Annotated in this window: 53 protein-coding genes, 1 pseudogene and 1 riboswitch (2 of these 55 cut by a window edge); of the genes and pseudogenes, 42 read left to right on the forward strand and 12 right to left on the reverse strand. The window is 71.1% G+C overall.

The features are described 5' to 3' along the window. The 3 genes from ACFYM0_RS29765 to ftsH form a co-directional block, all read left to right on the forward strand. Positions 1–2,356 carry the 3' portion of a [protein-PII] uridylyltransferase gene (locus tag ACFYM0_RS29765; protein ID WP_388506683.1) on the forward strand. It extends 74 nt beyond the left edge of the window, so 2,356 of the gene's 2,430 nt are visible here — the last part of the coding sequence; its start codon lies beyond the left edge, outside the window; it ends in the stop codon at positions 2,354–2,356. 291 nt (positions 2,357–2,647) lie between these two features. Next, complete coding sequence (gene ffh / locus ACFYM0_RS29770) at positions 2,648–4,222, forward strand: signal recognition particle protein (RefSeq protein ID WP_388506685.1); 1,575 nt, start codon at positions 2,648–2,650, stop codon at positions 4,220–4,222. 244 nt (positions 4,223–4,466) lie between these two features. Continuing rightward, positions 4,467–6,296 carry an ATP-dependent zinc metalloprotease FtsH gene (ftsH, locus tag ACFYM0_RS29775; RefSeq protein ID WP_388506828.1) on the forward strand — a complete coding sequence of 610 codons (1,830 nt, stop codon included), beginning with the start codon at positions 4,467–4,469 and terminating at the stop codon, positions 6,294–6,296. 49 nt (positions 6,297–6,345) lie between these two features. Here the strand turns inward: ftsH and ACFYM0_RS29780 are convergent, their stop codons facing one another. Beyond that, positions 6,346–7,023, reverse strand: coding sequence for a methyltransferase type 11 (locus ACFYM0_RS29780; protein ID WP_327255151.1), 678 nt, complete (start codon positions 7,021–7,023; stop codon positions 6,346–6,348). Between the two features lie 142 nt (positions 7,024–7,165). On the opposite strand from ACFYM0_RS29780, the gene proS reads away from it, so the two are divergent. The 18 genes from proS to ACFYM0_RS29870 all read left to right on the forward strand — a co-directional run bounded on the left by proS (position 7,166) and on the right by ACFYM0_RS29870 (position 21,747). Continuing rightward, entirely contained in the window at positions 7,166–8,578 is a 1,413-nt protein-coding gene (proS, locus tag ACFYM0_RS29785; RefSeq protein ID WP_388506687.1) for a proline--tRNA ligase, read from the forward strand. Between the two features lie 202 nt (positions 8,579–8,780). Next, positions 8,781–9,377, forward strand: a complete 597-nt coding sequence (locus tag ACFYM0_RS29790; protein ID WP_327255153.1) for a hypothetical protein — start codon at positions 8,781–8,783, stop codon at positions 9,375–9,377. A 203-nt stretch (positions 9,378–9,580) separates the two neighbouring features. Beyond that, positions 9,581–10,024, forward strand: coding sequence for a 30S ribosomal protein S16 (gene rpsP / locus ACFYM0_RS29795; RefSeq protein ID WP_243337676.1), 444 nt, complete (start codon positions 9,581–9,583; stop codon positions 10,022–10,024). A 2-nt stretch (positions 10,025–10,026) separates the two neighbouring features. Further along, positions 10,027–10,266: an RNA-binding protein gene (locus tag ACFYM0_RS29800; RefSeq protein WP_030011889.1), complete on the forward strand. Its 240-nt coding sequence runs from the start codon at positions 10,027–10,029 to the stop codon at positions 10,264–10,266. An 80-nt stretch (positions 10,267–10,346) separates the two neighbouring features. After that, a complete protein-coding gene (rimM, locus tag ACFYM0_RS29805) occupies positions 10,347–10,958 on the forward strand; it encodes a ribosome maturation factor RimM (RefSeq protein WP_388506690.1) in 612 nt (203 codons plus the stop codon). Beyond that, on the forward strand, positions 10,958–11,779 hold the full coding sequence (trmD, locus tag ACFYM0_RS29810; protein ID WP_388506692.1) for a tRNA (guanosine(37)-N1)-methyltransferase TrmD: 822 nt from the start codon (positions 10,958–10,960) through the stop codon (positions 11,777–11,779). The genes rimM and trmD overlap by 1 nt, the downstream gene beginning before the upstream one ends. Before the next feature lie 134 nt (positions 11,780–11,913). Then, positions 11,914–12,264, forward strand: a complete 351-nt coding sequence (rplS, locus tag ACFYM0_RS29815; RefSeq protein ID WP_243337670.1) for a 50S ribosomal protein L19 — start codon at positions 11,914–11,916, stop codon at positions 12,262–12,264. A 44-nt stretch (positions 12,265–12,308) separates the two neighbouring features. After that, a complete protein-coding gene (gene lepB, locus ACFYM0_RS29820) occupies positions 12,309–13,067 on the forward strand; it encodes a signal peptidase I (RefSeq protein WP_388506694.1) in 759 nt (252 codons plus the stop codon). Further along, a complete protein-coding gene (gene lepB / locus ACFYM0_RS29825; RefSeq protein WP_388506696.1) occupies positions 13,060–13,959 on the forward strand; it encodes a signal peptidase I in 900 nt (299 codons plus the stop codon). Before lepB (ACFYM0_RS29820) ends, lepB (ACFYM0_RS29825) begins: the two co-directional genes overlap by 8 nt. Positions 13,960–14,072: 113 nt before the next feature. Beyond that, the gene (gene lepB, locus ACFYM0_RS29830) at positions 14,073–14,990 is read left to right on the forward strand and encodes a signal peptidase I (RefSeq protein WP_388506698.1); all 918 of its coding nucleotides are present in this window, start codon (positions 14,073–14,075) and stop codon (positions 14,988–14,990) included. A 44-nt stretch (positions 14,991–15,034) separates the two neighbouring features. Next, entirely contained in the window at positions 15,035–15,811 is a 777-nt protein-coding gene (lepB, locus tag ACFYM0_RS29835; protein WP_388506700.1) for a signal peptidase I, read from the forward strand. Then, positions 15,801–16,364: an NUDIX hydrolase gene (locus ACFYM0_RS29840; protein ID WP_388506702.1), complete on the forward strand. Its 564-nt coding sequence runs from the start codon at positions 15,801–15,803 to the stop codon at positions 16,362–16,364. The genes lepB (ACFYM0_RS29835) and ACFYM0_RS29840 overlap by 11 nt, the downstream gene beginning before the upstream one ends. A gap of 55 nt (positions 16,365–16,419) precedes the next feature. Then, positions 16,420–16,728 (forward strand): DUF2469 domain-containing protein, encoded by a 309-nt coding sequence (locus tag ACFYM0_RS29845; RefSeq protein WP_005311352.1) that lies wholly within the window; start codon positions 16,420–16,422, stop codon positions 16,726–16,728. 116 nt (positions 16,729–16,844) lie between these two features. Beyond that, positions 16,845–17,216, forward strand: a complete 372-nt coding sequence (locus ACFYM0_RS29850; protein WP_388506704.1) for a YraN family protein — start codon at positions 16,845–16,847, stop codon at positions 17,214–17,216. Continuing rightward, on the forward strand, positions 17,216–18,838 hold the full coding sequence (locus ACFYM0_RS29855) for a YifB family Mg chelatase-like AAA ATPase (RefSeq protein ID WP_388506706.1): 1,623 nt from the start codon (positions 17,216–17,218) through the stop codon (positions 18,836–18,838). Before ACFYM0_RS29850 ends, ACFYM0_RS29855 begins: the two co-directional genes overlap by 1 nt. Further along, the gene (gene dprA, locus ACFYM0_RS29860) at positions 18,835–20,019 is read left to right on the forward strand and encodes a DNA-processing protein DprA (protein ID WP_388506708.1); all 1,185 of its coding nucleotides are present in this window, start codon (positions 18,835–18,837) and stop codon (positions 20,017–20,019) included. Before ACFYM0_RS29855 ends, dprA begins: the two co-directional genes overlap by 4 nt. Before the next feature lie 239 nt (positions 20,020–20,258). Continuing rightward, positions 20,259–21,092, forward strand: coding sequence for an RNA polymerase sigma factor WhiG (gene whiG / locus ACFYM0_RS29865; protein WP_250743879.1), 834 nt, complete (start codon positions 20,259–20,261; stop codon positions 21,090–21,092). A gap of 97 nt (positions 21,093–21,189) precedes the next feature. Next, complete coding sequence (locus ACFYM0_RS29870; protein ID WP_388506830.1) at positions 21,190–21,747, forward strand: TetR/AcrR family transcriptional regulator; 558 nt, start codon at positions 21,190–21,192, stop codon at positions 21,745–21,747. Between the two features lie 33 nt (positions 21,748–21,780). Here ACFYM0_RS29870 and ACFYM0_RS29875 read toward each other — a convergent pair whose 3' ends face one another. Then, positions 21,781–22,380, reverse strand: a complete 600-nt coding sequence (locus ACFYM0_RS29875; RefSeq protein WP_388506711.1) for a M23 family metallopeptidase — start codon at positions 22,378–22,380, stop codon at positions 21,781–21,783. A gap of 252 nt (positions 22,381–22,632) precedes the next feature. Between ACFYM0_RS29875 and rpsB the strand changes: the two genes are divergently transcribed. From rpsB to ACFYM0_RS29920, 9 genes are all read left to right on the forward strand, one after another. Beyond that, entirely contained in the window at positions 22,633–23,556 is a 924-nt protein-coding gene (rpsB, locus tag ACFYM0_RS29880) for a 30S ribosomal protein S2 (protein ID WP_250743876.1), read from the forward strand. 134 nt (positions 23,557–23,690) lie between these two features. Beyond that, a complete protein-coding gene (gene tsf / locus ACFYM0_RS29885; protein WP_266881358.1) occupies positions 23,691–24,527 on the forward strand; it encodes a translation elongation factor Ts in 837 nt (278 codons plus the stop codon). Between the two features lie 162 nt (positions 24,528–24,689). Continuing rightward, positions 24,690–25,469 (forward strand): UMP kinase, encoded by a 780-nt coding sequence (pyrH, locus tag ACFYM0_RS29890; RefSeq protein ID WP_243337648.1) that lies wholly within the window; start codon positions 24,690–24,692, stop codon positions 25,467–25,469. Positions 25,470–25,521: 52 nt separating this feature from the next. Next, on the forward strand, positions 25,522–26,079 hold the full coding sequence (frr, locus tag ACFYM0_RS29895) for a ribosome recycling factor (protein ID WP_112453867.1): 558 nt from the start codon (positions 25,522–25,524) through the stop codon (positions 26,077–26,079). Then, the gene (locus ACFYM0_RS29900; protein WP_388506714.1) at positions 26,079–27,158 is read left to right on the forward strand and encodes a phosphatidate cytidylyltransferase; all 1,080 of its coding nucleotides are present in this window, start codon (positions 26,079–26,081) and stop codon (positions 27,156–27,158) included. The genes frr and ACFYM0_RS29900 overlap by 1 nt, the downstream gene beginning before the upstream one ends. A gap of 93 nt (positions 27,159–27,251) precedes the next feature. Then, the gene (gene rlmN, locus ACFYM0_RS29905; protein ID WP_327255165.1) at positions 27,252–28,364 is read left to right on the forward strand and encodes a 23S rRNA (adenine(2503)-C(2))-methyltransferase RlmN; all 1,113 of its coding nucleotides are present in this window, start codon (positions 27,252–27,254) and stop codon (positions 28,362–28,364) included. 59 nt (positions 28,365–28,423) lie between these two features. Continuing rightward, positions 28,424–28,532, forward strand: a riboswitch (TPP riboswitch). Between the two features lie 84 nt (positions 28,533–28,616). Beyond that, a complete protein-coding gene (locus tag ACFYM0_RS29910) occupies positions 28,617–29,717 on the forward strand; it encodes a thiamine ABC transporter substrate binding subunit (RefSeq protein ID WP_388506717.1) in 1,101 nt (366 codons plus the stop codon). A 59-nt stretch (positions 29,718–29,776) separates the two neighbouring features. Further along, positions 29,777–31,393 (forward strand): ABC transporter permease, encoded by a 1,617-nt coding sequence (locus tag ACFYM0_RS29915; protein ID WP_388506832.1) that lies wholly within the window; start codon positions 29,777–29,779, stop codon positions 31,391–31,393. Further along, complete coding sequence (locus tag ACFYM0_RS29920; RefSeq protein WP_388506719.1) at positions 31,393–32,421, forward strand: ABC transporter ATP-binding protein; 1,029 nt, start codon at positions 31,393–31,395, stop codon at positions 32,419–32,421. Before ACFYM0_RS29915 ends, ACFYM0_RS29920 begins: the two co-directional genes overlap by 1 nt. Positions 32,422–32,626: 205 nt before the next feature. On the opposite strand, the gene ACFYM0_RS29925 is transcribed toward ACFYM0_RS29920, so the two are convergent. From ACFYM0_RS29925 to ACFYM0_RS29950, 6 genes are all read right to left on the reverse strand, one after another. After that, positions 32,627–33,532 (reverse strand): hypothetical protein, encoded by a 906-nt coding sequence (locus ACFYM0_RS29925; protein WP_388506721.1) that lies wholly within the window; start codon positions 33,530–33,532, stop codon positions 32,627–32,629. A 101-nt stretch (positions 33,533–33,633) separates the two neighbouring features. Beyond that, a complete protein-coding gene (locus tag ACFYM0_RS29930) occupies positions 33,634–34,755 on the reverse strand; it encodes an LOG family protein (RefSeq protein ID WP_388506723.1) in 1,122 nt (373 codons plus the stop codon). Between the two features lie 26 nt (positions 34,756–34,781). Next, on the reverse strand, positions 34,782–35,855 hold the full coding sequence (locus ACFYM0_RS29935; RefSeq protein ID WP_388506725.1) for a hypothetical protein: 1,074 nt from the start codon (positions 35,853–35,855) through the stop codon (positions 34,782–34,784). Then, the gene (locus ACFYM0_RS29940; RefSeq protein WP_388506727.1) at positions 35,837–36,637 is read right to left on the reverse strand and encodes an ABC transporter ATP-binding protein; all 801 of its coding nucleotides are present in this window, start codon (positions 36,635–36,637) and stop codon (positions 35,837–35,839) included. The genes ACFYM0_RS29935 and ACFYM0_RS29940 overlap by 19 nt, the downstream gene beginning before the upstream one ends. Before the next feature lie 194 nt (positions 36,638–36,831). Further along, entirely contained in the window at positions 36,832–38,211 is a 1,380-nt protein-coding gene (locus ACFYM0_RS29945; RefSeq protein ID WP_250743863.1) for an aspartate aminotransferase family protein, read from the reverse strand. Next, on the reverse strand, positions 38,196–38,699 hold the full coding sequence (locus ACFYM0_RS29950; protein ID WP_214937061.1) for an Lrp/AsnC family transcriptional regulator: 504 nt from the start codon (positions 38,697–38,699) through the stop codon (positions 38,196–38,198). Before ACFYM0_RS29950 ends, ACFYM0_RS29945 begins: the two co-directional genes overlap by 16 nt. 171 nt (positions 38,700–38,870) lie before the next feature. On the opposite strand from ACFYM0_RS29950, the gene ACFYM0_RS29955 reads away from it, so the two are divergent. The 3 genes and pseudogenes from ACFYM0_RS29955 to ACFYM0_RS29965 all read left to right on the forward strand — a co-directional run. After that, entirely contained in the window at positions 38,871–40,310 is a 1,440-nt protein-coding gene (locus ACFYM0_RS29955) for a gamma-aminobutyraldehyde dehydrogenase (RefSeq protein WP_327255172.1), read from the forward strand. Between the two features lie 118 nt (positions 40,311–40,428). Further along, positions 40,429–41,607: a spermidine/putrescine ABC transporter substrate-binding protein gene (locus ACFYM0_RS29960; RefSeq protein ID WP_388506730.1), complete on the forward strand. Its 1,179-nt coding sequence runs from the start codon at positions 40,429–40,431 to the stop codon at positions 41,605–41,607. Positions 41,608–41,736: 129 nt separating this feature from the next. Continuing rightward, positions 41,737–41,964 (forward strand): annotated as a pseudogene (locus ACFYM0_RS29965) (hypothetical protein); the annotation flags it as partial. Between the two features lie 49 nt (positions 41,965–42,013). Here ACFYM0_RS29965 and ACFYM0_RS29970 read toward each other — a convergent pair. Both ACFYM0_RS29970 and ACFYM0_RS29975 read right to left on the reverse strand, forming a co-directional pair. Continuing rightward, the gene (locus ACFYM0_RS29970) at positions 42,014–42,703 is read right to left on the reverse strand and encodes a glycerophosphodiester phosphodiesterase (RefSeq protein ID WP_388506732.1); all 690 of its coding nucleotides are present in this window, start codon (positions 42,701–42,703) and stop codon (positions 42,014–42,016) included. 20 nt (positions 42,704–42,723) lie between these two features. After that, entirely contained in the window at positions 42,724–43,749 is a 1,026-nt protein-coding gene (locus tag ACFYM0_RS29975; RefSeq protein WP_388506734.1) for an adenosine deaminase, read from the reverse strand. 121 nt (positions 43,750–43,870) lie between these two features. Here ACFYM0_RS29975 and ACFYM0_RS29980 point away from each other — a divergent pair, with 121 nt between their 5' ends. Continuing rightward, complete coding sequence (locus ACFYM0_RS29980) at positions 43,871–44,599, forward strand: DUF4190 domain-containing protein (protein ID WP_388506736.1); 729 nt, start codon at positions 43,871–43,873, stop codon at positions 44,597–44,599. A gap of 85 nt (positions 44,600–44,684) precedes the next feature. Here the strand turns inward: ACFYM0_RS29980 and ACFYM0_RS29985 are convergent, their stop codons facing one another. Both ACFYM0_RS29985 and ACFYM0_RS29990 read right to left on the reverse strand, forming a co-directional pair. Then, on the reverse strand, positions 44,685–46,313 hold the full coding sequence (locus ACFYM0_RS29985; protein WP_388506738.1) for a TROVE domain-containing protein: 1,629 nt from the start codon (positions 46,311–46,313) through the stop codon (positions 44,685–44,687). Positions 46,314–46,761: 448 nt separating this feature from the next. After that, positions 46,762–47,313 carry an NADAR family protein gene (locus tag ACFYM0_RS29990; protein ID WP_388506740.1) on the reverse strand — a complete coding sequence of 184 codons (552 nt, stop codon included), beginning with the start codon at positions 47,311–47,313 and terminating at the stop codon, positions 46,762–46,764. Between the two features lie 194 nt (positions 47,314–47,507). On the opposite strand from ACFYM0_RS29990, the gene ACFYM0_RS29995 reads away from it, so the two are divergent. The 8 genes from ACFYM0_RS29995 to ACFYM0_RS30030 form a co-directional block, all read left to right on the forward strand. Continuing rightward, a complete protein-coding gene (locus tag ACFYM0_RS29995) occupies positions 47,508–49,034 on the forward strand; it encodes a gamma-aminobutyraldehyde dehydrogenase (RefSeq protein ID WP_388506834.1) in 1,527 nt (508 codons plus the stop codon). A gap of 51 nt (positions 49,035–49,085) precedes the next feature. Next, entirely contained in the window at positions 49,086–50,336 is a 1,251-nt protein-coding gene (locus ACFYM0_RS30000; RefSeq protein ID WP_388506742.1) for a spermidine/putrescine ABC transporter substrate-binding protein, read from the forward strand. 92 nt (positions 50,337–50,428) lie between these two features. Next, positions 50,429–51,580, forward strand: coding sequence for an ABC transporter ATP-binding protein (locus tag ACFYM0_RS30005; protein WP_388506744.1), 1,152 nt, complete (start codon positions 50,429–50,431; stop codon positions 51,578–51,580). Next, positions 51,577–52,506, forward strand: coding sequence for an ABC transporter permease (locus tag ACFYM0_RS30010; RefSeq protein ID WP_388506746.1), 930 nt, complete (start codon positions 51,577–51,579; stop codon positions 52,504–52,506). The genes ACFYM0_RS30005 and ACFYM0_RS30010 overlap by 4 nt, the downstream gene beginning before the upstream one ends. Continuing rightward, a complete protein-coding gene (locus ACFYM0_RS30015) occupies positions 52,506–53,312 on the forward strand; it encodes an ABC transporter permease (RefSeq protein ID WP_243337599.1) in 807 nt (268 codons plus the stop codon). The genes ACFYM0_RS30010 and ACFYM0_RS30015 overlap by 1 nt, the downstream gene beginning before the upstream one ends. Positions 53,313–53,334: 22 nt before the next feature. Then, positions 53,335–54,753, forward strand: coding sequence for an NAD(P)/FAD-dependent oxidoreductase (locus ACFYM0_RS30020; protein ID WP_388506748.1), 1,419 nt, complete (start codon positions 53,335–53,337; stop codon positions 54,751–54,753). 182 nt (positions 54,754–54,935) lie between these two features. After that, the gene (locus tag ACFYM0_RS30025; protein ID WP_388506750.1) at positions 54,936–55,400 is read left to right on the forward strand and encodes a hypothetical protein; all 465 of its coding nucleotides are present in this window, start codon (positions 54,936–54,938) and stop codon (positions 55,398–55,400) included. Between the two features lie 151 nt (positions 55,401–55,551). Beyond that, a protein-coding gene (locus tag ACFYM0_RS30030) for a chitinase (protein ID WP_388506752.1) crosses the window boundary here: on the forward strand, positions 55,552–56,629 show its 5' portion. It continues 734 nt past the right edge of the window; only the first 1,078 of its 1,812 coding nucleotides appear in the window; its start codon is at positions 55,552–55,554; its stop codon lies beyond the right edge, outside the window.

Below are 56,629 nucleotides of genomic sequence, written 5' to 3' on the forward strand. Positions count from 1 at the left end.
GCTGCGACTCCTCCAGGAGGAGTCGCGGTCCGGGCCTTCCCGGCGTTCCGCCCTGGCGTCCCTGACCGACGACTGGCTGAAGGCGCTGTTCGCCGCCGCCGTGAAGGAGACGGGTGTGCGGGGCGCCGCCCTCGTCGCCGTCGGCGGCTACGGCCGCGCCGAACTCTCCCCCCGCAGCGACCTCGACCTGGTCCTGCTCCACGACGGCAAGGCCGAACCGCGGGCACTGGCCGCCCTGGCCGACCGGCTCTGGTACCCCGTCTGGGACCTCGGGGTCGCCCTCGACCACTCGGTGCGCACCCCCGGCGAAGCCCGCAAGACCGCCGCCGAAGACCTCAAGGTGCACCTCGGGCTGCTCGACGCCCGGCCCGTCGCGGGCGACGCCGGGCTCCTCGCGGGACTGCGCACCTCCGTCCTGGCGGACTGGCGCAACCACGCGGCCAAACGGCTGCCCCAGCTGCACTCCCTGTGCCGCGAGCGGGCCGAGCGTGCCGGGGAGCTCCGCTTCCTGCTGGAACCCGACCTCAAGGAGGCGCGCGGAGGCCTGCGCGACGTCACCGCGCTGCGGGCCGTCGCCGCCTCCTGGCTGGCCGACGCCCCGCGCGAGGGCCTCGCCGAAGCCCGGCGCCGGCTGCTCGACGCCCGGGACGCGCTGCACCTGGTGACCGGCCGCGCCACCGACCGGCTCTCCCTCCAGGAACAGACCCCGGTCGCGGCGCAGCTCGGTCTGCTCGACGCCGACGCCCTGCTCCGGGAGGTGTACGAGGCCGCGCGGGTGGTCTCGTACGCCGGTGACGTGACCTGGCGCGAGGTCGGGCGCGTGCTCCGGGCGCGGTCCGCCCGCCCCCGGCTCCGCGGTCTGCTCGGCACCCGCGGCTCCGTACCGGAGCGGGCGCCGCTCGCCGAGGGCGTCGTGGAGTCCGACGGCGAGGCCGTACTGGCCCTGGCCGCGCGGCCCGACCGGGACCCCGTGCTGCCCCTGCGCTTCGGCGCGGCCGCCGCCCAGGCCGGACTGCCCGTCTCGCTGCACGCCGTGCGCAGGCTCGCGGCGCAGGCGAAGCCGCTGCCGGTGCCGTGGCCGGCCGAGGCCCGGGAGCAGCTGCTGACCCTGCTGGGCGCGGGGGAGCCGACGGTGGCCGTGTGGGAGGCGCTGGAGGCCGAGGGGATCATCACGAAGCTGCTGCCCGACTGGGAGCGGGTGCGGTGCCGGCCGCAGCGCAACCCGGTGCACACCTGGACCGTGGACCGCCACCTCGTCGAGACGGCCGTCCGGGCATCCGAGCTGACCCGCCGGGTGGGCCGCCCCGACCTCCTCCTGATGGCCGCACTGCTGCACGACATCGGCAAGGGCTGGCCCGGCGACCACTCGGTGGCCGGCGAGACGATCGCGCGCGACATGGCACTGCGGGTGGGCTTCGACGCGGAGGACGTCGCCGTGCTGGGCGTGCTCGTACGCCACCACCTGCTGCTGATCGACACCGCCACGCGGCGGGACCTCGACGACCCGGCGACGGTCAAGGCGGTGGCCGAGGCGGTCGGTTCCCCCGGCACGCTGGAGATCCTGCACGCGCTGACGGAGGCCGACGCGCTGGCCACCGGCCCGGCCGCGTGGAGCGCGTGGCGCGGCTCGCTCGTGGCCGATCTGGTCGCCCGGGTCGCCGCCGTGCTGCGCGGCGCCGCCCCGGCCGCGACGGAACTGGAGATCCCGACCACCGAGCAGGAGCGGCTGGCGGTGGAGGCGCTGCGCACCGGAGAGCCCGTCCTGGCCCTGCACGCCCGGCAGGAGGAGGAGGCGGTCGGCGTGGAACTGGTGGTGGCCGTCCCCGACCAGCCGGGAGTTCTGCCCTCGGTGGCCGGCGTACTGGCCCTGCACCGGCTCACCGTGCGGGCGGCCGACCTGCGCTCGATGGAGCTCCCGGACCGGCTGGGCGAGGTACTGGTCCTGCGCTGGCGGGTGGCGGCGGAGTACGGCTCCCTGCCGGAGGCCGCGCGGCTGCGCACCGATCTGGTGCGGGCCCTGGACGGCTCGCTGGACGTCCCGTCGAAGCTGGCGGACCGCGAGGCGGCGTACCCGCGCCGGCGCGGGGTGGTCCCGCCGCCGCCCCGGGTCACGGTGGTGCCCGAGGTCTCCTCCCTCGCGACGGTCCTGGAGGTGCGGGCGCCCGACGCGGTCGGTCTGCTGCACCGGATCGGGCGCGCGCTTGAGTCCTCCGGGGTCAGGGTCCGCAGTGCGCACGTGTCCACGCTCGGCGCGAACGCCGTGGACACGGTGTACGTGGTCGACGCCGACGGCAAACCCCTCGGGCCTCCGGCCGCGGCGACCCTGGCTTCGGCGATCCAGGCGGCCCTGGCGTAGCGGGGCGGCCGCTGCGCGGGGCCGTCCCCTACCCGCCCTTCCACCGTTCCCCGGGCTCCGCCCGGACCCGGTCCTCAAACGCCGGACGGGCTGAAATGGCGCTCCGCGCCATCCAGCCCCCCCGGGGAAAATCCGGCCCCGCCGGCGTTTGAGGCACGGGTCCGGGGCGGACCCCGGGGGAACGGGAGAAGGGCGGGCAGGGGATTGCCGCCCGCAGGGCCGGGCCCGCGGCGGGGACCGATACCCTGGGGGACGACCACACGCCCCCCGACCCGAGGAATCGCGACCACCGTGTTCGATACGCTTTCCGACCGCCTCAGCGCGACCTTCAAGTCCCTCCGGGGCAAAGGCCGCCTCTCCGAGCAGGACATCGACGCTGCGGCGCGGGAAATCCGTATCGCCCTCCTCGAGGCCGACGTCGCCCTCCCGGTCGTCCGCTCCTTCATCGCGAACGTCAAGGAGCGCGCCCGCGGCGAAGAGGTCTCCAAGGCCCTGAACCCGGGCCAGCAGGTCCTCAAGATCGTCAACGACGAGCTGGTCTCCATCCTCGGCGGCGAGACCCGGCGGCTGCGCTTCGCCAAGACCGCGCCCACCGTGATCATGCTCGCCGGCCTCCAGGGTGCCGGTAAGACCACCCTCGCCGGAAAGCTCGGCCTGTGGCTGAAGGGGCAGGGCCACACCCCGCTCCTCGTCGCCTGTGACCTCCAGCGCCCCAACGCCGTCAACCAGCTCTCGGTCGTGGCCGAGCGGGCCGGCGTGGCCGTCTACGCCCCCGCGCCCGGCAACGGCGTCGGCGACCCGGTCCAGGTCGCCAAGGACTCCATCGAGTACGCGCGCACCAAGCAGTACGACGTGGTCATCGTCGACACCGCCGGCCGCCTCGGCATCGACCAGGAGCTGATGCAGCAGGCCGCGGACATCCGCGACGCCGTCAGCCCGGACGAGATCCTCTTCGTCGTCGACGCCATGATCGGCCAGGACGCGGTCAACACCGCCGAGGCCTTCCGCGACGGCGTCGGCTTCGACGGCGTCGTGCTCTCCAAGCTCGACGGCGACGCCCGCGGTGGTGCCGCGCTCTCCATCGCGCACGTCACCGGCAAGCAGATCATCTTCGCCTCGAACGGCGAGAAGCTCGACGAGTTCGACGCCTTCCACCCGGACCGCATGGCGGGCCGGATCCTCGACATGGGTGACATGCTCACCCTGATCGAGCAGGCCGAGAAGACCTTCAGCCAGGCCGAAGCCGAGAAGATGGCGGCCAAGCTGCAGAAGGGCCCGAAGGAGTTCACGCTCGACGACTTCCTGTCCCAGATGGAGCAGGTCCGCAAGATGGGCTCCATCTCCAAGCTGCTCGGCATGCTCCCGGGCATGGGGCAGATCAAGGACCAGATCAACAACATCGACGAGCGCGACGTGGACCGCACCGCCGCGATCATCAAGTCGATGACCCCGGCCGAGCGCCAGGACCCGCACCTCATCAACGGCTCGCGCCGTGCCCGTATCGCCAAGGGCTCCGGCACCGAGGTCAGCGCCGTCAAGTCGCTCGTCGAGCGGTTCTTCGAGGCCCGCAAGATGATGTCCCGCATGGCCCAGGGCGGCGGCATGCCGGGCATGCCCGGCATGCCCGGGATGGGCGGCGGCCCCGGCCGGCAGAAGAAGCAGGTCAAGCAGGCCAAGGGCAAGCGCAAGAGCGGCAACCCGATGAAGCGCAAGGAAGAAGAGGCCGCGGCCGCCGCGCGCCGCGAGGCGGGTCCGGAGGCGATCGAGCCCACCGCCGGCGGGAACCCGTTCGGCCTTCCGGCGGGGGGCGCTCAGCCGGGCCAGGACTTCGACCTGCCGGACGAGTTCAAGAAGTTCATGAAGTAGCGGATCCTGAAGTACGTGAAGTAGCAGTACGGAGCCACGCGAGCCCCGGCCGGATCACTCCGGCCGGGGCTTCGCCGTGTGGCCCGCCGCCGGGGGCGACGGTCCGGTTTGTCGCTTATGGTCGGCCGGGAGGACGGCAGAAGGAGGCCACGTGCCCAGCCCCACCCCCGTACCGCCCCGCGACCGGGCCGATACGCCCTGGCGCTCCGAAGGCGCACCCCCCGCCCCGCCGCCCAAGAAGCGGATGCCGGGTGGCTGGCGCGGCCTGATCCTCACCGCCCTGATCGTCTACCTGATCACCAACCTGGTGCTGTCCTTCTTCAACGAGGGCGACGAGCCGACCATCTCGTACACCGAGTTCAGCAAGCAGGTCGCGAACGGCAACGTCTCGAAGATCTACGCCAAGGGCGACGCCATCCAGGGCGAGCTGAAGACCGAACAGCCCAAGCCGGACGGGGACAAGGGCGACTACAAGAAGTTCGTCTCCCAGCGGCCCGCCTTCGCCGACGACGACCTGTGGGCCAACCTCACCAAGCAGAACGTCGTCGTCACGGCCTCCCCGGTCGTCGAACAGCGCAGCTTCCTGGCCAACCTGCTGATCTCCCTGGCCCCGATGCTGCTGCTGGTCCTCCTTTGGGTGGTCATCGCCCGCCGGATGGGATCGGCCATGGGCGGCGGCATGGGCGGGCTCGGGCGCAAGACGCCGCCCAAGCCGGTCGAGCTGGAGGGCGCCAAGCGGACGACCTTCGAGGACGTGGCCGGCATCGACGAGGTCGAGGGCGAGCTCAACGACGTCGTGGACTTCCTCAAGAACCCGGACGAGTACCGCAAGATGGGCGCCCGCATGCCCGGCGGCGTCCTGCTCGCCGGCCCGCCCGGCACCGGCAAGACCCTGCTCGCGCGAGCGCTCGCCGGCGAGGCCGGAGTGCCGTTCTTCTCCGCCTCGGCCTCGGAGTTCATCGAGATGATCGTCGGCGTCGGTGCGTCCCGGGTGCGCGAACTCTTCTCCGAGGCCCGGAAAGTGGCCCCCGCGATCGTCTTCATCGACGAGATCGACACCATCGGCCGGGTGCGCGGCGGCGGCGCGGGCATGGGCGGCCACGACGAGCGCGAGCAGACCCTGAACCAGATCCTCACCGAGATGGACGGCTTCTCCGGCTCCGAAGGCGTGGTGGTCCTGGCCGCGACCAACCGGGCCGACGTCCTGGACCCCGCGCTGACCCGGCCGGGCCGCTTCGACCGCACCGTCGTCGTGTCCCCGCCCGACAAGAGCGGCCGGGAAGCCATCCTCCGCATCCACACCAGGGACATCCCGCTCGCCGACGGCGTCGACCTCGCGCAGGTCGCCCGTACGACGCCGGGCATGACCGGAGCCGAACTGGCCAACCTCGCCAACGAGGCCGCCCTGCTCGCCGTGAAGCGCCAGCAGAAGGAGGTCACCCAGTCGGACCTCTCCGACGCGCTGGAAAAGGTCCAGCTCGGCGCGGAACGGCCGCTGGTCATGTCGGACGAGGACCGCCGCCGCACCGCTTACCACGAGGGTGGGCACGCCCTGCTGGGCATGCTCCAGCCGGGCGCCGACCCGGTCCGCAAGATCACCATCGTGCCGCGCGGCCGGGCGCTCGGCGTGACGCTCTCGACCCCGGACGCGGACCGGTACGCGTACACCGAGGAGTACCTGCGCGGCCGCATCATCGGGGCGCTCGGGGGAATGGCCGCCGAGCACGTCGTCTACGACGTCATCACCACCGGCGCGGAGAACGACCTCGAACAGGTCACCAACATCGCCCGGGGCATGGTCGGCCGCTGGGGCATGAGCGAGCGCATCGGCCGCCTCACCGCGATCCCCTCGGACGGGCAGAGCCCCTACGGACTGTCGGCGGCCCCCGCCACCCTCGATGCGGTGGACCACGAGATGCGCCGGATCGTGGACGAGTGCTACGACAAGGCCTGCCGCCTGCTGCGCGAGAACCGCGACAAGCTGGACGCCCTCGCGGAAGCCCTGATGGCGAACGAAACCCTGGACGAACCCGCCGCCTACGCCGCCGCGGGCATCCCCCGCCTCCACAAGTGAGCGCCGTGCGGGGCTGCGGATCAGCCCCGCACGGCGACGGTGGCGCGGGTTAGGCCGTACGGGCGATGACGTACCGGAAGATGTTCGGCAGCCAGACGGCCCCGTCACCCCGTTCGTACGGGTGAAGCGCCTCCGCCAGTTCCTTCTCCACCTGGACCGGGTCGGAGCACTCGTACAGCCCGGTCGACAGCAGCCCGCGCACCGCGCTGTCCACGTCGGCGTACCCGAACGGGCAGAACACCCGCCCCGAACCGTCCGGCACCAGGCCGGCCGCGGCCGCCATCGCGTCCAGGTCCCGTGCGGCCGGCCCGCCGCCCAGGACCGAGGGCACCGTGCACCGCTCCGCCGGGCCCCAGTCGGCCAGCACCACCGCGCCTCCGGGCCGGCGCAGCGCCGGCAGGGCCGCGGCCAGGGCGCCCGGGGCGGGCGAGAAGGCCAGCAGCACGTCGTAGGGCACAGCGGGCGCCGGCGGGGCCGCGAGGACCTCCAGGAGGCGCTCCCGGGCCAGCGTCCGGCGTGCCGGATCCGTCTCCACGCCCGTGGCCAGGGCTCCCCGGCCCGAGGCAAGCAGAAGGGCCAGCCCGGCCCCGCAGTCGAGGCCCAGCAGCCGGTCGCCCGGCCCGACCTCCAGCCGGTCGTAGACCGCCTCGTACAGCGGTACCAGCATCCGTTCCTGGATCTCCGCCCAGTCCCGCGCGACAAGCGTCGCCGTCGGCGTCGGTGTCATCGAAAGAGCGCTCCTGATTCCGTGTCGCCCCCATGCCCCCGTTGCCAGAGAACTCCCGATTCGCCCCCGCGTCCAGAGGAGCGCGCCACCCGATTCACACCCGATTCACGTTCGGCACTCCGGGCGCCGTACCATTCGCGCCATGGCAAAGGCACCCGTTCTCACCCCCCAGGCGGAGGATTTTCCCCGCTGGTACCAGGATCTGATCAACAAGGCCGAGCTGGCCGACAACGGTCCGGTCCGCGGCACGATGGTCATCCGGCCGTACGGCTACGGCCTGTGGGAGCGGATGCAGCAGGAGATGGACGCGCGCATCAAGGACGCGGGCGCCCAGAACGCGTACTTCCCGCTCTTCATCCCGCAGTCGTACCTGACGCGGGAAGCGGAGCACGTCGAGGGCTTCGCCCCCGAGCTCGCGGTCGTCACGCACGGCGGTGGCAAGGAGCTCGACGAGCCGGTCGTGGTCCGGCCGACCTCCGAGACGATCGTCAACGAGTACTTCTCCAAGTGGGTCCAGAGCTACCGCGACCTGCCCCTGCTGATCAACCAGTGGGCGAACGTGGTCCGCTGGGAGATGCGCCCGCGCGTGTTCCTCCGTACGAGCGAGTTCCTCTGGCAGGAGGGCCACACCGCCCACCTCTCCTACGAGGACGCCCGCGACTACGCCGCCCGCATCCACACGGACGTGTACGGCGACTTCATGACCAACGTGCTCGGCATCGACGTCGTGCTCGGCCGCAAGACCGCCAAGGAGCGCTTCGCCGGCGCCATCAACACCCTCACCCTCGAGGGCATGATGGGCGACGGCAAGGCCCTCCAGCTGGGCACGAGCCACGAGCTCGGCACCAACTTCGCCAAGGCCTTCAACACGCAGTACCTGTCGAAGGAAGGCAAGCAGGAGCTCGTCTGGCAGACCTCGTGGGGCGTCTCCACCCGCATGGTCGGCGGCCTGATCATGTCGCACGGCGACGACAACGGCCTGCGGGTCCCGCCGCGCCTCGCGCACGTCCAGGTCGTCGTCATGGCGATCAAGGGCGACGAGGCCGTGGCGAAGGTCCGCGAGCTGGGCGCCCAGCTCAAGGCCGCGGGTCTGCGGGTGTTCGTCGACGACCGCGTCGACACCCCCTTCGGCCGCCGCGCCGTGGACTGGGAGCTCAAGGGCGTACCGGTCCGCGTCGAGATCGGCCCCCGCGACCTGGAGGCCGGCACCGCGATGCTGGCCCGCCGGATCCCGGGCGGCAAGGAGGCCGTGCAGATCTCCGACCTCGCCGCCCTGCTGCCCAAGGTGCTCGAGGAGGACCAGGAGCAGCTGCTGCGCGAGTCCCGCGAGCGCCGCGTCTCCCGTACCTCCGACGTCTCGACCATCGAGGAGGCCGCCGAGGCCGCCATCGCCGGTGGCTGGGCGCGGATCCCGTGGGCCGACCTCGGCCCCGAGGGCGAGGCGAAGCTCGCCGAGCAGGCCGTGTCCGTACGCTGCCTGGTCGCCGAGGACGGGTCGGTCCCGCAGGCGGACGACGCCCCCGGCAACATCGCGATCGTCGCGCGCTCGTACTAGCCGGTCCGGCCGAGGGCTCTCACTCCCCGGCGTGCGGCAGCTGCCGCACGCCGGGGAGTAGTCGTCGCTACGTACCGACTCATCCTGAGATATGCGCACCCGTCCTCGTCGGGACGCATGAGACTGAACTGACTGGTACGTGCAAAAAATTTGGAATGGCCCGGAATCGGAACACCGGGGCACCCCTGCTCGTTGTCACGACGTGAGCACGACACCACCTGTTCTCGCCGCAGAGCTGGCGCAGGCGTGGGCCGATATTCAGCGGTACCACCCCGAGCTGCCTGACCTTGCCGCGCCCGAGTCCCTGATCGGAGAGTCCTCGTCCGCCTGCGGCGCCGAACTCTCCTTCGAGCGACTGCTGCACGAGGCAGTCCACGGCATCGCCGCAGCACGCGGAGTGCGTGACACTTCGCGGGCCGGCCGCTACCACAACCGCAGGTTCCTCGCGATCGCCGAGGAGATGGGGCTGGACCACACCGAGGAGCCGCACGCGAGCAGTGGCTTCTCCCTGGTCTCGCTCAATCCCGAGGCGAAGAAGCGCTACCGCCCCACCATGGAACGCCTCCAGCGCGCGCTGAAGGCCCACACGGTCGCCACGGCCGCCGACACCAAGCGCAGCTTCCGCGGCCCGGCCGCCCGGCACGGGTCCTCCGGCGGCGGCGTACGCGTCAAGGCGGTCTGCGACTGCGGGCGCAACGTGCGCGTGGTCCCGTCCGTGCTGGCTCAGGCCCCGATCGTGTGCGGAGGCTGCATGAAGCCCTTCCGCATCCCCGAAGTGGCCATCGCGGTGGCCTCCTGACCCGGCGGGTGGCCCCGGTCCCTGCGGGCGCGACCTCCCGGCCGAGCGCGCCGCGGGCGTGTGGCACAATGGACAGCTGTACTCGACAGTCGCATAGGACCCCTCTCTCCTCCGGCTGACGCGTCCATCGGGCACCCGAGTACCGCAACCCCACGTGGCATCTCATGTGCCCAACCACGTCAAGTTCAGGAGACACCACTCCAGTGGCAGTCAAGATCAAGCTCAAGCGCCTCGGCAAGATTCGCCAGCCGCACTACCGCATCGTCGTCGCCGACGCCCGTACCCGTCGGGACGGTCGCGCGATCGAAGAGATCGGTATCTACCACCCGACGTACAACCCGTCGCGCATCGAGGTCAACGCCGAGCGTGCGCAGTACTGGCTGTCCGTTGGCGCCCAGCCCACCGAGGCTGTGCTCGCCATCCTGAAGCTCACCGGTGACTGGCAGGCGCACAAGGGCCTCCCGGCCCCCGCGCCGCTGCTGCAGCCGGCGACGAAGGAGAACAAGCGTCGCTCCTTCGACGAGTTCGCCAAGGCCCTCGAGGGCATCGGCGAGGGCAAGGGCGAAGCCATTACCCAGAAGGCGAAGAAGGCCGACAAGAAGGCGGACGAGGCTGAGGCCGAGACCGCCGAGTCGACCGAGGCCTGAGCATGCTCGAGGAGGCTCTTGAGCACCTCGTGAAGGGCATCGTGGACAACCCCGACGAAGTGCAGGTCGCCTCGCGCAACCTGCGCCGCGGGCAGGTGCTGGAGGTTCGGGTCCACCCCGACGACCTCGGCAAGGTGATCGGCCGCAACGGCCGCACCGCACGTGCTCTGCGTACCGTCGTGGGCGCCATCGGCGGCCGGGGGATCCGCGTCGACCTCGTCGACGTGGACCAGGTCCGCTGAGCAGTTGAATCACCGGCACGGGCCGGGGAGGGCATACGTGCCCGCCCCGGCCCGTCGTCGTCTGAACAGGAGAAAATGCAGTGGAGCTGGTAGTCGCGCGGATCGGCCGCGCCCACGGGATCAAGGGTGAGGTCACCGTCGAGGTGCGGACGGACGAGCCCGAGCTGCGGCTCGGACCCGGCGCCGTGCTCCGGACCGATCCGGCGTCGGCGGGACCGCTGACGGTGGAGACGGGCCGGGTGCACAGCGGCAGGCTGATGCTGCGCTTCGCCGGGGTCAAGGACCGCACCGGCGCCGAGGCGCTGCGCAACATCCTGCTCATCGCCGACGTGGACCCGGCGGAGCTGCCGGCCGAGGACGACGAGTACTACGACCACCAGCTGATGGACCTCGACGTGGTCCTCGAGGACGGCACCGTGATCGGCCGGATCACCGAGATCTCCCACCTGCCCTCGCAGGACCTGTTCATCGTCGAGCGGCCGGACGGCACCGAGGTGATGATCCCCTTCGTCGAGGAGATCGTCGCCGAGATCGACCTCGACGAGCAGCGCTGCGTCATCACCCCGCCGCCCGGTCTCATCGACGAGCGCGAGGCGATCGTCGTCTCCGCCAGGGACGAGGACGAGGCCGGGAACTCCGACGCCGGCTCCGACGGGGACGCGGCCGAGGGCGTGAACGGGGAAGACGCCTGATGCGTCTCGACGTCGTCACGATCTTCCCCGAGTACCTGGAACCGCTCAACGTCTCCCTGGTCGGCAAGGCGCGGGCGCGCGGCCAGCTCGACGTACACGTCCACGACCTGCGGGACTGGACGTACGACCGGCACAACACGGTGGACGACACCCCGTACGGCGGCGGTCCCGGCATGGTAATGAAGACCGAGCCCTGGGGCGAGGCCCTGGACGCGGCGCTGGCCGACGGCTACGAGGCGGGCGCGCACGGGCCCGTCATCGTCGTCCCCACCCCCAGCGGCCGGCCGTTCACCCAGGAACTCGCGGTCGAACTCTCCGAGCGTCCGTGGCTGATCTTCACCCCGGCCCGGTACGAGGGCATCGACCGCCGGGTCACGGACGAGTACGCCACGCGGCTCCCGGTCTACGAGGTGTCCATCGGCGACTACGTCCTGGCCGGCGGCGAGGCGGCCGTCCTGGTCGTCACCGAAGCAGTGGCCCGGCTGCTGCCCGGAGTGCTCGGCAACGCCGAATCGCACCGCGACGACTCCTTCGCGCCCGGCGACATGGCCAACCTGCTGGAGGGGCCCGTCTACACCAAGCCCCCGGAGTGGCGCGGCCACGGGATCCCGGACGTGCTGGTCAGCGGCCACCACGGCAAGATCGCCCGGTGGCGCCGCGACGAGGCCTTCCGTCGTACGGCGGCCAACCGCCCGGATCTGATCGAGCGCTGCGAGGCCTCCGCCTTCGACAAGAAGGACCGTGAGCTGCTGAGCATCCTCGGCTGGAAGCCGTCCCCGGACGGCCGGTTTTGGCGCAGGCCCCAGACCGTGGAAGAATAGGCGGCTGCTGTGTGCTCGCGTACGCCCCTGCCACAGGGGGACCGTCGTCCGCCGAGTCCCACAGCTCCCGAATTCTCTCCGGAAACCCCGCATCGGCGACCTGTGGCGTCATGCGAAGAAAGCAGAAGAATCACATGTCTCACCTGCTCGATGGCGTCAACGCCGCCACCCTGCGTTCGGACCTCCCGGCCTTCCGCCCGGGTGACACCGTCAACGTTCACGTCCGCGTGATCGAGGGCAACCGCTCCCGTATCCAGCAGTTCAAGGGTGTCGTCATCCGCCGTCAGGGCTCGGGCGTCTCCGAGACCTTCACGGTCCGCAAGGTCTCCTTCAGCGTCGGCGTGGAGCGTACCTTCCCGGTCCACTCCCCGATCTTCGAGAAGATCGAGCTCGTCACCCGCGGTGACGTGCGTCGCGCCAAGCTGTACTTCCTCCGTGAGCTCCGCGGCAAGGCCGCGAAGATCAAGGAGAAGCGCGACCGCTGATCTGCTCCCGGAGTTCAGGGGAAGGCCGGATAGGCTCGCCCCCGATGGACACCGAAGCACCTCACACGCAGCGCGGCCACTCTTCCCCCGACGAGGGGGAGGGGAGGTCGCGTTTCGTGCTTTCCGGAGCGGGGCCCGCCCCGGATCCCGGGTCCGGCACGGCCGGCTGGCTGACCTGGCGGCGCTCCGGGCTGCTCGGCTTGGCCTGCACCGTCTTCCTGCTGCTGTTCAGCAATTTCGTGCTCCAGCCCTTCCTGATCCCGAGCCGCTCGATGGAGCCCACGCTCGCCGTCGGGGACCGGGTGCTGGTCAACAAGCTGGCGTACCGTTTCGGCGGCGCGCCGGAACGCGGGGACGTCGTGGTCTTCGACGGCACGGGCTCCTTCGTACGGGAGGCGCCGGACGGAAATCCGATCGGCGAGGCCCTGCACGGGGCGGCATCGGCGCTCGGGCTCGCCGAGCCGGCGGACTCCGACTTCGTGAAGCGGGTCGTGGGAGTCGGCGGCGACGACGTGGTGTGCGACGAGAACGGCCGGATCAAGGTCAACGGGGTGCCGCTGGACGAGCCGTACCTCTACCCGGGCGACTCGGGATCGAAGGTGCCGTTCCGCATCGTCGTGCCCCTGGGGACCCTGTGGGTCATGGGCGATCATCGTTCCCAGTCCCGGGACTCCCGGGATCACCTCGGGGAGCCGGGCGGGGGGATGGTGCCGGTGGACAAGGTGATCGGGCGGGCCGACTGGATCGGCTGGCCGGTGTCGCGCTGGGGCGACGCCGGTTCCGTGGGCGGTGGCCGTGGGTAGCCGCGGGCGCCCGCGCGGCGGCCGGGACGAATACGAATACGACGACGAGCAGGACGCCGCCGCCGACGGCGCCGCTGCCCGAGACCCGGAGCCGGAGCACGACGTGCCGGCCGAGCCCGGCGGCCGGGCCGAACGGCGTCGCCTCGCCCGCCGGGTCCGGCGCAGACGGCGTACCCGCCGGGCGGGGGAGCTGCCCCTGCTCGTGGTGGTCGCGCTGTGCATCGCGCTGATCCTCAAGACCTTCCTCGTCCAGGCCTTCTTCATCCCGTCGGGCTCCATGGAGCAGACGATCCGGATCGGCGACCGGGTCCTGGTCGACAAGCTCACCCCGTGGTTCGGCTCCGAGGTCGAGCGCGGGGACGTGGTCGTGTTCAAGGACCCGGGGGGCTGGCTGGGCGGCGAGAGCGTCCAGCCCGCCGAGGACCCGGTGGGGATCAAGCAGATCAAGCAGACCCTCACCTTCATCGGCCTGCTGCCCTCGGCGAACGAACAGGACCTGATCAAGCGGGTCATCGGCGTCGGCGGGGACACCGTGAAGTGCTGCGACGCCCGCGGCCGCGTCAGCGTCAACGGATCGCCGCTCGACGAGCCGTACGTGAACCCGGGGAACGTCCCCTCGGAGATCCGCTTCGAGGTGCAGGTGCCGGCCGGACGGATCTTCGTCATGGGCGACCACAGGGCGAACTCCGCCGACTCCCGCTACCACCTCGACGAGGCCTTCCACGGCACGATCGACGAGAAGGACGTCGTCGGCGAGGCCGTGGTGATCGCCTGGCCGTTCGGGCACTGGCACCGGCTGGAACAGCCCGCCACCTTCCGCATGGTTCCCGACCAGGCGCGCGGTGGTCGCCGCGCGCCCCGTAGGCGCCGGGGCGGCTCCTCGTTCGCATAGTGTGTCCTTGGTCTCCCGCGCCTTCGGGAACTCCCGCTCGTTAGGGGAGGGGAGGGCCCGTGCCTCATCAGGGTCGGGCGTCGATTTCCGAACGAGGAGTGGATGTGGGGGACGTGGCGGTTGGTGCACGATCCGGACGCGACGAGGGTGGCGAGGAGCCGAACGACTCCTCCGGGCCCGATGCCGTCGAGAACGACGGCGACGACGCGATGGACGGCGCCGCGGCACGCCCGCACCGTTCGTTCTGGAAGGAGCTGCCGCTCCTGGTCGGCATCGCCCTCCTGCTCGCCCTGCTGATCAAGACCTTCCTGGTACAGGCGTTCTCGATCCCCTCGGACTCGATGCAGAACACCCTGCAGCGCGGTGACCGGGTGCTCGTGGACAAGCTGACGCCGTGGTTCGGATCGGAGCCCGAGCGCGGCGAGGTCGTGGTCTTCCACGACCCCTCGAACTGGCTGAGCGGGGAGCCCACCCCGGATCCCAACATCGCGCAGAAGGCCCTCAGCTGGATCGGCCTCATGCCGTCCGCCGAGGAGAAGGACCTGATCAAGAGGACGATCGCCATCGGCGGCGACACGGTCGAGTGCAAGAAGGGGGGACCGGTCATCGTCAACGGCAAGGAGCTCGACGAGCCGTACATCTTCCCGGGCAACACCCCGTGCGACGACTTCCCCTTCGGTCCGCTCACCGTGCCCAAGGGCAAGATCTGGGTGATGGGCGACCACCGGCAGAACTCGCAGGACTCCCGCTACCACCAGCAGGACCCCACCCAGGGCTTCGTGCCCGTCAGCGATGTCGTCGGACGCGCCGTGGTGGTCGCCTGGCCGATCACCCGCTGGTCCACCCTGCCGGTTCCGGACACCTACGACCAGCCGGGCATCGGTACGCAGACCAAGGCCACCGCGCTCGGTCTGGACGCCGCCGGGCTGGCGCCGGTCGGACTCGGCCCGGCCGCGCTCGGGTTCGCCGGCGCGGTGCCGGTCGTGCTGTGGCGCAGGCGGAGGCTGACCGCGGGGCGTACCGACAGGTAGGGTGCCGCCCAGGTCGACGATCTCCGAGTGTGGGGGCGCTTGCAATGGGCGGAACACGAGCAATACGAGCAGGTGACGGCGATGGCCGCGGTGCTCTCGGCAGCATGCTGTCGGGAGTCGCCGTGGCCATCGGCTTTGTGCTCTTCCTGGGCGGCTTCGTGTGGGGAGCCGTCGTGTACCAGCCGTACACGGTGCCCACCGATTCGATGGTGCCCACCGTGCAGCCCGGAGACCGGGTTCTGGCGCAGCGCATCGCCGGGGAGGACGTGCGCCGCGGGGACGTGGTGATCTTCAAGGACGGGCAGTGGAGCGATTCGCCCATGGTCAAGCGGGTCGTCGGCATCGGCGGGGACACGGTCAAGTGCTGCGGTGCCGGCGGCCGGCTCACCGTCAACGGCAAGGAGCTCGACGAGCCGTACATCGAGGAGGAGAAGCTCGACGTGGCGGGCGCTCCGGGCGGGTCCGCCTCCCGGACGCCGTTCGAGGTGACGGTGCCCGAGGGCAACCTCTTCCTGCTCGGCGACCGGCGCGGAGCCTCCCTGGACTCCCGGGCGCACCTGGAGGAGGCCGGGCAGGGGACGGTGGCCCGCTCGGCGGTGACGGGCCGCGTCGACGCCCTCGCATGGCCCGACATGGCGATGCTGGAGAGGCCCAGGGCCTACGCCGCCCTGCCCGGCGGGACCTCGACGCCGGGGCCGCTGCTGCTCCAGGTGGCCGCGGTGGTGGGCGGGGCGGCCCTGGTGCTGCTCGGAGCCGCGTACGGGCCGGTCGTACGGGTTCTCGGGCGCGGGCGGAGGCAGGAGCGGGCCGATGTCCGCTGACGCGCCGGCGGGGCCGGGAGGCGGCTCCGGGCCGGGGGCCGGCTCCGGGCCGGGCGGTGCGGGAGGGCAGGGAGCGCCGCGCAAGGTGGCGCGTGTGATCCTGCTGGACCCCGAGGACCGGATCCTGCTGCTGCACGGCTTCGAGCCGGGCGACCCGGCGGACGACTGGTGGTTCACCCCGGGCGGCGGCCTGGAAGGGGCCGAGACCCGGGAGCAGGCCGCGCTCCGCGAGCTCGCGGAGGAGACCGGGATCACCGACGTGGAACTGGGGCCGGTGCTGTGGCACCGCTACTGCTCGTTCCCCTTCGACGGGCGCCGCTGGGAGCAGGACGAGTGGTACTTCCTGGCCCGGACCAGCCAGACCGCGACCGTGCTGGGAGGCCTCACCGAGCTGGAGCGCCGCAGCGTCTCGGGCACCAGGTGGTGGACCTCCGAGGAACTCCTTGCGGCCCATGAGACGGTGTACCCGACCAGACTCGCGGAGCTGCTCCGCACGCTGCTCGACGACGGTCCCCCGGGTGCGCCCGTGAACCTGGCTCCGGAAATCGTTTAGGGGCGCACGGGCCTGGCGCACAATAGGGGGACGCACGGCTGAAGGGGAACATGCCATGAGTGCCGAGGACCTCGAGAAGTACGAGACCGAGATGGAGCTGAAGCTCTATCGCGAGTACCGCGACGTCGTCGGGCTGTTCAAGTACGTGATCGAGACCGAACGCCGTTTCTACCTCACCAACGACTACGAGATGCAGGTGCACTCGGTACAGGGGGAGGTCTTTTTCGAGGTCTCGATGGCCGACGCGTGGGTCTGGGACATGTACAGACCGGCTCGGTTCGTGAAGCAGGTGCGGGTGCTGACCTTCAAGGACGTGAACATCGAGGAGCTCAACAAGAGCGACCTCGAGCTTCCGGGCAGCTGATCTCCGGCCCGGTTCCCTCGCCGGGGTGACGCGGTCGTCCACATCGCCCCGGCTGTCCACCAAGATCCACCAGGTGGGCGGGGACGCGGGATCGTCGGTGCCGGAGGTGGTGCCGGATGAACGCGAAGGGCGTGGCACAGCAGGCATTGGGGCGGTACGGCGAGGACCTCGCGACACGACGCCTCACCGAGGCCGGGATGACCGTGATCGCGCGGAACTGGCGGTGTCGCGGCGGGGAGATCGACATCGTCGCCCGGGACGGGGACGCCCTCGTCGTGTGCGAGGTCAAGACCCGGCGGGCGGGGGAGTTCGAACATCCCATGGCCGCGCTGCGGCCCGCCCAGGCCGAGCGCTTGCGCAGGCTCGCCGGGCGCTGGCTGGCCGACCACGGGGGACCACCCCCGGGCGGGGTCCGCATCGACCTCGTCGGTGTCCTCCTGCCGCGCCGCGGCGGGCCCTTGGTGGAGCACGTCAGGGGGGCGGCCTGATGGGGTTCGCACGGGCCTGCTCGGTCGCCCTCGTGGGCGTCGACGGCGTGGTGGTGGAGGTCCAGGCCGACCTGGAGCCCGGGGTCGCCACCTTCTCCCTGGTGGGGCTGCCCGACAAGACCCTGGTCGAGAGCCGGGACCGGGTCAGGGCGGCCGTGGTGAACTCGGGCGCCGCCTGGCCGCAGAAGAAGCTCACCGTCGGCCTCAGCCCGGCGTCCGTCCCGAAGGGCGGCGCGGGCTTCGATCTCGCCGTGGCCGCAGCCGTGCTGGGCGCCGCCGAGGTGGTCGACCCGAAGGCGATCGCCGATCTCGTCCTCATCGGGGAGCTGGGGCTGGACGGCCGGGTGCGTCCCGTCCGCGGGATCCTCCCGGCGGTGCTCGCCGCAGCCGAGGCCGGATACCGGCAGGTCGTGGTCCCGCAGCAGTGCGCGGCCGAGGCCATGCTGGTCCCGGACGTCTCGGTGCTCGGGGTACGCAGCCTGCGCCAGCTGATCGCGGTGCTCACCGGGGGAGAGGTCCCGGAGGAGGAACCACCGGATCCGTCCGGGCGCCCGGACCCGATGCTCGCCGGGCTGGTCGTCCCGGGCGCCGGACTCGGCACGGGAGTGGCCCGCGACGGCGACGGACGGGACTTCCCCGACCTCGCCGACGTCGCCGGACAGCACGCGGCACGCCGGGCCCTGGAAGTGGCGGCCGCCGGGGGCCACCACCTCTTCCTCAGCGGACCGCCGGGCGCCGGCAAGACGATGATGGCCGAGCGGATCCCCTGGATCATGCCCCCGCTCACCCGACAGGACTCCCTGGAGGTCACGGCCGTCCACTCGGTCGCGGGAATCCTGCCCCCGGGCGAACCGCTCGTCGCGCGACCCCCGTACTGCGCCCCGCACCACTCGGCGACCATGCAGTCCCTCGTCGGGGGCGGAGCCGGTGTGGCCAGGCCCGGAGCGGTGTCACTGGCCCACAGGGGGGTGCTGTTCCTGGACGAAGCCGCGGAGTTCGCCGCCAAGGCCCTGGACGCCCTGAGGCAGCCCCTCGAAGCGGGACACGTGGTCATCGCCCGGGCCGCCGGGGTGGTACGCCTGCCGGCCCGGTTCTTGATGGTGCTGGCCGCCAACCCCTGTCCCTGCGGGCGCCACACCCTGCACGGGACCGGCTGCGACTGCCCGGCCTCGGTGATCCGCCGTTACCAGGCCCGGCTGTCGGGGCCGCTGCTGGACCGGGTGGACCTGCGCGTGGAGGTAGAGCCGGTCACCCGCTCCGATCTGCTGGGGCGAGGGGGCCGCGGCGAAGCCACGGCGGTGGTGGCCGCGCGGGTCCGGGAGGCCCGCGAACGGGCGGCGGCCCGGTTCGAGGGCACGCCCTGGCGGCTCAACGCGGAGGTCCCGGGCCACGAGCTGCGGACCCGCTGGCCGGCCGCCCCCGGAGCGCTGGCCCAGGCCGAGCGGGACCTGGAGCGCGGCCTGCTGACCGCGCGGGGGCTCGACCGGGTGCTCCGGGTCGCCTGGACGGTGGCCGACCTGAGGAGCCGGGACCGCCCCGACGCCCTGGACGTGGCGGTCGCCCTCGAACTGCGCACCGGAATCGCCCGCGGAGCCGCGACGCACCTGGACGCCGCCTCATGACCGCCGCGGCTCCGGACCCGGAATCCGGCCCGCCGGGGGAGGCGGAGCCCGCGGGCGAGGTGCTCGCGCGGGCCGCGCTCACCCGGGTCCTTGAGCCCGGGGAGGAGCACGGCGGGCGCTGGCTGCGGCAGTACGGGGCCGTCGGGCTGATACGGCTGCTGACCGGGCCCGCGCCGGAGCACGGGGTACTGACCGGGGTCGGCGGCGAGCGGCTCGCCGGATACCGCCGCCGGGCCGCGTCGGCCGACCCCCGGCGGGACCTGGAGGCCGCCGCCGAGACCGGGGGCCGGTTCGTCTGCCCCGGGTCGCCGGAGTGGCCGAGTCAGCTGGACGACCTCGGGGACGCCCGGCCCGTCGGGCTGTGGGTGCGGGGCAGGCCGAGCCTGCGGGCCTGGGCCCTGCGCTCCGTGGCGGTGGTCGGAGCCCGCGCCTGTACCCCGTACGGGGCGCACATGGCCCAGAGCCTGGCCGGTGAACTCGCCGAGCGCGGCTGGGTGCTGGTTTCGGGCGCCGCCTACGGGATCGACGGCGCCGCCCACCGCGGCGCCCTCGCCGCCGGCGGAGCCACGGCCGCCGTGCTGGCCTGCGGGGTGGACGTGGCCTACCCGCGCGGGCACGCCGGCCTGCTCGGCCGGATCGCCGCCCAGGGGATGGTCCTCGGCGAGCTGCCGCCCGGCAGCCATCCCACGCCGAGCCGTTTCGTGCTGCGCAACCGCGTCATCGCCGCCCTGACCCGGGGCACGGTCGTCGTGGAGGCGGCCCACCGCAGCGGGTCCCTGGTCACCGCCCGGCGGGCCCAGGCGCTGGGGAGGATCACCATGGGCATCCCGGGCCCGGCCACCAGCGGTCTCTCGGCCGGCGTGCACGAACTGCTGCGCGGAGAGGCCTCGCTGGTCACGGACGCGGCGGAGGTCATCGAGCTGGTCGGAGGGATGGGAGAGCTGGCACCCGAGCGGCGGGGCCCCGTCATCGCCCGGGACCTGCTGGGTCCCGAAGCGGTCCGGGTCCTCGAGGCCCTCCCGGCGGGGCGCCTCGCAGACCTGGGGGAACTGGCCCTCGCCGCGGGCGCCGGTACCGATGAAGTCATCGGCAGACTGTACGAACTTCACTCTCTGGGGTTCGTCGAACGGCAGGGCGACGGCTGGCAGTTGGCCCCGAAGCGGCCGAGAGGAGGCGCATAAAGCGCCGTCACCCGGCGAGGCGGTCGTTGACCTGGGGCGTTCCGGTGAAAGAGTGAAGGCGATGAGAGACGCGGTCTTCCCGGTGGCACCCGCCGGGACCGTGCGCCAGGCGCCGGTCCCGGGTCTCCCGCGCGAGTCGGGGCGCCCTTGCGGGCCCGCGCGATCCCGTACTCTTCGCGCACCGCGACACTTCCGTCACGCTACGCTCCCAAGGAATCCGGCTCCGGCAAAGGCGAAGCATGCCCCAGCACACCTCAGGGTCCGACCGCGCTGCGGTGCCCCCCGCTGCGCGCGGCAGCGAGCGGTCCACCGCGCCCTCGTCCCTGGAGGTGCTGTGGCGCTCGTACAAGGACTCGGGTGACGAGCGGCTGCGGGAGCAGCTGATCCTGCACTACTCGCCTCTCGTGAAGTACGTGGCGGGCCGCGTCAGCGTCGGCCTGCCGCCCAATGTGGAACAGGCCGACTTCGTCTCCTCCGGAGTCTTCGGACTGATCGACGCCATCGAGAAGTTCGACATCGAACGGTCCATCAAGTTCGAGACGTACGCGATCACCCGCATCCGCGGCGCGATGATCGACGAGCTGCGGGCGCTGGACTGGATCCCCCGCTCGGTGCGGCAGAAGGCGCGCGCCGTCGAACGGGCCTACGCCACGCTGGAGGCCCAGCTGCGGCGCACCCCGACCGAGCACGAGGTCGCCGGGGAGATGGGCATCGGCGTGGAGGATCTGCACGCCGTTTTCAGCCAGTTGTCGCTCGCCAACGTGGTCGCCCTCGAAGAACTGCTGCACGTGGGCGGGGAGGGCGACCGCCTCTCCCTGATGGACACGCTGGAGGACACCGCCGCGGACAACCCGGTGGAGGTCGCGGAGGACCGGGAGTTGCGCCGGCTGCTGGCGCGGGCCATCAACACGCTGCCCGAGCGGGAGAAGACGGTGGTGACCCTCTACTACTACGAGGGCCTCACGCTCGCCGAGATCGGCAACGTCCTCGGGGTCACCGAGAGCCGCGTCAGCCAGATCCACACCAAGTCGGTCCTGCAGCTGCGGGCGAAGCTGGCGGACGTCGGGCGCTGAACCGGGTCCCGGAGCGCGAGGGCGGATGCCGAGAGCGTGCGACGGCCTTGCGGTGCATCCGTAGAGTGGACGCGTGCCCAGGATTCGAGCGGCCTCCGTGGCCGAGCACCGGTCGATGCAGCGCGGCGCCCTGTTGGACGCCGCGCGTTCCCTGCTGTCCGAAGGGGGGACGGAAGCGCTGACCTTCCCCGCCCTAGCCGAGCGGACCGGCCTCGCCCGGTCCTCCGTCTACGAGTACTTCCGGTCCCGCGCGGCCGTCGTCGAAGAGCTGTGCGCGGTGGACTTCCCCGTGTGGGCGGCCGAGATCGAGGCGGCGATGTCCGAGGCGGAGACGCCGGAGGCGAAGATCGAGGCGTATGTGCGCTGCCAGCTGGGGCTGGTGGGGGACAAGCGGCACCGGGCGGTGGTGGCGATTTCGGCGAGCGAGCTGGACGCCGGGGCGCGCGAGAAGATCCGCGCGGCGCACGGGAGCCTGATCGCGATGATCGTGGAGGCGTTGGGCGCGCTGGGGCAGGCGGAGCCGAGGCTGGCCGCGATGCTGCTCCAGGGTGTGGTGGACGCTGCCGTCCGGCGGATCGAGGGCGGTGCCGGGGAAGACCCCGTTGTCGTCACGGACGCGGCGGTGGCCATGGCCCTGCGGGGCGTCGGGGGCTGACCCGGCCCGGTTCCCCGGGCCCTGCCCCGGTCCTCAAACGCCGGACGGCTGAAAGAGCCCGGACCCCGGTCCTCCAGCGCCTGACGGCTGAGGGGTGGTCAGGGGGAGTAGGCGGGGGGTCGGGCGCGGCAGGAGCGTCAGGGGGTTGAGGTAGGCCTCCGCGTGGAGGAGGCCCCAGTGGAGGCAGGGGCGGGGGCAGTGGGGGCCTTCCGTGAGGAGGGCGACCACCTGTCCCGTCGTGACCTCGGCGCCCTGTGCCACCAGGGGGCGGACCGGTTCGTAGGTCGTGCGCAGGCCGTTCGGGAGGGTCAGCGAAAGGACCCCGCGGCCGGCCACCGGGCCGGCGTAGTGGACACGGCCCGGACCGATCGCGCGGAGCTCCGCGCCCACCGGGGCCGCAAGGTCCACCCCGCGGTGGCCCGCCGCGTACGGGGTCGGGGGCGGGTCCCACCAGCGGACCACCGTCAGGGGAGAGGGCAGCGGGCGTCCGGTCGGGCCCGGCGGCACCGGTGGCGGCGCCGATGGCACCTGCGGCCCCGGCAGCCCTCGCGGTCCGGGCGGTCCGGGTGCCGTCGGAGGTGGGGCCAGGGTGAGGCCCAGGGCCAGGAGCAGGGTGAGCAGCAGCTTCGTCATGGGGGAATGGTTCCGTTTCCGGAGCCGGTCCCGTTCGGGCCTGTGGACGGGCGGGGCGCTGTGGACAACCGCGTCACCCGGCATACCACCGGGTCCCGTACACTTCTTGTGGCGATCCGGGTCACCGGGTCGACTTCGCACGCCCCAGCACCGGCCCCTCAGGGCCAGGTGACAGCGTCTCTCGGTCCCCTCTACGGGGGCAGGGCGCGACAGGGGCGTCAGGAACCAAACCGAGAAAACAAGGAGATGGCCATGGCCGTCGTAACGATGCGGGAGCTGCTGGAAAGCGGCGTCCACTTCGGTCACCAGACCCGCCGTTGGAACCCGAAGATGAAGCGCTTCATCTTCACGGAGCGCAACGGCATCTACATCATCGACCTGCTGCAGTCGCTGTCGTACATCGACCGCGCCTACGAGTTCGTGAAGGAGACCGTCGCCCACGGCGGTTCCATCATGTTCGTCGGTACCAAGAAGCAGGCCCAGGAGGCCATCGCCGAGCAGGCGACGCGCGTTGGTATGCCCTACGTCAACCAGCGGTGGCTGGGTGGCATGCTCACCAACTTCTCCACCGTCTACAAGCGCCTTCAGCGTCTGAAGGAGCTTGAGGCGATCGACTTCGAGGACGTCGCCGCCTCGGGTCTCACCAAGAAGGAGCTCCTGGTCCTCTCTCGCGAGAAGATCAAGCTGGAGAAGACCCTCGGTGGTATCCGCGAGATGTCGAAGGTTCCCAGCGCCGTCTGGATCGTCGACACCAAGAAGGAGCACATCGCCGTCGGTGAGGCGCGCAAGCTCCACATCCCGGTCGTCGCGATCCTCGACACCAACTGCGACCCCGACGAGGTCGACTACAAGATCCCGGGCAACGACGACGCGATCCGCTCCGTCACCCTGCTCACCCGCGTGATCGCCGACGCCGTCGCCGAGGGCCTCATCGCCCGTTCCGGTGCCGCCACTGGCGACTCGAAGCCGGGCGAGAAGGCCGCCGCCGAGCCGCTCGCCGAGTGGGAGCGCGACCTGCTCGAGGGCGAGAAGAAGGCCGATGACGCTGAGGCCGCTCCGGCCGAGGCCGCTGTCGAGACCCCCGCCGTCGAGGCCGAGGCCGCTCCGGCCGCCGAGGCCGAGGTTGTCGCCGAGGCCGTCGTCGAGGCTCCGGCCGCCGACGCCGAGCAGGCCTGACCCACTGAGAGCGCCCGGCGTTCACACGCCGGGCACTCGAAGAACGGACGATGACGGCGGGGGAGCCGCGCCACGAGCGCGCTCCTCCGCCGTTCACCCGTAGATCTACGACTTCGAGAGAGAATCACAGACTCATGGCGAACTACACCGCCGCTGACGTCAAGAAGCTCCGCGAGCTCACCGGCGTCGGCATGCTGGACTGCAAGAACGCGCTGGTCGAGGCCGACGGTGACGTCGACAAGGCCGTCGAGGCACTCCGTATCAAGGGTCAGAAGGGCGTCGCCAAGCGCGAAGGCCGTTCTGCCGAGAACGGTGCCGTCGTCTCCGTCATCTCCGACGACAACACCTCCGGTGTCCTCGTCGAGCTGAAGTGCGAGACGGACTTCGTCGCCAAGGGCGACAAGTTCCTTGCGGTCACCAACGAGCTGGCCAACCACATCGCCGCGACCTCGCCGGCCGACATCGAGGCGCTGCTCGCGTCCGAGATCGCCCCCGGCAAGACCGTCCAGGCGTTCGTGGACGAGGCCAACGCCAACCTCGGCGAGAAGATCGTCCTGGACCGCTTCGCGCAGTTCACCGGCGGCTACGTCTCGGCGTACATGCACCGCACGATGCCCGACCTGCCGTTCCAGATCGGCGTCCTGGTCGAGCTCGACAAGGAGAACGCCGAGGTCGCCCGCGGCGTCGCGCAGCACATCGCCGCGTTCGCGCCGAAGTGGCTCTCCGCCGAGGACGTGCCGGCCGAGGTCGTCGAGTCCGAGCGTCGCGTGGCCGAAGAGGTCACCCGCGCCGAGGGCAAGCCGGAAGCCGCGCTGCCGAAGATCGTCGAGGGTCGTGTCAACGGCTTCTTCCGCGACAACACGCTGCTCGGCCAGGCGTACGCCCTGGACGCCAAGAAGTCCGTCCAGAAGGTTCTGGACGAGGCCGGTGTCACCCTGGTGCGCTTCTCGCGCATCAAGGTCGGCATCTGAGTCCGTCCGTACGCGACGGACACCGGACCCCGGTAGGGTCTGAAGCAGTCGCCCGCGTTCGCGCAGGGCGACCGCAGATCTGACGAGGAGGCCATTGCCGCAGAGGGAACCGCGAGGACCCACCGGCAATGGCCTTCTTCGTATGTGCACGAGGAGATCTCCATGAATCAGGGCGTGGACACCCACACCGCTTCCGACGACAAGAGCGACCAGGACAAGAAGGGCCGCCGCTTCATGCTGAAGCTGTCGGGCGAGGCCTTCTCCGGTGGCGGAGGACTGGGCGTCGACCCCGACGTAGTCCACGCCATCGCCCGTGAGATCGCCGCGGTGGTCCGCGACGGCGCGGAGATCGCGATCGTGATCGGCGGTGGCAACTTCTTCCGCGGCGCCGAACTCCAGCAGCGCGGCATGGACCGGGCCCGGTCCGACTACATGGGCATGCTCGGCACGGTCATGAACTGCCTCGCCCTCCAGGACTTCCTGGAGAAGGAAGGCATCGACTCCCGCGTCCAGACGGCCATCACCATGGGCCAGGTCGCCGAGCCGTACATCCCGCTGCGCGCCGTGCGTCACCTGGAGAAGGGCCGCGTGGTCATCTTCGGTGCCGGCATGGGCATGCCTTATTTCTCCACCGACACCACGGCCGCCCAGCGCGCCCTGGAGATCGACGCGGAAGCCCTGCTCATGGGCAAGAACGGCGTCGACGGGGTCTACGACTCCGACCCGAAGAAGAACCCGGACGCGGTGAAGTTCGACGCGCTGGAGTACAGCGAGGTGCTGTCGCGCGACCTCAAGGTCGCCGATGCCACGGCCATCACTCTGTGCCGCGACAACAAGCTGCCGATCCTCGTCTTCGAGCTGCTCGCCGAGGGCAATATCGCGCGGGCCGTCAAGGGTGAGAAGATCGGCACGCTCGTGAGCGACCAGGGCACCCGGGCCTGAGCAGGCCCTCCGTCCGCCTGAACCATCCATTTCTGACATGCAGGAGCACGTGGTGACCGAAGAGATCCTCCTCGAGGCCGAGGAGAAGATGGAAAAGGCCGTCGTCGTCGCCAAGGAAGACTTCGCCGCGATTCGCACCGGTCGTGCGCACCCGGCGATGTTCAACAAGATCGTGGCGGAGTACTACGGCGCCATCACGCCCATCAACCAGCTCGCCTCCTTCTCGGTCCCCGAGCCGCGCATGGCGATCGTGACCCCGTTCGACAAGAGCGCCCTGCGCAACATCGAGACGGCCATCCGCGACTCCGACCTGGGCGTCAACCCCAGCAACGACGGCAGCATCATCCGGGTGACCTTCCCCGAGCTGACGCAGGACCGCCGCAAGGAGTACATCAAGGTCGCGCGCACCAAGGCCGAGGACTCCAAGGTGTCGATCCGCGCCATCCGCCGCAAGGCGAAGGACGCCCTCGACAAGCTCGTCAAGGACAAGGAAGCCGGCGAGGACGAGGTGCGCCGCGCCGAGAAGGAGCTCGACGACACCACCGCGAAGTACGTCGCGCAGGTGGACGAGCTCCTGAAGCACAAGGAAGCCGAGCTCCTCGAAGTCTGATGAACGACACTTCCTGGCAGCCGGAGCCGGTTCCGGCGGGTCCCGCCTACGATGCGCTGGTGGGCCCGCACACTCGGCCCATGCCCATCGTGCCCGATGCCGCCGGCCGTGACTTCGACGACCGGGAAGCACGCGATCGGGGGGCCGCCGCTGACGGCGGCCCCCTCTTCCGCGCCGATACGCCGCCGCAGGAGCCCATGCCCAGCCCCCCGCCGACCCCGCCTTCGCCGGCACCGCAGGACGCCTCGCCCCCGCCTCAGAAGAAGCGTGCCGGGCGGGACCTGCGTGCCGCCATAGGGGTCGGAGTGGGCCTCGGCGCGGTGATCTTCGCCTCGCTGTTCATCGTCAAGGCGGTCTTCGTCGGCGTCGTCGTCGTGGCGGTCGTCGTCGGCCTGTGGGAGCTCACCTCCCGTCTCCAGGAGAAGAAGGGCATCAAGGCCCCGCTGGTCCCGCTCGCGATCGGCGGTGCGGCGATGGTCATCGCCGGGTACGTCCGCGGGGCCGAGGGCGCCTGGGTGGCGATGGCGCTGACCGCCCTCGCGGTCCTGGTCTGGCGGATGACAGAGCCGCCCGAGGACTACCTCAAGGACGTCACCGCCGGAGTCTTCGCGGCGTTCTACGTGCCCTTCCTGGCCACGTTCGTCGCGATGCTGCTCACCGCCGACGACGGGCCGCAGCGGGTCGTCACCTTCCTGGTCCTGACCGTGGTCAGCGACACCGGGGCCTACGCGGTCGGCTGGCGCTTCGGGAAGACCAAGCTCGCCCCGCGCATCAGCCCCGGAAAGACCCGTGAGGGGCTCTTCGGAGCGGTGGCCTTCGCGATGGGGGCCGGCGCGCTGTGCATGGAGTTCCTGATCGACGGGGGCGTCTGGTGGCAGGGCCTGGTGCTCGGCTTCGCCGTGGCGGTCAGCGCCACCCTCGGTGACCTCGGGGAATCCATGATCAAGCGGGATCTCGGGATCAAGGACATGGGCACGCTGCTGCCGGGTCACGGCGGCATCATGGACCGGCTGGACTCCCTGCTTCCCACGGCCCCGGTGGTCTGGCTGCTGCTGGCGGCCTTCGTCGGCACGGGCTGACCTGCGGAAAGGCGCCCGTGCAGGCAGGGCGGTTACTCTTGGAAGGCGCGCTGCTTCTGCGGCGCGCCTTTCGTCTTACAAGGAGTACCTGCCATGGCCCGCCCTGTCCCGGGAGAGCTCACTTTCGTCGCCCCTCGTGGAGCGAAGAAGCCGCCCCGGCACCTCGCCGACCTCACGCCCGAGGAGCGCCGGGAGGCCGTCGCCGCGATCGGTGAGAAGCCGTTCCGGGCCAAGCAGCTCTCCCAGCACTACTTCGCCCGGTACGCGCACGACCCGGCCGAGTGGACCGACATCCCCGCCGCGTCCCGCGAGAAGCTCCAGCAGGAGCTGCTGCCGGACCTGATGAACGTCCTGCGGCACATCTCGTGCGACGACGACACCACCCGCAAGACCCTGTGGAAGCTGCACGACGGCACGCTCGTCGAGTCCGTGCTGATGCGCTACCCGGACCGGGTCACCATGTGCATCTCCTCGCAGGCCGGCTGCGGCATGAACTGCCCGTTCTGCGCCACCGGACAGGCCGGTCTCGACCGCAACCTGTCGACGGCCGAGATCGTGCACCAGATCGTCGACGGCATGCGCGCCCTGCGCGACGGCGAGGTCCCCGGCGGGCCGGCCCGGCTGTCGAACATCGTCTTCATGGGCATGGGCGAGCCGCTCGCCAACTACAACCGCGTGGTGGGCGCCATCCGCCGCCTGACCGACCCGGAGCCCGACGGCCTGGGCCTGTCCCAGCGCGGGATCACCGTCTCCACGGTGGGCCTGGTCCCGGCGATGCACCGCTTCGCCGACGAGGGCTTCAAGTGCCGTCTCGCCGTCTCCCTGCACGCCCCGGACGACGAGCTGCGCGACACCCTGGTCCCCGTGAACACCCGCTGGAACGTGCGTGAGGTGCTCGGCGCGGCCTGGGAGTACGCGGAGAAGTCCGGCCGCCGGATCTCCATCGAGTACGCCCTGATCCGCGACATCAACGACCAGGCCTGGCGCGGCGACCTGCTCGGCAGGCTCCTCAAGGGCAAGCGCGTGCACGTCAACCTGATTCCGCTGAACCCGACCCCGGGCTCGAAGTGGACCGCCTCGCGGCCCGAGGACGAGAAGGCCTTCGTCGAGGCCATCGCCCGCCACGGGGTGCCGGTGACCGTACGCGACACCCGCGGCCAGGAGATCGACGGCGCGTGCGGCCAGCTCGCCGCCTCGGAGCGCTGATTTCGGCCAGTTGAGGTGTGCAATCGGCCGCGGGGTACCCTGTGGCCGAAACCAATTTCATATTCCGACAGGGGAGCGCCACAGCGCTGAGAGTGCGGTAACCGTCACCGCAGACCCTCTGAACCTCGCCCCGGTCATTCGGGGTAGGAAGTTCGGTCACCACTCAAGCTGTTGCGCCCTGCCCGGCGTCCGCTCCACAGAGCGCCGGGCAGGGCCGCGTCTTCTCCTGGACATCCCAGGAGGAATGCACCAATGAGCACCACCAAGAAGATGGCGGGCATCGCGCTCGTGGCCGCGCTCGGCGTCACGACGCTCAGTGCCTGCGGCGGCGGCGACGCCAAGGACAAGTCCGCCGGGGCGAGCGACGCCCCGAAGTCCAAGACGGTCACCCTCGTCTCGCACGACTCCTTCAACGTGACCGACACGGTCCTCAAGGAGTTCGAGCAGCAGAGCGGCTACACCGTCAAGGTCCTGAAGTCGGGTGACGCGGGCGCGGCCCTGAACCAGGAGATCCTCACCAAGGGCTCCCCGCGCGGCGACGTCTTCTTCGGCGTGGACAACACGCTCCTCTCCCGGGCCCTCGACAACGGCATCTTCACGCCGTACGAGGCCAAGGGGCTGGCCGGCGTGAAGCCCGAGTTCGTGCTCGACAAGGAGCACCGGGTCACCCCGGTCGACTCCGGCGACATCTGCGTCAACTACGACAAGGCCTACTTCGCCGACAAGAAGCTCGCCCCGCCGCAGACGCTGGACGACCTGATCAAGCCGGAGTACAAGAACCTGCTGGTCACCGAGAACGCCGCGACCTCCTCGCCCGGCCTCGGCTTCCTCCTCGCCTCCGTCGGCAAGTACGGCGACGAGGGCTGGAAGGACTACTGGAGCAAGCTCAAGGCCAACGGCGTCGAGGTCGTCGACGGCTGGGAGCAGGCCTACAACGAGCGCTTCTCCGGCTCGGCGGGCGGCAAGAAGGCCAAGGGCGACCGGCCGCTGGTCGTCTCCTACGCCTCCAGCCCGCCGGTCGAGGTGCTCTACGGCGAGCCGCAGCCGGCCGAGGCCCCCACGGGCGTCTCGACGGGAACCTGCTTCCGCCAGACCGAGTTCGCGGGTCTGCTCAAGGGCGCGAAGAACGAGGAGGGCGGCAAGGCGCTCCTGGACTTCCTGATCTCCAAGAAGTTCCAGGAGGACATGCCGCTCCAGATGTTCGTGAACCCGGTGACCAAGGACGCGACGCTGCCCGAGCTGTTCACCAAGCACGGCGTCGTCATCGAGAAGCCCGAGGTGGTCGCCCCGGAGGCCATCGCCAAGAACCGTGACCAGTGGGTCAAGGCGTGGACCGCGCTCGTCGTGAAGTAGGACCGGTGAGCAAGGTTCCGAAGGAGAGCGGGCGGGCCACGGCCGTCAGGCTCGGTCTGATGGCCGTGCCGCTCGTCTTCTTCGGTCTGTTCTTCGCCTACCCCGTCGCCGCGATCGTCGGGCGCGGGCTCAAGACCGACGCCGGCTGGCAGTTCGGCCGGATCGGCGAGGTCCTGGCCCGGCCCGACATCGGCGACGTGCTCTGGTTCACCACCTGGCAGGCGCTCGCGTCCACCGCGCTCACGCTCCTGATCGCACTCCCCGGCGCGTACGTCTTCGCGCGCTTCGAGTTCCCCGGCAAGCAACTGCTGCGGGCGCTCGTGACGGTGCCGTTCGTGCTGCCGACCGTCGTGGTCGGCACCGCGTTCCTGGCGCTCGTCGGGCGGAACGGCCTGCTGGACGAGGTGTGGGGGATCCGCCTCGACACGACCGTATGGGCGATCCTGCTCGCGCACGTCTTCTTCAACTACGCCGTCGTCATCCGCACCGTCGGCGGACTGTGGGCGCAGCTCGATCCGCGTCAGGAGGAGGCCGCCCGGGTGCTGGGCGCCGGGCGGTTCGCGGCCTGGCGGCGCGTGACGCTGCCCGCGCTGGTGCCGGCGGTGGCCGCCGCCTCGCTGATGGTGTTCCTGTTCACCTTCTCCTCCTTCGGCGTCGTGCAGATCCTGGGCGGGCCTGCTTACTCCACCCTGGAGGTGGAGGTCTACCGGCAGACCGCGCAGCTCCTGGACCTGCCGACGGCCGCCGTACTGACGATGGTGCAGTTCGCGGCCATCGGGGCGATCCTCGGCGTGCACGCCTGGACCGTGCGCAAGCGGGAGACCGCGCTGCGGCTCGTCGACCCGGGGCGGACCACGCACCGGCCGCGCGGCTGGGCCCAGCGCACCCTGCTCGGCGGGGTGCTGCTGACGGTGGCGCTGCTGATCGTGGCTCCGCTGGCCGTGCTGGTCGAGCGCTCGCTGGACGCGCCCGGCGGCTACGGCTTCGGCTTCTACCGGGCCCTTCAGGAAGTGGGCGCCGGCGGCGGAACGTTTCTGGTGCCGCCGCTCGAGGCCATCTGGAACTCCCTGCAGTACGCGCTCGCCGCCACCGCCATCGCGCTCGTCGTCGGCGGGCTCGCGGCCGCGGCGCTGACCCGGCGCGCGGGCCGTTTCGTACGGGGCTTCGACGCGCTGCTGATGCTCCCGCTGGGGGTGTCCGCCGTGACCGTCGGCTTCGGCTTCCTCATCACCCTCGACGAGCCGCCGCTGGACCTGCGGACCTCGTGGATCCTGGTGCCGCTGGCGCAGGCACTGGTGGGCGTTCCCTTCGTCGTACGGACCATGCTGCCGGTGCTGCGCGCGGTGGACGGACGGCTGCGGGAGGCCGCCGCCGTGCTGGGCGCCTCGCCGCTGCGGGCCTGGCGGGAGGTGGACCTGCCGATGGTGCGGCGGGCCCTGCTGATCGCGGCGGGCTTCGCCTTCGCCGTGTCCCTCGGGGAGTTCGGGGCGACCGTCTTCATCGCGCGGCCCGACCATCCGACGCTGCCGGTCGCCGTGGCGCGGCTGCTGGGGCGGGCCGGGGAGATGAACTACGGGCAGGCCATGGCCCTGAGCACGATCCTGATGCTGACGTGCGCGGTGTCCCTGCTCCTGCTGGAGCGGCTGCGACCCGACAAGACCTCCGGAGAGTTCTGATGACCCTGCTTCAACTGGAAGGGGTGTCGGTCCGCTTCGGTGAGCGCGCGGTCGTGGACGCCGTGGACCTGGCGGTGGCCGAGCACGAGATCGTGTGCGTGCTGGGGCCGAGCGGGAGCGGCAAGTCCACCCTGCTCCGGGTGGTGGCCGGGCTCCAGCCCGTCGCCGGCGGGAGGGTGCTCCTGGGCGGCGCCGACCAGGCCGCAGTGCCCGTACACCGGCGCGGGGTGGGCCTGATGTTCCAGGACCACCAGCTGTTCCCGCACCGGGACGTGGGCGGGAACGTCGCCTTCGGGCTGCGGATGCGGGGTGCTTCGAAGGAGTCCTCCGAGGCCCGCGTCGCCGAGCTCCTGGAACTGGTCGGGCTCCCCGGGGCGCAGGGCCGGGCGGTGGCCTCGCTGTCCGGCGGGGAGCAGCAGCGGGTCGCGCTGGCGCGGGCGCTGGCGCCTTCGCCGCGGCTGCTGATGCTGGACGAGCCGCTCGGGCAGCTGGACCGCGGGCTGCGGGAGCGGCTCGTGGTGGAGCTGCAGGGGCTGTTCTCACGGCTGGGCACGACCGTGCTGGCCGTCACGCACGACCAGGGCGAGGCGTTCGCGCTGGCCGACCGGGTGGTCGTCATGCGGGACGGGCGGATCGCGCAGGCGGGGACCCCGCTGGAGGTGTGGCAGCGGCCGGCGTCGGAGTTCGTGGCGCGGTTCCTGGGGTTCGAGAACGTGGTGCCGGCGGTGGTGTCGGGTGGGGTCGTCTCCACTCCGTGGGGGAAGGTCGCCGCTCCGGCGGGGGCCGTGGAGGGGGACTGCCGGGTGCTGATCCGGCCGGCGGGGGTTGTGCTTGTGCCCGAGGCGGGCGGGCTGGGCTGCGAGGTGGTGTCGCGGACCTTCCGGGGGACGCATGTCGCGCTGTTGCTCCGGCCCGAGGTGGGGCCGGTGCTCGAGGCGGAGTGCGATCTTGCGGGGGCGCCGGCGGTCGGGGACCGGGTCGAGGTGGGCTTCGCCCCGGCCGAAGTGGTCGTGCTACCGGGGGAGTAGGGCCGCTGCGCGGGGGAGTCCCCGCTGCGGCCTTAGCCGCTGCGCGGGGCGAAGTCCCCTACCCGCCCTTCCACCGTTCCCCGGGCCCTGCACGGACCCGGTCCTCAAGCGCCGGACGGGCTGGAGGGGGTGCCGGGCTGTCGCCGGACCGGCTGGGGCTCCGCCCCGGGCCCCGGTCACCGAGAGTCGGTCGGCTGAAGAGGCATCAGCCGACCGGGGCCGGTTCCGGGGTGGGGACGTCGCCGTCCGCGCCCTCGTGGTTGCCGTACCAGGCGACTGCCACCGCGCCGGTTACCGCGAGGACGAAGCCGAGGACCGCCAGCCAGGCCATGCCGGGGCGGGAGGCGTCGCCGAGCCAGAGGACGCCGATCGCACCGGGGAGCACGGTTTCACCGACCACCAGGGCGGCGGTGGCGCCGTTCACCGAGCCGATCTGGAGCGCCACGGTGTGCAGGTACATGCCGCCGACCCCCGCCAGGACGATGGCGTACAGGGCCGGGTCGGAGAGGAGGGAGGGGAACGAGAACGGCTCCACGCCGTTCAGGATGCGGACCCCGACGCCCAGCGCGCCGAACGCCAGACCCGACAGCAGGCCCGCCAGGATCGCGGCACGGGCGCCGAGGAAACGTACCGCCACCGTGCCGCCCACGATGATCAGCACGGTCACCGCCAGCAGCCACCAGTGCGTGGCGGCCGGCGCGTAGTGGCCGCCCTCGTGGCCCGCGGCCGTCGCCAGCAGGACCAGCGCCGCGCAGACGACCCCGATGGAGGTCCATTCCTTGCGGGTCAGCCGGATGCCGAGCATCTTCACGCTCAGCACGGCCGTGATCACCAGGTTGGCGCTGATGACCGTTTGAGAGAGGAAGAGCGGCAGGAGGCGGGCGGCCAGGGCGCCCAGGCCGAACCCCACGAAGTCCAGGATCGTGCCGACGATGAACTCCCAGGTCATCGCGGCCTTCGCCGTGGAGGTGAGGTTCGGGCCGCCGTGCTGGGTGACCCCGGCGGCGGCGGGCGACATCCGGGCCGCCCGCCGTGAGCCCACGGCTTGCAGGACGGATCCCGTGCCGTAGCAGATGGACGCCGCGATAGCGGTCAGCAAGCCTATGAGCACCCGAGGGCTCCGTTCACGTCTGGCAGGTTTTACGTAGTGCGTACCTCTTCCAGACGTGGAAAAGGGGAGAGAAGTTGCCTGCCCGGGTCAGGTCGTCCGGGTCAGCCCATGGCGGCGAGGGCCGCCGGGACCTCGGTCACCGAGTCGACCAGCGCGATCCGGGACTCCATGGCGCGGCCGCGGGCCAGCGCCTGGAGCAGCGGCCAGGCAGGCAGCCGTTCGGTCCAGTGGGCGCGGTCGACGAGGATCATGGGGGTCGGTTCGCCCCGGGACTCGTAGTGGTTGGGCGTCGCGTTGTCGAATATCTCCTGGACCGTCCCCGCCGCGCCCGGAAGGAACACCACACCTGCGTTGGCGCGGGCGAGCAGCCCGTCCTCCCGGGTGGCGTTGGCGAAGTACTTCGCGATGTGCCCGGCGAAGGGGTTCGGCGGCTCGTGTCCGTAGAACCAGGTCGGGATGCCCACCGAGTCGCCTCCCGTGACCGCCGGCCAGCGTTCCCGCACGGCGAAGGCCGCGCGCGCCCAGTCGGAGACGGACGGGGTGAAGGAGGGGGCCTTGGCCAGCATCCGCAGGGCTTCGGGCAGGGCCTCGTCGGGGGCCGGAGCGAGGTACGCGCCGAGGTTGGCCGCCTCCATCGCGCCCGGGCCTCCACCGGTGGCCACGGTCAGCCCGGAGCGGGTCAGGGTCCGGCCGAGTTCGGCCGCGCCGCGGTACGCGTCGCTGCCGCGGGCCATGGCGTGGCCGCCCATCACCCCGACCACGCGGGCGCCTTCGAGGTGTTCGTCGAGGGCGTCGGAGATGGCGTCGTCGTGGATGGAGCGCAGCATCGAGGAGTAGACGTCGCCGTCCGCCTTGGTCTCCTGGAACCAGGCGTAGGCCTCGGCGTCCGGGGTGGCCTCGTAGCCCGCGGACAGCCCGGTGAAGAGCTCCTCGGCCGTGTAGAGCAGGCCCCGGTAGGGGTTGAACGGGAGGTCGGGGATGGGCGGGAAGACCAGGGCGCCGTCCGCGCGCACCTTGACCGAGGCGTCCGGTTCCATCGCGCAGCCCAGGAACACGGCGGCCGAGGTGTCGGCGGACAGCAGGGCGAAGGTCCGCTCCAGCAGGTTGACCGACTGGATCCGGTACCCGCTGAGCGAGCCGCGTGCCACGACCCGGTCGAATTCGGCGAGGGTCTCGATCTCGATTTCGGTCGCGGTTTCGGTCTCGGTGTGTGGGTTGACCATTCGGCCCACCCTAAGGGCTGCCCGCCTCAGCGGGTCAATGCCAGCGACGTCAGCTGTGACACACCCCAGCTGAGCGGCAGGCACACCGCCGCCAGCGCGGTGACCCGTACGGTCGCGGCCGTACGCAGGACCTTGCCCGGGGCGCCGAGCCCGGTCAGGGTCTCGCGGGTGGCGGCACGGGCCTGGCGGACCTCGACCGCGGAGGTGAGCAGGGTGGCGGCCGCGCACAGCGCCACCAGGGCGGCGGCGGGCGCGGTCAGCGGGCCGAGCGGGACCTGGAGCCCGCCGTGATCGCGCAGGGCCACGGCGCTGAGGGCGCCCGCCCCGACGGCGCACAGGACGCCGAGGGGTGCGCCCAGACGGGGGGCCTCCTCCTGGAGGGCCCGCCCGGCCAGCAGCCGGAGCGCGCCCGGGCGGACGGCCTGGACGAGCGCTCCGCAGGCGTAGGCCAGTCCCGGACCGGCGAGGGCGAGTCCGAGCGCGGTCAGTGCCCAGCCCGTCGGCAGACCGGCTCCGCCCGGGCGGGAGTAGGCCAGCGCGGCGAGTCCGCAGGCGGTGAGGGCGATGCCCCAGGGCAGTGCGGTCTGCGGCGCGGGCCGGGGGTGCGGGCGCAGGGCGTGGGCGGTGGCGATCGAGGCGGCCAGCGGGAGCAGGGCCAGCAGGGTGAGGGCGGCCGCCACGGGCAGGGGCTGGTCGCCGTGGAGCAGCCGCGCCCCGGCGCCGTCGAAGGGCAGTCCGGTCACGTCCCCGCGCAGATGGAGGAAGACGGCGAGGGCCACGGCGCTGCCGAGGGCGCAGGCCACGGCGGTGGAGATGGTCGCGACCAGGGTGAGCCGTACGGGTCCCAGCCCGGCGGCGTCCAGCCCTTCCAGGGGGCGGGTCGCTGGGTCGGTACGGGCCACCGCGACGGCGAACTGGACGGTGACGGCGAGGGGGACCAGGGCCCACAGCAGCTGAGGGAACGATCCGGCGGGCCGGGCCGTCGCCTGTGCCAGCACGTACAGCAGCAGGAAGCCGCTGCCGGCCGAGGCGGCGGCGACGAGCAGTCGGCGCAACTGGACCAGCGGCCGGGAGCCGCGGGCTAGGCGGAGAGCGAGCACGCGGCCTGGTCCTCCGGGGGCTGGGGGAAGGAGGTGGGGGAGAGCCCGGCGGCGGCCGCCGCGGCGGCGGGGCGGCCGTCGAGCAGGGAGAAGTGCCGGTCGGCGACGGCCGCGGTCTCCTCCTCGTGGGTGGCCAGCAGCACGGTGATGCCGTGGGAGCGGGCGGCCGTGGTGAGGGTGCGCAGCAGCAGGGAGCGCTCGGCGCGGTGCAGCGGGGCCGTGGGCTCGTCGGCGAAGATCACGGCGGGCAGGTTCGCGAGGGCGCGGGCGAGGGCGACGCGCTGGGACTCGGCCCGGGTGAGGGCACCGGGGTGCTTGCGGGCGAAGGCGCCGATGTCGAGGCGGTCGAGCCATTCGCAGGCGGTCCGCTTGGCCGTGCGGTGGGGAACGCCCGCGATCAGCAGCGGCAGGGCGGCGTTCTCCCAGACCCGGAGCTCGGGCAGCAGCCGCGGCTCGGGGCCGATCCAGCCGAAGCGGTCGCGGCGCAGCCGCTCGCGGGCCAGGGCGCCCATGGTGTGCACCGGGACGCTGTTGAACCAGACCTCGCCCTGCTCGGGCCGCAGCAGGCCGGACAGGCAGTGCAGCAGCGTGGTCTTGCCACTGCCCCGGGGGCCGGTGACGGCGAGGATCTCTCCCGCGCGGACACCGATCGAGACCCCGATGAGTCCCGGCGAGCCGCTGTGCGAGTAGTGAAGGGACCGTGCCCAGAGCAGATCGTCCTGGGGCGGGGCTTTGTCCGGCGGAGCGTTGTCCGGCGGAGCGTTGTCCCGTGGAGCCACCATGGCGTACACCTCCGTCCGGGGGAACGAAGCGGAGCCCGCTTGGTCACTGGCGCCGCAATGAGATGTAAAGAGATGAACGTCTTGGATGGTGACAGCACACGGCCCGGACCCCCTCGTTCTCACTCGAACGGGGGATCCGGGCCGTGTGGTCCGGCAGTTTGCCGCCTGCGGGACGGTCGGAGGACGCGGGCTGGTTAGAGCTTGGTCCAGGCCTCGGTGAGCACGCGGCGCAGGATGCCCTCGATCTCGTCGAAGGTGCCCTGGTCGGCGGTCAGCGGCGGGGCCAGCTGGATGACCGGGTCGCCACGGTCGTCGGCGCGGCAGTACAGGCCGTTCTCGAAGAGCGCCTTGGAGAGGAAGCCGTAGAGCACGCGCTCCGTCTCCTCGTCCGTGAAGGACTCCTTGGTGACCTTGTCCTTGACGAGCTCGATGCCGTAGAAGTAGCCGTTGCCGCGGACGTCGCCGACGATCGGCAGGTCGTGCAGCTTCTCCAGCGTCGACCGGAAGGCGTCCTCGTTGTCCAGCACGTGCTGGTTGAGGCCTTCCTTGTCGAAGATGTCGAGGTTGGCGAGCGCCACCGCGGAGGACACGGGGTGTCCGCCGAAGGTGTAGCCGTGCAGGAAGGTGTTGTCACCCTTGTAGAACGGCTCGGCGAGGCGGTCCGAGATGATGCAGGCACCGATCGGGGAGTAGCCCGAGGTCATGCCCTTCGCACAGGTGATCATGTCCGGGATGTAGTCGAACTTGTCACAGGCGAACATCGTGCCCAGACGGCCGAACGCGCAGATCGTCTCGTCGGAGACGAGCAGGACGTCGTACTCGTCGCAGATCTCGCGGACGCGCTGGAAGTAGCCGGGCGGCGGCGGGAAGCAGCCACCGGCGTTCTGCACCGGCTCCAGGAAGACGGCGGCGACGGTGTCGGCGCCCTCGAACAGGATCTCCTGCTCGATCTGGTCGGCGCACCAGCGGCCGTAGGCCTCGGGGTCGTCGCCGTAGATCGGGGCGCGGTAGATGTTGGTGTTGACCACCTTGTGCGCGCCGGGGACCAGCGGCTCGAAGGGGGCCTTGAGGGCCGGCAGACCGGTGATGGACAGGGCGCCCTGCGGGGTGCCGTGGTAGGCGACCGCACGCGAGATGACCTTGTACTTGGTGTGCTTGCCCTGAAGCTTGAAGTACTGCTTGGCGAGCTTCCAGGCGGTCTCGACGGCCTCGCCGCCACCGGTGGTGAAGAAGACCTTGTTCAGGTCGCCCGGGGCGTAGTGCGCGAGGCGCTCGGCGAGCTCGACGGCCTTGGGGTGCGCGTACGACCAGATGGGGAAGAACGCGAGTTCCTGCGCCTGCTTGTAGGCGACCTCGGCCAGTTCCTTGCGGCCGTGACCGGCGTTGACCACGAACAGGCCGGCGAGGCCGTCGAGGTAGCGCTTGCCCTTGTCGTCGAAGATGTAGGTGCCCTCGCCGCGCACGATGGTGGGTACGGGCGAGTTCTCGTACGACGACATGCGGGTGAAGTGCATCCACAGGTGGTCGTAGGCGGTCTTGGAGAGGTCCTGGCTCACGGCTATCGCGTTCCCCACATGTAGGTCTGCTTCTTCAGCTTCAGGTAAACGAAGCTTTCGGTTGATCGCACGCCGGGGAGCGCGCGGATCTTCTTGTTGATCGTTTCGAGCAAGTGGTCGTCGTCCTCGCAGACGATCTCGACCATCAGGTCGAACGAGCCCGCGGTCATCACCACGTACTCGCACTCGGCCATGGCGGTCAGTGCGTCGGCCACGGGGTCGAGGTCTCCCTCGACGTTGATGCCGACCATCGCCTGGCGTCGCAGCCCCACGGTGAGCGGGTCCGTGACGGCGACGATCTGCATGACGCCCTGGTCGAGAAGCTTCTGTACTCGCTGGCGCACCGCCGCTTCGGACAGGCCGACGGCCTTGCCGATCGCTGCGTAAGGACGGCGACCGTCCTCTTGCAGTTGCTCGATGATCGCCAGGGACACAGCATCGACCGAAGGGGACGGTTGTCTGTTCCTGGAATCTGCGCTTCGACTGACCACGCCCTCACTGTGCACGAGGAGTCGTCTGTTCCGCAAGGCGAGAACGATGTAATTCGTTGTTTCGGGAGTCGGATCTCACTGATTCCGTAGTTCGTGATGTGTGGGCCTGTCGAAAACGGCGTCTGAGAGGCTAGGCTGGGTAGCTGTCTCAACCATTGGACATGTGATCACAGGAGTGTGGCTGTAGTGACCACCGAACTGCGTCGTCTGCGCAACTACATCGGCGGGGAGTTCAAGGACGCCGCCGACGGGCGGACCACCGAGGTGGTCAACCCCGCCACGGGCGAGGCGTACGCGACCGCTCCCCTCTCCGGCCAGGCGGACGTGGACGCCGCCATGGCCGCGGCCGCGGCCGCCTTCCCGGCCTGGCGCGACGCGACCCCCTCCGAGCGCCAGAAGGCCCTGCTGAAGATCGCGGACGCCTTCGAGGCCCGCGCGGACGAGCTGGTCGCCACCGAATCGGAGAACACCGGCAAGCCGCTCGGCCTCACGGCCAGCGAGGAGCTGCCGCCGATGGTGGACCAGATCCGCTTCTTCGCGGGCGCCGCGCGCCTGCTGGAGGGCCGCTCGGCCGGCGAGTACATGGAGGGCATGACCTCCATCGTCCGCCGCGAGCCGGTCGGCGTCTGCGCCCAGGTCGCGCCGTGGAACTACCCGATGATGATGGCCGTCTGGAAGTTCGCCCCGGCCATCGCCGCGGGCAACACCGTGGTCCTCAAGCCCTCGGACACCACCCCGGCCTCCACCATCCTGATGGCCGAGATCATCGGTTCGATCCTGCCCAAGGGCGTCTTCAACGTCGTCTGCGGCGACCGCGAGACCGGCCGGGCCATGGTCGAGCACTCCACCCCGGCGATGGCCTCCATCACCGGCTCGGTGCGCGCGGGCATGCAGGTCGCCGAGAGCGCCTCCAAGGACGTCAAGCGCGTCCACCTGGAGCTCGGCGGCAAGGCCCCCGTGGTGGTCTTCGAGGACGCCGACATCGCCAAGGCCGCCGAGGACATCGCCGTCGCGGGCTTCTTCAACGCCGGCCAGGACTGCACCGCGGCCTGCCGCGTACTGGTCCACGAGTCGATCCACGACGAGTTCGTCGCGGCGCTGGCCAAGAACGCGGCCGACACCAAGACCGGACAGCCGGACGACGAGGACGTGCTCTACGGCCCGCTGAACAACCCGAACCAGCTGAAGCAGGTCGCGGGCTTCATCGAGCGCCTCCCCGCCCACGCCAAGGTCGAGGCGGGCGGCCACCAGGTCGGAGAGAAGGGCTACTTCTACGCCCCGACCGTGGTCTCCGGCCTCAAGCAGGACGACGAGATCATCCAGAACGAGGTCTTCGGCCCCGTCATCACGGTCCAGTCCTTCACGGACGAGGACCAGGCCCTGACGTACGCGAACGACGTCGAGTTCGCCCTCGCCTCGTCCGTGTGGACCAAGGACCACGGCCGCGCGATGCGGATGTCCAAGAACCTCGACTTCGGCTGCGTGTGGATCAACACCCACATCCCGCTCGTCGCCGAGATGCCCCACGGCGGGTACAAGAAGTCCGGCTACGGCAAGGACCTCTCCGCCTACGGCTTCGAGGACTACACGCGCATCAAGCACGTCATGACCTCGCTCGACGGCTGACCGAAGGCCGGGCGGGCGGCCCGTCGGCCGCCGCATCGACCAGGTCACAGCCTTGAAGGGGCGGGTAGTAGACAACATGTCTATTGCCCGCCCTTTGGCGTTCCACCAGGCTCTCCCCATGCCTGAACTCGCCTTCTCCCGCCGCGCGGCGCTGCGCGGCCTCGGTGCCGCGGGGCTGCTGGCCGCCCTTCCCGGCTGTGGTGTCCCCGCCGCGTACGTTCCCGAGGGCCGACGGGAGGGGCAGGACCGTTCCGGGAGCGACCGGAGCGTCTCCTTCTCCAACTGGCCGCTCTACATCGACACCGACGAAGAGGACGAGAGCCGGCGTCCGACGCTGGACGCCTTCACGGAGAAGACCGGCATCGAGGTCCGGTACACCGAGGAGATCAACGACAACGACGAGTTCTTCGGCAAGATCAGCCCGTCGCTGATGAACCGCCAGCAGACCGGACACGACCTGGTCGTGGTCAGCGACTGGATGGCCGCCCGCTTCGTCCGCCTGGGGTGGGCCCAGAAGATGGACCGCTCGGCGCAGGCCAACGTGGCCAAGCACCTGGACCCGCAGCTGCGCTCCCCGGCCTTCGACGAGGGCCGGCTGCACACCGTCCCCTGGCAGTCGGGGATCACCGGCATCGCCTACAACCGCAAGGCGCTCGGCCGGGAGATCAAGTCCGTCAAGGACCTGTGGCACCCGGACCTGGCCGGCAAGGTCACGCTCTTCTCGGGCCTCGACGAATCCTTCTCCCTGCTGATGCAGGGCAACGGCGTCGACGTGACCAAGTGGACCGAATCCGACTTCCACCGGGTGTGCGACCAGGTGGAGAGCATGGTGAAGAAGAAGCACATCCGCCGCTTCACCGGCAACGACTACACCTCCGATCTCGGCAAGGGCGACGTACTGGCGTGCCAGGCCTACTCCGGAGACGTGATCCAGCTCCAGGCGGACAACCCCGACATCGAGTTCGTGGTTCCCGAGGAGGGCGGAGAGCTCTGGGCGGAAAGCCTGCTCGTCCCCAACCTCGCCCGCCACAAGGCCAATGCGGAAGCCCTGGTCGACTTCTACTACGACCCGGAGGTGGCCGCGCTGCTGGCCGCCTACGTCAACTACGTCTGCCCGGTCCCGGCCGCCCGCGAGGTCCTGGCCGCCTCCGACGACCAGGAGACCGCCGAACTGGCCGAGAACCCGCTGATCTTCCCGGACGAGGACATGCGCAAGCGGCTCGTCGTCGCCCGTGACATCTCCGCGGTGGAGCGCTCGTCCTTCGCCAAGCGGTGGAACGCCATCGTCGGTCTGTGAGGGGCGGGAGCCGGGAGCAGGGGGGAACGATCTCGGTCCGGCCACAGAACTGAACATGTTCAGAAATCTGGGTAGGCTTCCTTCCATGAGCGAGAGAAGCGCCCTTCAGCGGCGGATCCGTGCCTGGCGGCGGTGTTCTTCTACGGGGTCCACCGCGACCCCGTCCGCAACGTCTGGATCGTCGAGGCGGGCATGATCGCCTGCGCCGGCATCGTTCCGCCGGCCCTGATCTGCGGGCCCGTCCGGGGCATTCCGATCTGGTGGTCGGTGATCGACATGTCGTTCGGCGTCTTCGGAGTGATCCCGCTGCTGATCCTGCGGCGCATGATCAAGCGGCTGGAGGCCATGCCCGCACCGGGCGAAGGCGACCGGGACCACGGCGAGGGCGCCTTGCCCCGGGCGCGTATCACCGGCCGAGCGCGGCCCGTACGGCTTTCAGCGCGTCCACCCGGTTCGTCGTGATCGAGTCCACCCCGGCCCCGACCAGCGCGCGCATCGCGCGCTTCGTGTCCGGGGTCCAGGCCGACACCAGCAGGCCGTCCCGGTGCAGAGCCTCCACCAGCTCCGGGCCGACCAGCCCGAAGCGGTAGTTGAGCCAGGTCGGCGCCACGGCGTCGATCAGCACCCGGCGCGGGGGAGCCAGGGTGGTCCACGTCAGCGCGATCTCGGCGCCCGGATCGGCGGCGCGCACCGCCAGCATGGTGGCCGGACCCGCGCAGTAGTACGTACGGTCACGGGCGCCGCACTCGCGGACCTGGCCGACGACGGTCCGTACGCTCTCGGGAGTCGCACCCGGCAGGTCGACCATGACCCGGCCCGCACCGGCGGCCATCAGGGCGTCGCGCAGGGTCGGGATCCCGCCGTCCGTCAGCTCCCGCAGCTGCGGGGCCGTGACGTCTTCGAGCCGTACGTCATGGCCCCACAGCCGCCGGAGATCCTCGTCGTGGAGCAGTACGGGCACCCCGTCGCGGGTCATCCGCACGTCGATCTCCACCGCGTCCGCCCCCCGGTCGAAGGCGGAGCGGATCGAGGGCAGGGTGTTCTCGCGGACGCGGTAGGGATCCCCGCGGTGGCCTACGGCAGTCAGGGTGCGCATGCACCCATTCTGCGCAAGCGTCAGGAAGCCAGCCAGGCGGCGGTGTACGTGTCGATCTCGGCCGTGAGCTTCGCCTTGCCGGCCGGGTCCAGGAAGGAGGCCTCGACGGCGTTCTTCGCGAGTTGGGCCAGACCGCGCTCGTCCAGGTCCAGCAGCCGCGCGGCCACCGCGTACTCGTTGTTGAGGTCGGAGCCGAACATCGGCGGGTCGTCGCTGTTGATGGTGACGAGCACGCCGGCCGCCACCATCTCCTTGACGGGGTGCTCGTCGAGGGTGGCGACGGCGCGGGTGGCGATGTTGGAGGTGGGGCAGACCTCCAGCGCGATGCGGTGCTCGGCGAGGTAGGCGAGCAGCTCCGGGTCCCGGGTGGCGCTGGTTCCGTGGCCGATGCGTTCGGCGCCCAGCTCGCGGATCGCGTCCCAGATGGTCTCCGGGCCGGTGGTCTCGCCGGCGTGCGGCACGCTGTGCAGTCCGGCGGCGCGGGCGGCGTCGAAGTACGGCTTGAACTGCGGGCGCGGCACCCCGACCTCCGGGCCGCCCAGGCCGAAGGAGACCAGGCCCTCGGGGCGCAGGTCCAGGGCGAGGCGGGCGGTCTCCGCGGCGGCTTCCTCGCCGGCTTCGCCGGGGATGTCGAAGCACCAGCGCAGGATCACGCCGAGCTCGGCCTCGGCTGCCTTGCGGGCGTCCTCGATGGCCTCCATGAAGGCCTTCTCGTCGATCCCGCGGCGGGTGGAGGAGTACGGGGTGATGGTGAGCTCGGCGTACCGGATGTTCTGCCGGGCCATGTCGCGGGCGATCTCGAAGGTGAGGGTACGCACGTCGTCGGGGGTGCGGACCAGGTCGACGACGGAGAGGTAGACCTCGATGAAGTGCGCGAAGTCGGTGAAGGTGAAGTAGTCGGCGATGGCCTCGGGATCCGTGGGGACCTTGGAGTCGGGATGCCGGGAGGCGAGTTCGGCCACGATGCGGGGAGAGGCCGAGCCGACGTGGTGGACGTGCAGTTCGGCCTTGGGCAGCCCCGCGATGAAGGGGTGCAGGTCGGACATGAGGGTGCCTCCGAAGGACGCGGTGCGGATGGAACGGCCTTCATCGTAGGCAGGACCCGCACCGCCGAAGGGGCTTGTCGCAGGGAGCGCTTAGCATGGCCGTACGAGAGGGGGGCGCCGTATGACCGATCAGAGCCCCGAGTCGCGAGACCCCTGGGCGCCGCCGGAGCAGCCCGCGGTCGATCTGGGCAAACAGCGCGGCGGGCCGGGTGCGCCGGGGGTGCACGACCAGCAGACCGTCACCGGGATGCCGGGGGCGGGCGGCCCTCAGGGCGGCCACCCCGGTGGTTACCCGGGCGGATACCCCGGCGCGCCGCTGCCGGGTCAGACGCCGCCGGCCGGGACCGGGCCGATATCCGCCGGGGCGCCCGCGCCCCAGCCGGGGCAGACGCCCGCCTACGGGTACCCGGCCGAGCCGGATCCCGCGGGATACGGATACCCCACCGCGCAGCAGCCGTTCCAGCAGCCCGGATACCAGGGCTACCCCGGTTACGCGGGCTACCCCGGATACCCGGGCGGCGGATATCCGGTGTACCCGCCCAGGAGCAACGGCTTCGGGGTCACCGCGCTCGTGCTCGGCATCCTCTCCGTTGTCACCTGCTACTTCGGCCTCCTGTTCGGCGTTCCGGCCGTCATTTTCGGCGTGCTGGGCCGCGGCAAGGCCAAGCGCGGCGAGGCCGACAACGGGGGCCTGGCGCTGGCCGGCATCATCACCGGCGCGGTCGGCATCGCGATCAGCTGCCTGTTCATCGCGGTCGTCATCCTGGGCGTCCTGTGGGAGGACGGCTCCGGCTCCGACTCGGACTACTTCTCTCCGTACGAGAACACGCAGGTCCTCCACCGGGGTTGATCCCCCCGCCCGGCAGGTGCGACGGAGGGCCGGGCAGGGACGCGTACCGTCCCTGCCCGGCCCTGTTTTGCCCCGCAGCGTGCCGTCAGGCGGCCTTGTCCGCCTGCCCGGTCTCCCAGGGCCACCTGGCGTCCAGGCCGTCCTCGATCAGGGACACCATGCGGAAGGCCGCGTCGGTGAGCCCGCCGAAGGTGTGCCGGTTCGCGGACCCGGAGGGCGCGTGGCCGACCCGGTATCCGGCCAGGTTCCAGGTGTAGACCGGGACCGTGTCCGGCACCAGGACCGTCGGATCGCCGCCGTAGGAGTACGTGGCCTGCTCGTCGGTGACGATCAGGACCCGGTCGTGCCCGGCGTAGTGCGCCGCCACGGCCTTGGCCGTGTAGGTGCCGCCGAGGTCCTCGAACCGCTCCAGCACCTTCAGCACCGACTCTCCCCGCCGGTAGTCGACGGCCTTGCTGGTGGAGCCGAACTGCACCAGGTCCGCGTCCTCGGCGCGCAGCGCCAGCGCCGTACCGAAGACGGCCGCCGCGTCGGCGCGGTTGAGCTGCGAGCGGTCCGACAGCGGTGACCACATCGACCCCGACCGGTCCACGAGGACCAGCGTCCGCCCGGGCAGCGCCGGTACGTGGGCCAGGGAGTGGCCCAGCGCCCGCTCCAGCGGGTACGCCCAGCGCAGCGACGGCGCGTGCTGGTAGGCGGCCAGGTAGCGGAAGGGGAACTGCCGGGCCCGGGCGACGGTCTCCGGGTCGGAGATCTTCGCCGCGACCCGCTCGGCCACCGCGTCCGACACCCCGGCCCCGTCGAAGTTGCGCAGGTTGCGCAGCAGTGCCATCGCGCCCATGGACGGGATGACCGCCTCCCAGGCGGCCGCGTCCATCGGCCCCTGCAGCCAGCCCGCCAGCGCCTCCCAGGTCATGCCCGCCGCGGAGAGCCGCTCGGCTCCGTCCGCCGCGGTGACCACGTCCCGGCGCTCCGCCACGGGCAGCTCCATCAGGGCCCGGTGCGCGAGCAGGGTGCGGTTGCCCGGCGGGACCTGGGCGGTCTCCGGGTTGTGCCGGCGGTCGAGGGCGTGCCGGAACAGCTCGCCCTGCCAGGGCTTGGCGGGGTCGGGGGAGGCGTGCACCAGGTTCAGGACGTCGCCGAAGCGGTATCCCCGGGAAGCGGTGTCGTACTTCAGCAGCGAGGCGCCGGAGTAGAGGCGGCGCACGGCGTCGGCGATCCCGCGCTTGACGGGCTTGGGCACGTTCCGCCCGTACGCGGCCGTCCAGTAGGCGAGCAGCTCGCCGGGCTCGTCCGCGCGCAGCAGTACGGAGTCCACGACCTGCCGGTTCGAGGGCCCCCCGGCCGCTCCGGCGTCGAGCCGCGCCTTGACGTACTCGGCGGCTCCGACGAGCGAGGCCGTCCGCATGCTGCCGTCGCGCCGCAGCCAGCCCAGAAGGCCCGCGGTCCACTCGGGATCCTCCACGGCAAGGGTGCGCACGAGCGCGCCGAACCGGTCGTCGCGGGCCCCGCCGGACTCGTAAGCGGTCTGCTGCGTCACGAAGTTGGCGACGGCGAGCAGGAACAGCTCGGAGCGCGCGTCGCGGACGAAGCCGGCGCTGCCGTGCGCGTTGGCGGCGCGGCGGCCGGTCGAGCGGACCGGAGAGGCGGGCGCGGCGGACGCAGCGGGTGCGGTGGGCGCCGCCTTGGAGCGGAGCAGGTTGAAACGAGCCATGAGAATCCCCCCGAATTCAGTGGAAAGCGGGGGAGGCGTGACGTGCGGAATGCCCGAGATCGAAGTCGGCGACGGACTGTGTCGACTGCTCTACCGACTGAGCTACCGGCCGGAGCCGGGCGGGATTCGAACCCGCGACCCGTTGATCCGGAAGTAACCGTTGCCTGCGCACCGGGCACTCCGCACGTGCGCCTCCCGAGGAAGAAGTGGCCGCGGCGTAGTTTCGTGGAGGAAGTAGCCGTGGCCGGCGCACCGGGAGGTGCGAACGTGGGTGTCCAGAGATCGAGATCGGCGAAACCACGTGGTGCTCTACCAACTGAGCTACACCGGCCCGAAGCCGGTGACGGGACTCGAACCCGCGGCCGCCCCATTAACAGTGGAAGTAGGTCTCACCTGCGCACCTGGACAAGGATCACGCTAGACGCACACCCCTGCCGGCTGCGAGCGATTAAAGCTCCGCCCGCAGCCGCTCGCGCGCCTCCATGAGCGCGAATCCCAGCAGGTTCAGGCCGCGCCAGCGCGCCGGGTCCAGCGCCCGCTCGTCGTCGGCGGCGAGCCCGATGCCCCAGATCCGGTCCATCGGGCTGGCCTCCACCAGGACCCGCTTCCCGGTGGACAGCAGGTACGAGGCCAGCGCCGGGTCGGAGCCGAACTTGTGCACGCTGCCCTCCACCACCAGCGCGAAGCGCTCCCGCTTCCACACCGCGTCGTCGAAGCCGCGCACCAGCCGCCCGGCCTTCTTCGACTCGGCCGGACTCTTCGCCTCCAGGGCCGCGCGCTCCGCCTCGGCGTCCTCGAACAGGCGCGCCTTTCCGGCCATCATCCAGTGCTCGGCGGTGGCGTACCGCACGTCACCCACGGTGAACTCCGACGGCCACCACTGACTGAGGCAGCTCGGTCCGAGCGTTCCGTCGGGCCGCGGACGGTGTCCCCAGAACGGCAGGAACTTCAGCCTTTCACCCCGGCTGACCTGCCCGATCAGTTCCTCGATCTTCTCCATGCATGCGAGTCTCGCAGGGGCACCGGACACTTCGTACGGGATTTCGGGCGCGCCTCGACACATGGTCGACCGATTCCGTCGCGTAATCAAAAGGCAACAACGGAATCACTTGGCCGAGGGGTGTACCTCTGCCAGGATCGGCACTCAATTCGAGCTGTAGCTCGAACTGTAGCTACGGAGAGCGTGAGAGCGTGATGGGCAACCGCTTCCAGGTCAAGGTCCAGGTCAAGGACCGATTCGCCGAAGGCGCGCAGTACATCGACGGGCAGCTGCGGCCCGGCACCTCGGGTCGGTCACACACCGTGGTCGACCCCGCCACGGGCGAGGAGGTGCTCACCTACGAGCTGGCCTCCACCGCCGACGTGGACGCCGCCGTCGCCGCCGCCAAGCGGGCCTTCCCCGGCTGGTCGGGAGCCACCCCCGGGGAGCGCTCCGACGCGCTGCACCGGCTGGCCGGCGTGCTGGCCGAGCGGGCGGAGGAGTTCGCTCACGCGGAGTCCCTGCAGTGCGGCAAGCCGGTCAAGCTGTCCACGGAGTTCGACGTCCCGGGGACCATCGACAACACCGCGTTCTTCGCGGGCGCCGCGCGCCACCTCCAGGGGCAGGCCGCCGGCGAGTACTCCGGGGACCACACCTCGTACGTGCGCCGCGAGGCGATCGGCGTCGTGGGGTCCATCGCGCCGTGGAACTATCCGCTGCAGATGGCCGCCTGGAAGATCCTTCCGGCGATCGCCGCGGGCAACACCATCGTGCTCAAGCCCGCCGAGCTCACCCCGCTGACCTCCCTGATGTTCGCCCAGGCGGCCAAGGAGGCGGGCCTGCCCGACGGCGTGGTCAACATCGTCACCGGCGCCGGCCGGGACGCGGGCGAGCACCTGGTCGGCCACCCGGACGTGGTCATGACCTCCTTCACCGGGTCCACCGCCATCGGCAAGCGGGTCGCCGAGATCGCCACCGCCACCGTCAAGCGGCTCCACCTGGAGCTCGGCGGCAAGGCCCCCTTCCTCGTCTTCGACGACGCCGATCTGGAGGCCGCCGCCAACGGCGCCGTCGCCGCCTCCCTGATCAACACCGGCCAGGACTGCACGGCCGCCACCCGTGCCTACGTCCAGCGCCCCCTCCACGACGCCTTCGTCGCCCGGGTCGCCGAGCTGATGGAGACCGTCCGCGTCGGTGACCCCTTCGACCCGTCGACCGACCTCGGGCCGCTGGTCTCGCACGCCCACCGCGACCGGGTCGCCGGGTTCGTCGAGCGCGCCCGCGCGTACGCCACCGTCGTCACCGGCGGTGAGATCCCCGCAGGGGAGCTCGCGGACGGCGCGTACTACCGGCCCACGCTGATCTCCGGCGCCGCCCAGGACAGCGAGGTGGTCCAGTCCGAGATCTTCGGGCCGGTCCTGGTGGTCCTGCCCTTCGACACCGACGACGAGGGCATCGCGCTGGCCAACGACACCCCGTACGGTCTCGCCGCCTCCGCCTGGAGCCGGGACGTGTACCGGGCGAACCGTGCCACCCGGGAGATCCAGGCGGGCTGCGTCTGGGTCAACGACCACATCCCGATCATCAGCGAGATGCCGCACGGGGGCTACAAGGCCAGTGGCTTCGGAAAGGACATGAGCACGTACTCCTTCGAGGAGTACACGCAGGTCAAGCACGTGATGTACGACAACACCGCGGTGGCGGCGAAGGACTGGCACCGCACGATCTTCGGGGACAGATAACCAGTAGCCGCCCGACCAGCGGCCCGCACCCATCCCGAAAGGGCACCTCCCATGGAGCAGTTCGAGCCCGACCGCCTCTCGGCGGCGCAACTCGCCGCTATGCGGCGCAGCCTCACCACCGGGCGCGGCGCCCTCACCCGCCGCTCCGTGCTGCGCGCCTCCGGAGTCGGAGCGCTCACCCTCGGCGGCCTGTCCGCGCTCGCCGGCTGCGGCATCCCGCCGGCCAAGCGCGCGGAGGGCACCGCTGCGGCCTCCGACGACCATTCGGCGCAGGAGAAGGAGATCAGCTTCTCCAACTGGACCGAGTACATGGACACCAGCGAGGACGAGAAGTCCCGTCCCACGCTGGAGGAGTTCACCAAGCGGACCGGCATCAAGGTCAAGTACACCGAGGACATCAACGACAACGTCGAGTTCTTCGGCAAGATCAAGCCCCAGCTCGCGGCCGGCCAGGACACCGGCCGCGACCTGATCGTCGTCACCGACTGGCTCGCTTCGCGGATCATCCGGCTCGGCTGGGCCCAGAAGCTGGACCCCTCCCACCTCCCGCACGCCTACGCCAACCTGATCCCGCAGTTCCGCAGCCCCGACTGGGACCCGGGCCGCGCGTACAGCTACCCCTGGACCGGCATCAACACCGTCATCGCCTACAACACCAAGGCGACCGGCGGGAAGAAGGTCGACTCCGTCACGCAGATGCTCGACGACCCCTCCCTCAAGGGCCGCGTCGGCTTCCTCACCGAGATGCGCGACAGCGTCGGCATGACCCTCCTCGACCAGGGCAAGGACCCGGCGAACTTCACCGACGCCGACTACGACGCGGCGATCGGCCGGCTCCAGAAGGGCGTGGACAAGAAGCAGATCCGCCGCTTCACGGGCAACGACTACACGGCGGACCTCGACAAGGGCGACCTCGCAGCCTGCCTGGCCTGGGCCGGCGACGTCATCCAGCTCCAGGCCGGCAACCCGGACATCCAGTACGCGATCCCGGCGCCCGGCTACATCACCTCCAGCGACAACCTGCTGGTCCCCGTGAAGGCCCGGCACAAGGCCAACGCCGAGCGGCTCATCGACTACTACTACGAGCCTGCGGTCGCCGCCCAGCTCGCCGCGTACATCAGCTACGTCTGCCCCGTCGAGGGCGTCAAGGACGAGCTGGCCAAGATCGACCCGGAGCTCGCGGACAACGTCCTGATCGTCCCCGACAAGGCGATGGCCGCCAAGTCGCACGCCTTCCGCTCCCTCACCAGCGAGGAAGAGACGGCGTACGAGGAGAAGTTCGCCAAGCTCATCGGAGCCTGACGGGTCCCGCCGCGTCCCACCGATCGCGCCGGAACCGGACCCCCGTACCGGCACCTGCCCCTTCCACGACACACCACCGAAGGCCCAGGCCCATGACTGACAAGACCGAAGGCGGCGACGTCCGCCTCGCCGGGATCAGCAAGCACTACGGATCCTTCACCGCCGTGCACCCGCTGGATCTCACCATCCCCCAGGGCTCCTTCTTCGCCCTGCTCGGCGCCTCGGGCTGCGGGAAGACCACCACCCTGCGCATGATCGCCGGCCTGGAGGAGCCCTCCACCGGCACCGTCAGCCTGGGCGAGCGCGAGGTCACGCACCTGCCGCCGTACAAGCGCCCGGTCAACACCGTCTTCCAGAGCTACGCCCTGTTCCCGCACCTCGACGTCTCGGAGAACATCGCCTTCGGGCTGCGCCGCCGCGGCATCAAGTCGGTCAAGAAGCAGGTCGACGACATGCTGGACCTCGTCCAGCTCGGCCAGTTCGCCCTGCGCAAGCCCCACCAGCTCTCCGGCGGCCAGCAGCAGCGCGTCGCCGTCGCCCGCGCGCTCATCAACCACCCGCAGGTGCTGCTCCTCGACGAGCCGCTCGGCGCCCTCGACCTCAAACTGCGCCGCCAGATGCAGCTGGAGCTGAAGCGCATCCAGACCGAGGTCGGCATCACCTTCGTGCACGTCACGCACGACCAGGAGGAGGCCATGACCATGGCCGACACGGTCGCCGTGATGAACGGCGGCCGCGTCGAGCAGCTCGGCGCCCCCGCCGAGCTCTACGAGAACCCGAAGACGACCTTCGTGGCGAACTTCCTCGGCACCTCCAACCTCATCGAGGCCGAGGTCCTGGAAGCCGGCGCGTCCGACGTCGTGGTCTCCTCGGCCGGCACGAAGCTGCGCGTCCCGGCGTCGCGATGTTCGACCACACCCCGCGCCGGCGGCAAGCTGCTGGTCGGGGTGCGCCCGGAGAAGATCTCCCTGGTCCACGCGGACGCCGAGAACACCATCGAGACCGGCCGCAACAAGGTCGCCGGCAAGATCGCGGCCTCCTCCTTCATCGGGGTCTCCACCCAGTTCGTCATCGACAGCCCGGTCTGCCCGGAGCTGGAGGTGTACGTACAGAACATCGAGCGCGACGCCCGCCTCGTCCCCGGCGCCGACGTGATACTGCACTGGAACCCGGACCACACCTTCGGGCTGGACGCGGCCCAGGACATCGACGCCGGCATCGAGACGGTCGAGGAGAGCGCGTGACCGCCCCCGCGACCCTGCCCGAGGTCGCCGTTTACGCCGAGCCCCCGGTGCACAAGCCGTCCCTGAAGAAGCGCCTGGTCCCGTACTGGCTGCTGCTCCCGGGCATCCTGTGGCTGCTCGTCTTCTTCGTGCTGCCGATGGTCTACCAGGCCTCGACCTCGGTGCAGACCGGCTCCCTCGAAGAGGGCTTCAAGGTCACCTGGCACTTCCAGACGTACTGGGACGCCTTCACCGAGTACTACCCGCAGTTCCTGCGCTCCCTGCTCTACGCCGGCACCGCCACCGCGCTGTGCCTGCTGCTGGGCTACCCGCTGGCCTACCTGATCGCCTTCAAGGCGGGCCGCTGGCGCAACCTGCTCCTGGTGCTGGTCATCGCCCCGTTCTTCACCAGCTTCCTGATCCGCACCCTCGCCTGGAAGACGATCCTGGCCGACGGCGGCCCGGTGGTCGGCGTCCTCAACTCGGTCGGCTTCCTGGACGTCACCAGCTGGCTCGGCATGACCGAGGGCGACCGTGTCCTCGCCACGCCGCTCGCGGTCGTCTGCGGTCTGACGTACAACTTCCTCCCCTTCATGATCCTTCCGCTCTACACCTCGCTGGAGCGCATCGACACCCGCCTCCACGAGGCGGCCGGGGACCTGTACGCCCGCCCCGCCACGGTCTTCCGCAAGGTGACCTTCCCGCTGTCCATGCCGGGCGTGGTCTCCGGGACCCTGCTCACCTTCATCCCGGCGAGCGGCGACTACGTCAACGCCGAACTGCTCGGCTCCACGGACACCCGCATGATCGGCAACGTCATCCAGTCGCAGTACCTGCGCATCCTCGACTATCCGACGGCGGCCGCGCTGTCCTTCATCCTCATGGCCATCGTGCTCGTCATGGTCACCATCTACATCCGCCGAGCGGGGACGGAGGACCTGGTCTGATGAAGAGCGCCACCACCTGGCTGCGCCGCAATCTCGTCGTGATCGCGGGGCTCGGCACGCTCGCGTACCTGATCCTGCCGAACGTCGTCGTCACGGTCTTCTCCTTCAACAACCCCACCGGGCGGTTCAACTACGCCTGGCAGGAGTTCTCCCTCGACGCGTGGAAGGACCCCTGCGGGGTCGCCGACATGTGCGGGTCCCTGTCCCTGTCGCTGCAGATCGCCCTGTGGGCCACCATCGGCGCGACGGTGCTGGGCACCGCGATCGCCTTCGCGATGGTCCGCTACCGCTTCCGCGGGCGCGGCGCGGTCAATTCGCTGATCTTCCTGCCGATGGCCATGCCCGAGATCGTGATGGCGGCCTCGCTGCTCGCGCTCTTCCTCAACATGGGCATCCAGCTCGGCTTCTGGACGATCCTGATCGCCCACGTCATGTTCTGCCTCAGCTTCGTCGTCGCCGCCGTCAAGGCCCGGGTGCTCTCCATGGACCCCCGCCTGGAGGAAGCGGCCCGCGATCTCTACGCCGGACCCGTGCAGACCTTCCTGCGCGTCACCCTGCCGATCGCGGCCCCCGGTATCGCGGCGGGTGCGCTGCTCTCCTTCGCACTCTCCTTCGACGACTTCATCATCACCAACTTCAACTCGGGCAACACCGTCACCTTCCCCATGTTCGTGTGGGGATCGGCCCAGCGCGGTACGCCTGTACAGATCAACGTCATCGGAACCGCGATGTTCGTGATCGCGGTCCTGGTGGTGCTGGCCGGCCAGATGGTCGCCAACCGCCGCAAGAAAGCACAGCCCAAGTAACACCTGTAGGGAGTTGGAAGACATGGCCCCAGACGCCATGCGCACCGCTGCACGATCTCTTTCCGAAGCGAAGCCGGTCTCGTACTGGCTGGACGACCCCGGCAAGCCCGCCGCCGAGCCCGCCCTCACCGGGGACGAGCACTGCGACCTGCTCGTCATCGGCGGCGGCTACAGCGGCCTGTGGACCGCACTGCTCGCCAAGGAGCGCGACCCCGCCCGGGACGTCGTACTGATCGAGGGCCACGAGGCGGGCTGGGCCGCCTCGGGCCGCAACGGCGGCTTCTGCGCCGCCTCCCTCACCCACGGCCTCGCCAACGGGATGGCCCGCTGGCCGGACGAGCTCGCCAAGCTGGAGGACCTCGGAGCGCAGAACCTCGACGCCATCGAGGAGGCGGTCGCCCGCTACGGCATCGACTGCGACTTCGAGCGCAGCGGCGAGATCGACGTGGCCACCGAGCCGCACCAGGTCGCGGAGCTCCGCGAGTTCCACGCGGAGGCCGAGCGGCTCGGCCTCGCCGGCCGGTCCGAATGGCTGGATGCGGACGCCGTACGGGCCGAGGTCGACTCCCCGACCTTCCTCGGCGGGATCTGGGACCGCGACGGCGTCGCCATGCTCAACCCGGCGAAGCTCGCCTGGGGCCTGAAGCGGGCCTGCCTGGAGCTGGGCGTGCGGATCTACGAGAACACGCGCGGGCTGGACCTGACCGGCTCGGGGGAGGGGATGGCGGTGCGGACCCCGTACGGGCGGATCTTCGCCCGCCGGGTCGCGCTGGGCACCAACATCTTCCCGTCGCTGGTCAAGCGGGTGCGCCCGCTGACCGTCCCGGTCTACGACTACGCGCTGATGACCGAGCAGCTCTCCGAGGAGCAGCTCGCCTCGATCGGCTGGAAGAACCGGCAGGGACTCGGCGACAGCGCCAACCAGTTCCACTACTTCCGGATCACCCCCGACCGGCGGATCCTGTGGGGCGGCTACGACGCCATCTACCCGTACGGCGGCAAGCTCGACGCCGAGCACGACCACCGACCCGAGACGTACCTCAAGCTCGCCGAGCACTTCTTCACCTGCTTCCCGCAGCTGGAAGGGGTGAAATTCAGCCACGCTTGGGGCGGGGCGATCGACACCTGCTCGCGCTTCTCGGCCTTCTTCGGCACCGCGCACGCGGGCAAGGTGGCCTACGCGGCCGGCTACACCGGGCTGGGTGTCGGGGCCACCCGCTTCGGCGCCGACGTGATGCTCGACCTCCTCTCAGGGGAGAAGACCGAGCGCACCGAGCTGGAGATGGTCCGCACCAAGCCGATGCCCTTCCCGCCCGAGCCCTTCGCCTGGACCGGCATCACGATGACGAAGTGGTCGCTGGCCCGGGCGGACCGGATGGGCGGACACCGCAACCTGTGGCTGAAGACGCTGGACCGCTTCGGTCTCGGCTTCGACAGCTGAGGCCCGCCACCCCGGTGTGCTGATCGGGTAAGCGACCTCCGCGCGCCCCGGGCGTACGTCGCCTCCGGCGATGTGACCTGCTTCACTACCATGGAGTAACGAAACCCGCGTCATACCTGCGCCCGGCCCCGCTCTCTCCTGTGAGAACGCTTCACCTCATCACAGAGAGCGGAGGCCGGGCGATGACGATCCCGGGCGAGAAAACGGCAGTGGAATGGCTGGTCTCGGTGGCGCCCGATCCGGACGCCTGCCGGCGGGAGTGGGAGCGCAACCCCCTCGGGGTCGCCCTGCTGCCCGCCGGCCGCCGGTGGGACGTGCTGATCCTGCCGGGGGAGCTGGGGCACACCACCCTCGAGGTACTGCACGCGCTGCTGGAACGGCCCGGCCCGGTGCTCGCCGATTTCGGCGACTCCAGGCTGGGCTTCTTCGTGCCCGCGGGCACGGCGTCCCGGTGGGTCGGGACGGGCGTACGGGGAGCCGGCCGGGGGACCTGGATCGTGGTCCCGTATCCCGGCCGTGCCACGGGCGGGGTCCGCTGGCTCGTGGTCCCGGACGGGCAGGGCACGCTCACCGATCCGGCGGTACTGGAGCTCGCGATGCACGAGGCGGCAGCGCGCGCCGTGGGGCGGGGAGGCGGGAAGTCTTGACAAGAACATTGGTCTGGACCATCTTGGGCGCCGCTGCGCCTTCCCCCACCGCTTCCCCGTGCGCGGCCAGGCTCCATCCCCCCACGTACCGGAGGCAGTTGTGCGCCCCACCCGTCCTGCTCGCCCCACCCGCGCCGCCAGACCCACCGTCATGCGCTCCGTGCTGTCCCTCCTTACCGCCGCCGCCCTCGCGGCGGCCGGCCTCCTCGCCGCCGGGCAGCCCGCCGCGGCCGCCGATGCCGACCTCATCCGCAACGGCGGCTTCGAAGCCGGCCTCGCCGGCTGGAGCTGCTCGGCCGGCAGCGGAGCCGTCGTCAGCACCCCGGTCCACGGCGGCACTTCGGCCCTCAAGGGCACCCCGGCCGGGCAGGACAACGCCCGCTGCTCCCAGACCGTCACCGTCAAGCCCGACTCCGCGTACACCCTGAGCGCCTGGGTGCAGGGTGCGTACGTCTACCTCGGCGCGACCGGCACCGGGACCACGGACCCGCAGACCTGGACGCAGACACCGGGTGCCTGGAAGCAGCTGAGCACGAGCTTCCGTACCGGCGCGAGCACCACCTCGGTGACCGTGTACACGCAGGGCTGGTACGGCCAGCCGCCGCAGTTCACCGACGACGTGACCCTCGTCGGCCCCGACCCCGGCGGCTCCGGACCCGGTGACCCGCAGGTCCCGGCGGCCCCCGCCGGGCTCACCGCGTCGGCCTCCTCCGCCACCACGGTCGGCCTCTCCTGGGCGGCCGCGACCGGGGCCACCTCGTACAAGGTCTACCGGGACGGCGCGAACCCGACCACCGTCAGCGGCACTTCGGCGACGGTCACCGGCCTCACCGCCTCCACGACCTACTCCTTCCAGGTCAGCGCGGTGAACGCGGCCGGCGAATCCCCCAGGAGCGCGGCCGTCCCCGTGACCACGCCCGGCGGCGGCAATCCCGGCAACCCGGGCCTGCCCGCCCACGCCCTGGTCGGCTACCTGCACGCCAGCTTCGCCAACGGCTCCGGCTACGTCCGGATGGCCGACGTACCCGCCTCGTGGGACGTCATCAACCTGGCCTTCGGGGAACCCACCTCGGTCACCTCCGGCGACATCCGCTTCCAGCTCTGCCCCGTCAGCGAGTGCCCCACCGTCGAATCGGCCGCGGAGTTCAAGGCGGCCATCAAGGCCAAGCAGGCCGCGGGCAAGAAGGTGCTGATCTCCATCGGCGGCCAGAACGGCCAGGTCCAGCTGG

Origin of the sequence: Streptomyces sp. NPDC006487 (assembly GCF_042870555.1) — a bacterium.
In the GTDB taxonomy this organism is placed as follows: domain Bacteria; phylum Actinomycetota; class Actinomycetes; order Streptomycetales; family Streptomycetaceae; genus Streptomyces.

Coding starts and splice junctions, on each gene's coding strand:
- ACFYM0_RS29840 (WP_388506702.1), top strand. CDS start 15,801: ATGTCCGCTGACGCGCCGGCGGGGCCGGGAGGCGGCTCCGGGCCGGGG.
- trmD (WP_388506692.1), top strand. CDS start 10,958: ATGCGTCTCGACGTCGTCACGATCTTCCCCGAGTACCTGGAACCGCTC.
- lepB (WP_388506700.1), top strand. CDS start 15,035: ATGGGCGGAACACGAGCAATACGAGCAGGTGACGGCGATGGCCGCGGT.
- rpsB (WP_250743876.1), top strand. CDS start 22,633: ATGGCCGTCGTAACGATGCGGGAGCTGCTGGAAAGCGGCGTCCACTTC.
- ACFYM0_RS29970 (WP_388506732.1), bottom strand. CDS start 42,703: ATGCGCACCCTGACTGCCGTAGGCCACCGCGGGGATCCCTACCGCGTC.
- pyrH (WP_243337648.1), top strand. CDS start 24,690: ATGAATCAGGGCGTGGACACCCACACCGCTTCCGACGACAAGAGCGAC.
- ACFYM0_RS29845 (WP_005311352.1), top strand. CDS start 16,420: ATGAGTGCCGAGGACCTCGAGAAGTACGAGACCGAGATGGAGCTGAAG.
- ACFYM0_RS29915 (WP_388506832.1), top strand. CDS start 29,777: ATGGCCGTGCCGCTCGTCTTCTTCGGTCTGTTCTTCGCCTACCCCGTC.
- ACFYM0_RS29985 (WP_388506738.1), bottom strand. CDS start 46,313: ATGGCTCGTTTCAACCTGCTCCGCTCCAAGGCGGCGCCCACCGCACCC.
- ACFYM0_RS30015 (WP_243337599.1), top strand. CDS start 52,506: ATGAAGAGCGCCACCACCTGGCTGCGCCGCAATCTCGTCGTGATCGCG.
- ACFYM0_RS29960 (WP_388506730.1), top strand. CDS start 40,429: ATGCCTGAACTCGCCTTCTCCCGCCGCGCGGCGCTGCGCGGCCTCGGT.
- ACFYM0_RS30020 (WP_388506748.1), top strand. CDS start 53,335: ATGGCCCCAGACGCCATGCGCACCGCTGCACGATCTCTTTCCGAAGCG.
- ACFYM0_RS29855 (WP_388506706.1), top strand. CDS start 17,216: ATGGGGTTCGCACGGGCCTGCTCGGTCGCCCTCGTGGGCGTCGACGGC.
- ACFYM0_RS29980 (WP_388506736.1), top strand. CDS start 43,871: ATGACCGATCAGAGCCCCGAGTCGCGAGACCCCTGGGCGCCGCCGGAG.
- ACFYM0_RS29975 (WP_388506734.1), bottom strand. CDS start 43,749: ATGTCCGACCTGCACCCCTTCATCGCGGGGCTGCCCAAGGCCGAACTG.
- ACFYM0_RS29920 (WP_388506719.1), top strand. CDS start 31,393: ATGACCCTGCTTCAACTGGAAGGGGTGTCGGTCCGCTTCGGTGAGCGC.
- proS (WP_388506687.1), top strand. CDS start 7,166: ATGGCAAAGGCACCCGTTCTCACCCCCCAGGCGGAGGATTTTCCCCGC.
- ftsH (WP_388506828.1), top strand. CDS start 4,467: ATGCCGGGTGGCTGGCGCGGCCTGATCCTCACCGCCCTGATCGTCTAC.
- ACFYM0_RS29910 (WP_388506717.1), top strand. CDS start 28,617: ATGAGCACCACCAAGAAGATGGCGGGCATCGCGCTCGTGGCCGCGCTC.
- ACFYM0_RS29995 (WP_388506834.1), top strand. CDS start 47,508: ATGGGCAACCGCTTCCAGGTCAAGGTCCAGGTCAAGGACCGATTCGCC.
- ACFYM0_RS29850 (WP_388506704.1), top strand. CDS start 16,845: ATGAACGCGAAGGGCGTGGCACAGCAGGCATTGGGGCGGTACGGCGAG.
- lepB (WP_388506694.1), top strand. CDS start 12,309: ATGGACACCGAAGCACCTCACACGCAGCGCGGCCACTCTTCCCCCGAC.
- tsf (WP_266881358.1), top strand. CDS start 23,691: ATGGCGAACTACACCGCCGCTGACGTCAAGAAGCTCCGCGAGCTCACC.
- ACFYM0_RS29900 (WP_388506714.1), top strand. CDS start 26,079: ATGAACGACACTTCCTGGCAGCCGGAGCCGGTTCCGGCGGGTCCCGCC.
- ACFYM0_RS30005 (WP_388506744.1), top strand. CDS start 50,429: ATGACTGACAAGACCGAAGGCGGCGACGTCCGCCTCGCCGGGATCAGC.
- dprA (WP_388506708.1), top strand. CDS start 18,835: ATGACCGCCGCGGCTCCGGACCCGGAATCCGGCCCGCCGGGGGAGGCG.
- ACFYM0_RS29875 (WP_388506711.1), bottom strand. CDS start 22,380: ATGACGAAGCTGCTGCTCACCCTGCTCCTGGCCCTGGGCCTCACCCTG.
- whiG (WP_250743879.1), top strand. CDS start 20,259: ATGCCCCAGCACACCTCAGGGTCCGACCGCGCTGCGGTGCCCCCCGCT.
- ACFYM0_RS29990 (WP_388506740.1), bottom strand. CDS start 47,313: ATGGAGAAGATCGAGGAACTGATCGGGCAGGTCAGCCGGGGTGAAAGG.
- ACFYM0_RS29780 (WP_327255151.1), bottom strand. CDS start 7,023: ATGACACCGACGCCGACGGCGACGCTTGTCGCGCGGGACTGGGCGGAG.
- ACFYM0_RS29940 (WP_388506727.1), bottom strand. CDS start 36,637: ATGGTGGCTCCACGGGACAACGCTCCGCCGGACAACGCTCCGCCGGAC.
- ACFYM0_RS30025 (WP_388506750.1), top strand. CDS start 54,936: ATGACGATCCCGGGCGAGAAAACGGCAGTGGAATGGCTGGTCTCGGTG.
- rlmN (WP_327255165.1), top strand. CDS start 27,252: ATGGCCCGCCCTGTCCCGGGAGAGCTCACTTTCGTCGCCCCTCGTGGA.
- ACFYM0_RS29800 (WP_030011889.1), top strand. CDS start 10,027: ATGCTCGAGGAGGCTCTTGAGCACCTCGTGAAGGGCATCGTGGACAAC.
- rplS (WP_243337670.1), top strand. CDS start 11,914: ATGTCTCACCTGCTCGATGGCGTCAACGCCGCCACCCTGCGTTCGGAC.
- ACFYM0_RS30000 (WP_388506742.1), top strand. CDS start 49,086: ATGGAGCAGTTCGAGCCCGACCGCCTCTCGGCGGCGCAACTCGCCGCT.
- ACFYM0_RS29930 (WP_388506723.1), bottom strand. CDS start 34,755: ATGGTCAACCCACACACCGAGACCGAAACCGCGACCGAAATCGAGATC.